The organism is Phycicoccus sp. Root563 (assembly GCF_001427915.1).
Classification (GTDB): Bacteria; Actinomycetota; Actinomycetes; order Actinomycetales; family Dermatophilaceae; genus Pedococcus.
This window is the reverse complement of sequence record NZ_LMGM01000001.1, coordinates 3,608,549-3,657,085: the sequence shown is the minus strand read 5'-3', so window position 1 is coordinate 3,657,085 and position 48,537 is coordinate 3,608,549. Positions and strand designations below refer to the sequence as shown.

At 71.4% G+C, this 48,537-nt stretch carries 42 protein-coding genes (1 of these 42 running past the window's edge); 12 read left to right on the top strand and 30 right to left on the bottom strand.

Annotated features, from left to right (window positions below; translation table 11 throughout):
- Positions 1-90: 90 nt before the first annotated feature.
- From ASD62_RS17215 to ASD62_RS17180, 8 genes are all read right to left on the bottom strand, one after another.
- A complete protein-coding gene (locus ASD62_RS17215) occupies positions 91-2,061 on the bottom strand; it encodes a DUF2207 domain-containing protein (RefSeq protein WP_157581528.1) in 1,971 nt (656 codons plus the stop codon).
- Entirely contained in the window at positions 2,058-2,540 is a 483-nt protein-coding gene (gene smpB / locus ASD62_RS17210) for an SsrA-binding protein SmpB (protein ID WP_056917014.1), read from the bottom strand. The genes ASD62_RS17215 and smpB overlap by 4 nt, the downstream gene beginning before the upstream one ends.
- A gap of 114 nt (positions 2,541-2,654) precedes the next feature.
- Entirely contained in the window at positions 2,655-4,064 is a 1,410-nt protein-coding gene (locus ASD62_RS17205; RefSeq protein WP_056917013.1) for a M23 family metallopeptidase, read from the bottom strand.
- 94 nt (positions 4,065-4,158) lie between these two features.
- Positions 4,159-5,064, bottom strand: a complete 906-nt coding sequence (gene ftsX / locus ASD62_RS17200; RefSeq protein ID WP_056917012.1) for a permease-like cell division protein FtsX — start codon at positions 5,062-5,064, stop codon at positions 4,159-4,161.
- Positions 5,065-5,097: 33 nt separating this feature from the next.
- Positions 5,098-5,787, bottom strand: coding sequence for a cell division ATP-binding protein FtsE (ftsE, locus tag ASD62_RS17195; protein WP_056917011.1), 690 nt, complete (start codon positions 5,785-5,787; stop codon positions 5,098-5,100).
- A 206-nt stretch (positions 5,788-5,993) separates the two neighbouring features.
- Positions 5,994-7,109, bottom strand: coding sequence for a peptide chain release factor 2 (prfB, locus tag ASD62_RS17190; RefSeq protein ID WP_056917490.1), 1,116 nt, complete (start codon positions 7,107-7,109; stop codon positions 5,994-5,996).
- 128 nt (positions 7,110-7,237) lie between these two features.
- Positions 7,238-8,638, bottom strand: a complete 1,401-nt coding sequence (locus ASD62_RS17185) for a GntP family permease (protein ID WP_056917010.1) — start codon at positions 8,636-8,638, stop codon at positions 7,238-7,240.
- Positions 8,635-9,162 (bottom strand): gluconokinase, encoded by a 528-nt coding sequence (locus ASD62_RS17180; RefSeq protein ID WP_056917009.1) that lies wholly within the window; start codon positions 9,160-9,162, stop codon positions 8,635-8,637. The genes ASD62_RS17185 and ASD62_RS17180 overlap by 4 nt, the downstream gene beginning before the upstream one ends.
- 176 nt (positions 9,163-9,338) lie before the next feature.
- Here ASD62_RS17180 and ASD62_RS17175 point away from each other — a divergent pair, with 176 nt between their 5' ends.
- Positions 9,339-10,082 (top strand): FadR/GntR family transcriptional regulator, encoded by a 744-nt coding sequence (locus ASD62_RS17175; RefSeq protein ID WP_056917008.1) that lies wholly within the window; start codon positions 9,339-9,341, stop codon positions 10,080-10,082.
- Between the two features lie 15 nt (positions 10,083-10,097).
- Here ASD62_RS17175 and ASD62_RS17170 read toward each other — a convergent pair whose 3' ends face one another.
- The 3 genes from ASD62_RS17170 to ligA form a co-directional block, all read right to left on the bottom strand.
- A complete protein-coding gene (locus tag ASD62_RS17170) occupies positions 10,098-11,492 on the bottom strand; it encodes a tannase/feruloyl esterase family alpha/beta hydrolase (protein WP_056917489.1) in 1,395 nt (464 codons plus the stop codon).
- A gap of 190 nt (positions 11,493-11,682) precedes the next feature.
- The gene (locus ASD62_RS17165; RefSeq protein WP_056917007.1) at positions 11,683-12,150 is read right to left on the bottom strand and encodes a DUF664 domain-containing protein; all 468 of its coding nucleotides are present in this window, start codon (positions 12,148-12,150) and stop codon (positions 11,683-11,685) included.
- A gap of 1 nt (position 12,151) precedes the next feature.
- Positions 12,152-14,320: an NAD-dependent DNA ligase LigA gene (ligA, locus tag ASD62_RS17160; protein WP_369818807.1), complete on the bottom strand. Its 2,169-nt coding sequence runs from the start codon at positions 14,318-14,320 to the stop codon at positions 12,152-12,154.
- A gap of 166 nt (positions 14,321-14,486) precedes the next feature.
- Between ligA and ASD62_RS17155 the strand changes: the two genes are divergently transcribed.
- Complete coding sequence (locus ASD62_RS17155) at positions 14,487-15,986, top strand: long-chain fatty acid--CoA ligase (RefSeq protein ID WP_056917005.1); 1,500 nt, start codon at positions 14,487-14,489, stop codon at positions 15,984-15,986.
- A 28-nt stretch (positions 15,987-16,014) separates the two neighbouring features.
- On the opposite strand, the gene ASD62_RS17150 is transcribed toward ASD62_RS17155, so the two are convergent.
- The 5 genes from ASD62_RS17150 to ASD62_RS17130 all read right to left on the bottom strand — a co-directional run bounded on the left by ASD62_RS17150 (position 16,015) and on the right by ASD62_RS17130 (position 20,901).
- Positions 16,015-17,049, bottom strand: coding sequence for a DMT family transporter (locus tag ASD62_RS17150; protein ID WP_082580910.1), 1,035 nt, complete (start codon positions 17,047-17,049; stop codon positions 16,015-16,017).
- 5 nt (positions 17,050-17,054) lie between these two features.
- Positions 17,055-18,041, bottom strand: coding sequence for a methionine synthase (locus tag ASD62_RS17145; RefSeq protein WP_056917004.1), 987 nt, complete (start codon positions 18,039-18,041; stop codon positions 17,055-17,057).
- Positions 18,042-18,176: 135 nt separating this feature from the next.
- Positions 18,177-18,626 (bottom strand): MmcQ/YjbR family DNA-binding protein, encoded by a 450-nt coding sequence (locus ASD62_RS17140; RefSeq protein WP_082580909.1) that lies wholly within the window; start codon positions 18,624-18,626, stop codon positions 18,177-18,179.
- 5 nt (positions 18,627-18,631) lie between these two features.
- Positions 18,632-19,717: a tRNA 2-thiouridine(34) synthase MnmA gene (gene mnmA / locus ASD62_RS17135; protein WP_056917003.1), complete on the bottom strand. Its 1,086-nt coding sequence runs from the start codon at positions 19,715-19,717 to the stop codon at positions 18,632-18,634.
- The gene (locus ASD62_RS17130; RefSeq protein ID WP_082580908.1) at positions 19,717-20,901 is read right to left on the bottom strand and encodes a cysteine desulfurase family protein; all 1,185 of its coding nucleotides are present in this window, start codon (positions 20,899-20,901) and stop codon (positions 19,717-19,719) included. Before ASD62_RS17130 ends, mnmA begins: the two co-directional genes overlap by 1 nt.
- 142 nt (positions 20,902-21,043) lie before the next feature.
- On the opposite strand from ASD62_RS17130, the gene ASD62_RS17125 reads away from it, so the two are divergent.
- The 3 genes from ASD62_RS17125 (at position 21,044) to ASD62_RS17115 (ending at position 24,301) form a co-directional block, all read left to right on the top strand.
- The gene (locus ASD62_RS17125) at positions 21,044-21,541 is read left to right on the top strand and encodes a SigE family RNA polymerase sigma factor (RefSeq protein ID WP_056917002.1); all 498 of its coding nucleotides are present in this window, start codon (positions 21,044-21,046) and stop codon (positions 21,539-21,541) included.
- Positions 21,531-22,688, top strand: a complete 1,158-nt coding sequence (locus tag ASD62_RS17120; RefSeq protein WP_056917001.1) for a hypothetical protein — start codon at positions 21,531-21,533, stop codon at positions 22,686-22,688. Before ASD62_RS17125 ends, ASD62_RS17120 begins: the two co-directional genes overlap by 11 nt.
- Before the next feature lie 170 nt (positions 22,689-22,858).
- Entirely contained in the window at positions 22,859-24,301 is a 1,443-nt protein-coding gene (locus ASD62_RS17115) for a S8 family serine peptidase (RefSeq protein WP_235530740.1), read from the top strand.
- A 92-nt stretch (positions 24,302-24,393) separates the two neighbouring features.
- On the opposite strand, the gene ASD62_RS17110 is transcribed toward ASD62_RS17115, so the two are convergent.
- From ASD62_RS17110 to ASD62_RS17090, 4 genes are all read right to left on the bottom strand, one after another.
- Entirely contained in the window at positions 24,394-24,870 is a 477-nt protein-coding gene (locus ASD62_RS17110; RefSeq protein WP_056916999.1) for a (2Fe-2S)-binding protein, read from the bottom strand.
- Positions 24,871-24,879: 9 nt separating this feature from the next.
- Entirely contained in the window at positions 24,880-27,282 is a 2,403-nt protein-coding gene (locus ASD62_RS17105; protein WP_235530739.1) for a molybdopterin cofactor-binding domain-containing protein, read from the bottom strand.
- Positions 27,283-27,510: 228 nt separating this feature from the next.
- Positions 27,511-28,470 (bottom strand): electron transfer flavoprotein subunit alpha/FixB family protein, encoded by a 960-nt coding sequence (locus ASD62_RS17095; protein ID WP_056916997.1) that lies wholly within the window; start codon positions 28,468-28,470, stop codon positions 27,511-27,513.
- Between the two features lie 30 nt (positions 28,471-28,500).
- Entirely contained in the window at positions 28,501-29,283 is a 783-nt protein-coding gene (locus tag ASD62_RS17090; RefSeq protein WP_056916996.1) for an electron transfer flavoprotein subunit beta/FixA family protein, read from the bottom strand.
- A gap of 133 nt (positions 29,284-29,416) precedes the next feature.
- Here ASD62_RS17090 and ASD62_RS17085 point away from each other — a divergent pair, with 133 nt between their 5' ends.
- Complete coding sequence (locus ASD62_RS17085; RefSeq protein ID WP_157581527.1) at positions 29,417-30,178, top strand: bifunctional 2-polyprenyl-6-hydroxyphenol methylase/3-demethylubiquinol 3-O-methyltransferase UbiG; 762 nt, start codon at positions 29,417-29,419, stop codon at positions 30,176-30,178.
- Positions 30,179-30,186: 8 nt separating this feature from the next.
- On the opposite strand, the gene arfB is transcribed toward ASD62_RS17085, so the two are convergent.
- Entirely contained in the window at positions 30,187-30,672 is a 486-nt protein-coding gene (gene arfB / locus ASD62_RS17080) for an alternative ribosome rescue aminoacyl-tRNA hydrolase ArfB (RefSeq protein WP_056916994.1), read from the bottom strand.
- A gap of 51 nt (positions 30,673-30,723) precedes the next feature.
- Between arfB and ASD62_RS17075 the strand changes: the two genes are divergently transcribed.
- Positions 30,724-32,244 carry a 1,4-alpha-glucan branching protein domain-containing protein gene (locus tag ASD62_RS17075; protein WP_162246826.1) on the top strand — a complete coding sequence of 507 codons (1,521 nt, stop codon included), beginning with the start codon at positions 30,724-30,726 and terminating at the stop codon, positions 32,242-32,244.
- Here ASD62_RS17075 and ASD62_RS17070 read toward each other — a convergent pair.
- From ASD62_RS17070 to ASD62_RS17040, 7 genes are all read right to left on the bottom strand, one after another.
- A complete protein-coding gene (locus ASD62_RS17070) occupies positions 32,228-33,439 on the bottom strand; it encodes a HAMP domain-containing sensor histidine kinase (protein ID WP_056916992.1) in 1,212 nt (403 codons plus the stop codon). The two genes, ASD62_RS17075 and ASD62_RS17070, sit on opposite strands and share 17 nt — an antisense overlap.
- On the bottom strand, positions 33,436-34,119 hold the full coding sequence (locus tag ASD62_RS17065; protein WP_056917484.1) for a response regulator transcription factor: 684 nt from the start codon (positions 34,117-34,119) through the stop codon (positions 33,436-33,438). The genes ASD62_RS17070 and ASD62_RS17065 overlap by 4 nt, the downstream gene beginning before the upstream one ends.
- Positions 34,120-34,140: 21 nt before the next feature.
- Positions 34,141-34,662 carry a DUF2231 domain-containing protein gene (locus tag ASD62_RS17060; protein ID WP_056916991.1) on the bottom strand — a complete coding sequence of 174 codons (522 nt, stop codon included), beginning with the start codon at positions 34,660-34,662 and terminating at the stop codon, positions 34,141-34,143.
- Positions 34,663-34,773: 111 nt separating this feature from the next.
- Positions 34,774-35,367, bottom strand: a complete 594-nt coding sequence (locus ASD62_RS17055) for an acyltransferase (protein WP_235530738.1) — start codon at positions 35,365-35,367, stop codon at positions 34,774-34,776.
- 79 nt (positions 35,368-35,446) lie between these two features.
- Complete coding sequence (locus tag ASD62_RS17050) at positions 35,447-36,382, bottom strand: class I SAM-dependent methyltransferase (protein WP_056916989.1); 936 nt, start codon at positions 36,380-36,382, stop codon at positions 35,447-35,449.
- A gap of 3 nt (positions 36,383-36,385) precedes the next feature.
- Entirely contained in the window at positions 36,386-37,165 is a 780-nt protein-coding gene (locus tag ASD62_RS17045; protein ID WP_056916988.1) for an enoyl-CoA hydratase/isomerase family protein, read from the bottom strand.
- Positions 37,162-37,647 (bottom strand): hypothetical protein, encoded by a 486-nt coding sequence (locus ASD62_RS17040; protein ID WP_056916987.1) that lies wholly within the window; start codon positions 37,645-37,647, stop codon positions 37,162-37,164. The genes ASD62_RS17045 and ASD62_RS17040 overlap by 4 nt, the downstream gene beginning before the upstream one ends.
- 34 nt (positions 37,648-37,681) lie before the next feature.
- Here ASD62_RS17040 and glgX point away from each other — a divergent pair, with 34 nt between their 5' ends.
- Positions 37,682-39,841 (top strand): glycogen debranching protein GlgX, encoded by a 2,160-nt coding sequence (gene glgX / locus ASD62_RS17035; RefSeq protein ID WP_056916986.1) that lies wholly within the window; start codon positions 37,682-37,684, stop codon positions 39,839-39,841.
- On the opposite strand, the gene ASD62_RS17030 is transcribed toward glgX, so the two are convergent.
- Together ASD62_RS17030 and glgP are read right to left on the bottom strand one after the other, a co-directional pair.
- Positions 39,817-40,245: a hypothetical protein gene (locus ASD62_RS17030; RefSeq protein ID WP_056916985.1), complete on the bottom strand. Its 429-nt coding sequence runs from the start codon at positions 40,243-40,245 to the stop codon at positions 39,817-39,819. The two genes, glgX and ASD62_RS17030, sit on opposite strands and share 25 nt — an antisense overlap.
- Positions 40,246-40,352: 107 nt before the next feature.
- Positions 40,353-42,941 carry an alpha-glucan family phosphorylase gene (gene glgP / locus ASD62_RS17025; protein WP_056916984.1) on the bottom strand — a complete coding sequence of 863 codons (2,589 nt, stop codon included), beginning with the start codon at positions 42,939-42,941 and terminating at the stop codon, positions 40,353-40,355.
- A gap of 144 nt (positions 42,942-43,085) precedes the next feature.
- Between glgP and ASD62_RS17020 the strand changes: the two genes are divergently transcribed.
- The 4 genes in view from ASD62_RS17020 to glgB are tightly spaced (each overlapping or abutting the next) and all read left to right on the top strand, a layout consistent with a single transcriptional unit that may run on beyond the window.
- Positions 43,086-45,188, top strand: a complete 2,103-nt coding sequence (locus ASD62_RS17020; protein ID WP_369818806.1) for an alpha-1,4-glucan--maltose-1-phosphate maltosyltransferase — start codon at positions 43,086-43,088, stop codon at positions 45,186-45,188.
- On the top strand, positions 45,188-46,897 hold the full coding sequence (treS, locus tag ASD62_RS17015; RefSeq protein ID WP_056916983.1) for a maltose alpha-D-glucosyltransferase: 1,710 nt from the start codon (positions 45,188-45,190) through the stop codon (positions 46,895-46,897). The genes ASD62_RS17020 and treS overlap by 1 nt, the downstream gene beginning before the upstream one ends.
- Positions 46,890-48,326 carry a hypothetical protein gene (locus ASD62_RS17010; RefSeq protein ID WP_056917482.1) on the top strand — a complete coding sequence of 479 codons (1,437 nt, stop codon included), beginning with the start codon at positions 46,890-46,892 and terminating at the stop codon, positions 48,324-48,326. The genes treS and ASD62_RS17010 overlap by 8 nt, the downstream gene beginning before the upstream one ends.
- On the top strand, positions 48,323-48,537 hold the 5' end (the start) of the coding sequence (gene glgB / locus ASD62_RS17005) for a 1,4-alpha-glucan branching protein GlgB (RefSeq protein WP_235530737.1). It continues 2,299 nt past the right edge of the window; 215 of the gene's 2,514 nt are visible here — the first part of the coding sequence; its start codon is at positions 48,323-48,325; the stop codon falls past the right edge of the window. The genes ASD62_RS17010 and glgB overlap by 4 nt, the downstream gene beginning before the upstream one ends.

Here is a 48,537-nt window from a genome sequence, read left to right as displayed (position 1 = left end):
AACACCCCCCGCTTCGTCGTGTCGGGACCAGGGCCGGGTATGGCGGGGCGCCTCGTTGGGGGCAGCGAAGGATCGGTGGTGGCCGGCCGCCTACCAGGAGCCGCCCGAGGAACCGCCGCCCCCACCGCCGGAGAACCCGCCCCCACCGGAGAAGCCGGACCCGCCGGAGCTGCCCGGGGTGCTGGTGAACGTCCCACCGGCGGTCGTCGCGAAGGAGTCCATGCCGTCGGCGATCCCGCCGAACGAGCTCATGTCGCCACCGAGGTACCACAGCGGTGGCGTCACGACGTGGCCCGCGGCTGCAGCGGCCTCGGCGACCTTCTCGAAGGTCGAGGCCCACTGCGACGAGACGCCGAACACGATGGCGTAGGGCAGGTAGCGGCTGAACACGTCCTGCGCCTCCTCCCACTTGATCTGGGAGGCCTCGGCCGTGACGAGGTACTGCTTGAACCCCTCGGACTGCGCCAGCACCGCGCTGCCCTCGGCCGTGCGAGCCGCCATCCGTCGGCCGAGGAACAGCACGATGGCACCGGCCACCACCGCGCCCCCCACGAGGGCGATCCCTGGCGGCACCCCCAACCCGCTGCTGGCGCCGAGGCTCATCAACGGACCACCCAGCCAGATGCCCACGAACACGGGCACGAAGATCAGCAGCCCCCCGAGCGTGGTCCACGCGCCGCGCTGGGCCTGGGGCGAGCGGCGGAACCAGCCGCGGCGGACCACCTCGTCGTACATCAGCGACTGCACCCGCGTCAGGGTCGGCTTGAAGGTGTTCTTGAGGTCCGACAGGTCGCGCACGGGCGACGTCGCGAAGACACCGCCGAGCAGGGCCTCCTCGTACGGCAGCAGCGGCACGGTCGCCTGCTCGGCGGTCGGCGTCGTCCGGGTGAGCCGCCAGTCCTTGCTCTTGAACATCCCCGAGGTCATCGGCTCGATGGTCAGGTGGCCGCGCACGGCGAGGTCGACGAGGGTCGCGGACACGTCGACGGTGTTGGCCGTCTCGTCGATGACGGTGCCCACGAGGCCGGGGGTCACCCCCTGCGGCGGGGTGAACTGCACGGCCACGACCCGTTTCCCGGCCCGGACGACGGGGGCCTGCGCCGCACTGCCGGGGACGGAGCCCGCGCCCTGGGCACCCGTGGCGCCCGGGGCGAGGCCCGGCGTCAGGCCGGGGGTGAGCCCGGCGTACTGCTCGTCGCGGCCGCGCGTGTAGACGAGGGTGCCCATCAGGCCGGCTGCCAGCAGGGGCAGGGTGACCCCGGCGCCGAGGGCCAGCGCCCCGAGGGCCTTGGACGTCTGGGTCGTGATCACCCCACCATCGCTGGACACCTCACCCTGGTGCAGGACCGGCTCCAGCGACCCGAACCCGTCCAGCGGCAGCGACGCCAGGATCGAGACGCCCTGGCCGGGTTCGGCTCGAGCGGCGCTGAACTGCGCCGTCGCGCCCGGGGTGGCCTGGCAGCGGTCGGTGGAACCGAGCTCCCCGAGGAAGCACTCGGCGCGGTCGGCGGCTCCGGGTCCGGTCACCGAGGCGCTGACGTCCTCGTAGGTGCTGTCGTTCGCCGGCCCGACGAGGTTGTAGTAGAACTCGGCATGGTCGTCGAACCCGTTGACGATCGAGGCGAGGTGGTAGCGCACGACATACCTCTGCGTCCCGGACACGGTCTGGTCCGGGTCGCCGACGCGGATCCGCACGGAGGTGCCGTCGGCGGCGTCGCTGACGGAGACGTCGGAGGGAGCGCCGGAGGGCGAGGACGCGCTGATGTCGCTGATGGGGTACTCGCGGTAGGTGTCCGTGCGGTCCTGGTACCCGGCGCGGACGGTGATGAAGCGCTCGATGCCGTGCCGGTCCTCGCCGGAGGGGAAGTGCCAGGTGATGTTCTCCGCGACGTCGACCGAACCGTCCTGGTTGACGGTGAAGTCGACGTGGAACTTCGTGGCGAGGTCGTCCGACGAGGCCGCGGACGCGGTGCCGCCGGAGAGGACCAGCGCAGCGAACCCGAGCGCCACCGCCCAGGCGGCCAGCACCCGGTGCCGACCAGCCCCCCCGACCCGGCTCATACCTGTGGGCGCCCCTTCGCGCCCAGCGCACGCTGGGCCTCGCGGTTGTCCTGCCGCTCGCGCAGGGCGTGCCGCTTGTCGTACTGCCGCTTGCCCTTGGCCACGGCGATCTCGACCTTGGCGATGCCGTCCTTGAAGTACATCTGCAGCGGCACGATGGTGTGGCCGCTCTCGGAGGACTTGCGGGCGATCTTGGTGAGCTCGCTGCGGTGCAGCAGGAGCTTGCGGCGCCGGCGCGGGGTGTGGTTGGTCCACGTGCCCTGGACGTACTCGGGGATGTGCACGCCCTCGAGCCAGAGCTCGTCCCCGCGCCACGCGGCATACCCGTCGATGAGCGAGGCCCGCCCCATCCGCAGGCTCTTCACCTCGGTGCCCATCAGGACCAGGCCTGCCTCGAAGGTGTCCTCGATGAGGTAGTCGTGGCGCGCCTTGCGGTTGCTCGCCACCACCTTGCGACCCTCGTCGTTGGCCTTGGGCATTGCCCCATCCCGTCTGTCGACACGTGCACGCTTCGTCGCCGGCCGGTCGTCGGTCAGCAGGTCAACGCTACCTGTTGGAGGGGGTGGGACGACGACGGGTTTGTCGGACCCGGGTCAGAGCCAGCGGCGCGGGTCCTTGGGGGTCCCGTCCTCGTAGGTCTCGAAGTGCAGGTGGCAGCCGGTCGACGAACCGGTCGTCCCGACGTAGCCGATGACCTGGCCGCGCGAGACGTGACCGGACCGCACGGCGTAGCGCTCCATGTGGTTGTACGTGGTGACGAGGTCGACGCCGCGCAGGACGCCGTGGTCGACCATGATGCGGTTGCCGTAGCCGCCGCCCCAGCCGGCCGAGATGATCTGGCCGTCGGCCGCCGCGCGGATCGGCGACCCGCAGTTGGCCGCGTAGTCACGACCGGCGTGCAGGCGCCAGTAGTGCAGGATCGGGTGGAACCGCATCCCGAACTCCGAGGAGATGGGCGCGGGCGACGGGGCGCTGAGGAAGCCGCCGGAGCTCGGCATGGACGGCAGCGTCGACCTCGGTATGGGGCGGTGCGCCTTGCGTGCGGCGGCCCGGGCACGCGCCTCCGCCGCGGCGCGGCGCGCAGCCGCGGCCTTGGCGGCCTTGGCGCGGGCGACCAGGACGGCCTTGAGCCGGGCCTGCTCCTTCTCGGCCGCGGCGAGCTTGGCCTTCTCCGCGCCCTTCTTGGCCTCGAGGGCCCTGGACTGCGCCGCCTGCTGGACGGCGAGGGCGTCGAGCTTCGCCTTCGCGGCGGCCGCGGTGGCGCGGGCCTGCGTCGCGCGGGCGAGGGCGACCTCGGCGGCCTTCTTCGCCGCGGCGACCTGCGCCCGCAGCGCCGCGATGTGGGCTTCCTGCGCCCGCGCGGCGGCCTGGGCCGTGGCCAGCCTGGTGATGGACTGGTTCTGCACGTCCATCACCGTGTCGGTGAGGGCGATGCGGTTGGCGAAGTCCTCCGGCGTCGTCGCGCTCAGCGCGACGGACAGCTGGCCCATCCCCTGGTCCTGGTAGAGCTGGGAGGCGAAGCGGGCGACCCGGGTGCGGGTGGCGGACAGGTCCTTGCGCGTGCCGGCCAGCTGGTCGACCGCGCGCGCCTGGTTGGCCTCGGCGACCCCGAGGGCCACGGCCATCTCGTCGTTGTGGGCGTCCGCCGCGGACTGCTGGGCGGTGGCCTTGTCGAGCACGGCCTGGGCGGCCGGCAGAGCGGCCCGGGTGCGCTCCAGTGCGAGGTAGGCGTCGCGCAGGTCCGCGGAGGTGTCCTCGAGCTGGCCCTGCAGCGCGTCGACCTGCTTGTCGACCTTCTTCTTCGCCTTGTCGGGGTCGGTGGCTCCCGGGGCGCTCGCGCCCAGCCCCGTGGTCGCCGCGGTGACGGCTCCTGCTGTCGTCGTCGCGGTCGTTGCCGCGGCGAGGGACGGGGTCGCCAGGGCGACCGAGCAGACCGCGGCGAGGCCCAGGGCGGTGAGCCGGACGGGGTGCGTGGCGCGACGGCGCGGGGGGATGGCGCTCATAGGCCTCATTGGTAACACAGGGCACACCAGTTTCTGGGGATTGGCGGTCGATTCGTGCCTGTGAATCGACCGATCGGCCGAGCCGGTCCCCGCGTCAGACGCGCAGGTACCGGCGCAACGTCGCCCACGAGGTGACGATCGCGATGATGAGCATGATCGCGGCCAGCGTCGGCGCGACGACCCAGACGTCTCCCGCTCCGACGATCGCCACGTCCGGGAGCTCGCGGGCCACGTAACCGGTGAGGTAGTGGATCGTCGCGTAGAGCAGGCCGACCGAGGCGCCCACCCCGACGAGCGTCGCGAGGACGATCTCCATGACGAACGGCAGCCGGATCGTGAGGTTGCTCGCCCCGACCAGCTTCATGATGCCGGTCTCTCTTCGGCGGGTGAACGCGGCCTGCCTGATCGTCGTCGCCATGAGCAGCACGGCGCAGATGATCATGATGAACGCCAGCCCCAACGACGCCACGGTCACGCCGTTCATCACCGTGAACAGCTTGTCCAGCGTCTTCTGCTGGTCCTGGACGCGCCCCACCCCCGGGGCGCCTTGGAAGGCGCTGACGACCACGTCGTACTTCGTCGGGTCGGACAGCTGGACGCGGTAGCTCTGCGGGATGTCCCCGACCCGGATGCTGCTGGCCAGCGGGCTGTTGCGGAACTGCTCCTGGAACCGGTCGTAGGCCTGCTGCTCGGACTCGAAGTAGACGTTCTTGACCAGGGGCTTCATCTGGTCGAGCTGGTCCTTGAGCGCTGTCCGCTGCTCGTCGGTCACTCCCCGGCCGGCGCAGTTGGGCTCGGCGGAGTCGTCACCGCACATGAAGATCGAGACCTGGATGCGGTCGTACCAGAAGCCCTTGAGGGTGTCGACCTCGCGCTGGAGCAGCAGCCCCAGCCCGAGGAGGTACAGCGAGACCGTGGTCACGAGCATGACCGAGACGGCGATCGAGAGGTTCCGGCGCAGGCCGGTCCAGATCTCGCTGAGCATGAACTGCAGTCGCATGGGGTGAGGTCTCCCGAAGTCCGTGGCGTGCGGTCAGCGACCGCTGCCGTAGACGCCCTTGTTCTCGTCGCGGATGATGTGGCCGTTCTTCAGCTCGACGACGCGCTTGCGCAGCTGGTCGACGATGTCGTCGTCATGCGTGGCCATGACGATCGTCGTGCCGGTCCGGTTGATCCGGTCGAGCAGGCGGACGATGTCGAGACTGGTCGTCGGGTCGAGGTTTCCGGTGGGCTCGTCGCAGAGCAGGATCGGCGGCTTGTTGACGAACGCGCGCGCGATGGCGACGCGCTGCTGCTCACCACCGGAGAGCTCGTGCGGCAGCCGCTTCTCCTTGCCGTCGAGCCCGACCATCTCCAGCGTCTCGGGGACCACCTGGCGGATCGCGTGCCGGGACCGTCCCAAAACCTGCAGCGCGAAGGCCACGTTCTGGTAGACCGTCTTGTTGGGCAGCAGGCGGAAGTCCTGGAAGACCGTCCCGATCTCGCGGCGCAGGCGCGGCACCTTGCGCTGCGGCAGGCGCCCGACCTCCTGGCCCGCGACGAGGACGGCACCCTGGGTGACGCCCTCCTCCTTGAGGACCAAGCGCAGGAGCGTGGACTTGCCCGAGCCGGAGGACCCGACGACGAAGACGAACTCGCCTCGCTCGATCTCGAGGCTGATGTCGCTCAGCGCCGGTCGGCTGGACCGGGGATAGACCTTGCTGACGTTCTCGAAACGGATCATGCGCGGGACGTGAGCCTTACCGGGGGGCTGGATGGGACGGCATACCTGTCATGCGCGGGCGTCCACGCACGACGCACCCGAGGATAGGTCGCGCGCCGGCGTATGCCGCGCAGCAGCGCCCGCTCGGCGTGGCAGCCCAGGGTCAGGCAAGGGTCAGACCGGGGCAGCCCGAAGCGTCCTCGTCGCCGTCACGGCGGTGGGGAGGCCTACTCGGCGAGCTTCTGCTGCTCCTTGCGCCAGCGCACGCCCGCCTCGATGAAGCCGTCGATGTCGCCGTCGAACACCGAGGACGGGTTGCCGACCTCGAACTCGGTCCTCAGGTCCTTGACCATCTGGTACGGCTGCAGCACGTAGGACCGCATCTGGTCGCCCCAGCTGGCCTTGACGTCGCCGGCCATCTCCTTGCGCTCGGCGGCCTCCTCGGCCTGGCGCTGCAGCAGCAGGCGGGACTGGAGCACGCGCAGGGCGGCGGCGCGGTTCTGGATCTGCGACTTCTCGTTCTGCATCGACACGACGATCCCGGTGGGGATGTGGGTCATGCGGACCGCCGAGTCGGTCGTGTTGACGCTCTGGCCGCCGGGGCCGCTGGAGCGGAAGACGTCGACCTTGATCTCGTTCTCGGGGATCTCGATGGAGTCGGTCTGCTCGATGAGCGGGATGACCTCGACCGCGGCGAAGCTCGTCTGGCGACGGCCCTGGTTGTCGAACGGGCTGATCCGGACCAGGCGGTGCGTCCCGGCCTCGACCGAGAGGTTGCCGAACGCGTAGGGCACGTTGATCTCGAAGGTGGCGGACTTGAGCCCGGCCTCTTCGGCGTAGGACGTGTCCATCACCTGTGCGGGGTAGTTGTGGCGCTCGGCCCAGCGCAGGTACATGCGCATGAGCATCTCGGCGAAGTCGGCGGCGTCGACGCCACCGGCTCCGGCGCGGATGGTGATGACAGCCGCGCGCTCGTCGTACTCCCCCGACAGCAGCGTGCGGACCTCGAGCTCGCCGACCGCCTTCTGCAGCGAGACGAGCTCACGCTCGGCCTCGGCCATCGTGTCGGCGTCGCCGCCGTCCTCGGTGCCCATCTCGACGAGGACCTCGAGGTCGTCGATGCGCGAGTCCATGCTCTTGACGCGCTCGAGCTCGGAGTTGGCCCGGCTGAGGGCGGAGGTCACGACCTGCGCGGCGTCGGGGTCGTCCCAGAGGTCCGGCGCGGAGGCCTTGGCCTCGAGGTCCGTGATCTGCTCCTGCAGCGATGCCAGGTCGGTCACCTCACGCACGGAGTCCATGGTGGTGCGGAGGTTCTTGATCTCTTGCTGGAAGTCGACGGCCACGAAGACCAACTCTATGGCACCGGCCGCACCGCGCCGACCGCCCCGCTCCGACACGACATTGGGTGCCCAGACGGTCGGAGTTCCGACCGTCTGGGCACCCAAAGCGAGAAAGGGGCAGGCCGCCGCGGTCAGACGACCAGGCCCAGGAGCAGGACGAACACCAGGCCGGACACCGAGAGCACGGTCTCCATCAGCGACCAGGACTTGATCGTCTGGCCGACGCTGAGGCCGAAGTACTCCTTGACCAGCCAGAAGCCGGCGTCGTTGACGTGGGAGAAGAACACCGAGCCGGCGCCGATGGCCAGCACGAGCAGCGACACCTCGGAGGTGCTCATGCCGGCGGCCAGGGGCGCGAGGATCCCTGAGGCGGTGACCGTGGCGACGGTCGCCGAGCCCGTCGCGAGGCGGATGAGCACCGCGACGATCCAGGCGAGCAGGAGCACGGACAGGCCGCTGTTCTGCACCCAGTCGGCGACGAGGTTGCCGATGCCGGTGTCGACGAGGGTCTGCTTGAAGCCACCGCCGGCGGCGACGATCAGCAGGATGCCGGCGATGGGCGGCAGCGACTTCTCGAGCGAGGTCGAGAGCTCCTTGGTGCCCATGCCGGCGCCGCGGCCGAGGGTGAACATGCCGACGATGACGGCGATGAGCAGCGCGACGAGCGGGGTGCCGACGAAGTCGAGCACGGTGCGGACCGGGTTGTCGTCGGCGGCGATGAAGATGTCGGCGAGCGCCTTGCCCATCATCAGGACCACCGGGGTGAGGACGGCGAACAGGGTGACGGCGAAGGTCGGTCGCTGCAGGCGCTGCTCCCGGTCGTCGGCGGTGTCGAACATCTCCGGAGCGGGGACGTCCACCCAGCGGCCGGCGAACCGGGCGAAGAGCGGGCCAGCGATCGCGACCGTCGGCAGGGCGACCAGCACACCGAAGGCCAGGGTGATCCCGAGGTTGGCCTTGAGGGCGTCGATCGCCACCAGCGGACCGGGGTGCGGCGGCACGAGGCCGTGCATGGCAGACAGGCCCGCGAGGGCCGGGATGCCGACCTTGATGACCGACAGGCCGGAGCGGCGGGCCACCAGGAAGATCACGGGCATCAGCAGGACGAGGCCGATCTCGAAGAACATCGGCAGGCCGATCAGCGCACCGACCCCGGCCATCGCCCACGGGAGCGAACGAGCCGAGGAGCGCCCCACGATGGTGTCGACGATCTCGTCCGCTCCCCCGGAGTCGGCGAGCAGCTTGCCGAACATCGCGCCCAGCGCGATCAGGGTGCCGACACTGGCCGCGGTCGAGCCGAAGCCCTTGGTGAAGCTGGCGACGACATCGGCCATCGCGACACCGGCGATGGCGCCGACCGTCAGCGAGCCGAGGGTCAGGCCGAGGAAGGGGTGGAGCTTGAACTTCGTGATCAGGACGACGATCACGGCGATCCCGATCAGGGCCGCCGGGACCAGGCGCGCAGCCGGGATGTCCGGGACGTCGGCCGCAGCCAGGGCCGGCTGCAGGAACGTGAACAGGTCAGTGGTCATGCGAGCGACGCACCTTTCGTGGCGAGGACGTCGAGCGACTGCTCGACGAGGATGTCGACGGGTTGGGCGACGTCGAGGGCCTGGCCGATCTCGTCGGCCTGGAGGGGTTCGAGGGTGTCGAACTGCGAGTCGATGAGGGCCGCCGGCATGAAGTGCCCCGGACGGCCGGCCACCCGCGCGGCGAGGACGTCGCGATCACCGTGGAGGTGGACGAAGACGGTCTGCGGGGCGACCGACGTGAGGATGTCGCGGTAGGCCCGCTTGAGCGCCGAGCAGCTCGCGACCCCGCCGGTGGCGGCGTGCTCGCCCAGCCAGGCGGCGATGGTCTGGAGCCACGGCTCGCGGTCGGAGTCGTCGAGCGGGATCCCGGCGGCCATCTTGGCGATGTTCTCCGGCGGGTGGAAGTCGTCGGCGTCCGCGAACGGGACCCGCAGCCGCTGCGCGAGGGCTGCTCCCACGGTCGTCTTCCCGGAGCCGGACACCCCCATCATCACGACGAGGGGTGGTCTGGTGGGGCTGGTCATGTCCGCGACTCCTTTGTCCGGTGAGCAGGTTCGTGCGTGGGGTGCAGGACCTCGGCATCGAGGCTTCCGTCCACCAGAGTCCCCGATCAGATCAGTTTTGACAAGACTTCAGGCTAAACAAATCCTATTTATTGGCGTTGAGTGTTCGTGTCGTCCTCTTCTGGCACGCTGGCCCCATGCCTCCCACCGACGGCCCGCCCACCCCGGGAGCCGGCCTGCACGCCAACGTCCTCGACGCCCTCGGGCAGGAGATCGTCTCCGGCACCACGCCGGTGGGCGCCGTGGTGCGGATCGACCAGCTCGACGAGCGCTTCGGGGTGTCCCGCTCGGTGGTGCGGGAGGCGGTCCGCGTGCTCTCCTCGATGGGCCTGGTCGAGACCCGGCGCCGCCTCGGGGTCCGCGTCCGGCCGCGCACCCAGTGGAACGTCTTCGACCCCCGGGTCATCCGCTGGCGCCTCGACGGCCCGGACCGTGAGGACCAGCTGCTCTCACTCGGCGAGCTGAGGCGTGGCTTCGAGCCCGTGGCGGCCGAGCTCGCCGCCGACCGGGCCACCCCCGAGCAGTGCGGCGCCATGGTGGGCGCCGTCATGCGGATGACCGTGCACGCCAAGTCCGGCGACCTCGAGGCCTACCTGCAGGCCGACCAGGTCTTCCACACGACGATGCTCGAGGCGTCCGGCAACGAGATGCTCGCGGCCCTGTCGAACGTCGTCTCCGAGGTGCTCTCGGGGCGGACCCACCACCAGCTCATGCCGGCCCGGCCCAACCCGGTGGCCATCCGACTGCACGGCGACGTCGCCCAGGCCATCGGCTCCGGCGACGGACGGGCCGCCGCCGAGGCGATGACGGCGATCATCACCGAGGCGAGCGAGGCGGTGCGCAGGACCGCGGCGGCTCCCGAGGGAACCGCCGCGGACTGAGGCCCCGCCGGTGGGTCAGAGGGCGCAGGTGTTGACGACGTCCCCGCCGGCCGGGCGACGGACGAGCCCGTCGGCGGGCGGCGCCATACCGCGCTCCACCCAGGCGGTCAGCACGTCGAACGCGCTGCGCGCACAGGGAAGCAGGGGGCGCAGCCGGTCGGGGTAGGCCGAGTAGAGCCCGTCGGTGTGCGTCCCGTCCTCGACCCGGTAGTAGCGGTGCAGGGCTCCTGAGCCGGCCCGGTCGACCAGGGTGTCGTAGACGTCGGAGTCGGTGGCCGCGGGGAGCAGCGTGTCGAGGGTTCCGTGGATCGTGATCATCGGCTTGCCGATCTTCCCCGTGAGCGACACCGACCTCACCGCGTCCTTCACCGCCTCGGGCCGCGAGGCGTAGTCGTAGTCGGCGTCGCAGCTCGGGGTCCCGCCGGCGCAGAACGGCACACCGGCGTCGAGGGCCCCGTCCCACGTGGGGTCGAACTCCTCGCGGTAGATGCGCTGGGTGAGGTCCCAGTAGTAGGCGTGGTGGAACGGCCACAGGAACTCCGACCCCGGGGCGAACCCGGCAGCGATCATCGCGTCGTGGGCAGCGGGGTCGCCGGTGGTGGCGTACCTGGGGTAGTTCTTCAGCGCAGTCGGCAGGTACGTCAGGAGGTTCGGCCCCTCGGCGCGGAAGAGGGTGCCCTCCCAGTCCACCCCGCCGTCGTAGAGGTCGGGTCGGTTCTCGAGCTGCCAGCGCGTGAGGTAGCCACCGTTGGAGATGCCGACCATCCAGGTGCGCTTCGGGGACTTCGCGTAGACCTTCCTCAGGGTCGACTTCGCCGCCACCGTGAGCTGGGTGACGCGGGAGTTCCACTCGCGGATCGAGCCACCGGGGGCGCTGTCGTCCCGGTAGAACGCCGCACCGGTGTTGCCCTTGTCTGTGGACGCGAACGCGTAGCCCTTGCTCAGCACCCAGTCGCTGATGATGAAGTCGTTCGCGTACTGCGCCCGCGTGCCCGGCGCCCCGCTGACGACCAGGCCCCCGTTCCAGTGGTCGGGGAGCCGGAGCACGAACTGCGAGTCGTGGTTCCAGCCGTTGTTGGTGTTCGTCGTCGAGGTGTCCGGGAAGTAGCCGTCGGCCTGGATGCCGGGGACACCCGTCGGGTTCACGGTGCCGGCGGCGTTCAGGCCGGCCCAGTCGTTCGGGTTCGTGTGCCCGGACGCGACCGTCCCGGCCGTGGTGAGGTCGTCGAGGCAGGCCACCTTCTGGGCCTGGGCCCCCGGGACCGCGACCTTGGACTGGCGGGCACAGTGCCCGCCCTGCGGCTTGTCCGCCGAGGCGGGGGCGGCGGTGGCCAGTCCGCCCAGCAGGGCGAGGGTGGCAGTGGTGGCAAGGGCGGCGATCCGCCGGCGTGACGTCGTTGTCGGGCGCATGCCCGTCATGCTTCGCCCGGCGTCATGCCGGCTCAATGTGGGTCAGTCACACAAACCACCCGTATGCCGTGTGCGCCCGGTGCCCCGTCCGCCGGCCCCGCCCGGCGCCGCGCCCGCCGGCCCCGCCCGGCGCCGCGCTCGGCACCGCCGGGACGGGCATCGCCGGAGGAATGGTGGGAGGCGGCGGGGGCTAGGACTCGCCGCGGGCCTGCGCCAGCAGGAGGTCGCGCGTGACCTCCATGTGACCGCGGTGCTGCGACAGCTCCTCGTACACGTGGAAGAGCACCCCGCCCTGGGTGGTGGCGTACCAGTCCTGGCGGCCCGTCGTCGGGTTCACCGGGGGCGCCTGCGGGTTCGTCCGGGCCACCCACCCCCGCAGGGACGTGCGCATCCGGTCGACGTCTGCCGCGAGGTCGGTCACGGCGCCGACCGCCAGGAACTCTGCCTCACGGTCGCGGGGCACGATCTGGCCGAGGTTGACCGTGGACGCCCAGCGCGCGACCACACCGAGGCAGTGCGTGAGGATCGCGAAGGGGCTGTTGGCGCCGGGGATGTCCGGTCGGGTGTTGGCCAGGTCGTCCCCGAGGTCGAGGACGAGGTCGCGCATACCGAGCAGGGCTTCGTCGCAGAACCGCAGGTAGGTCTCGGTGTCGATCACGTCAGGACTCCGTCGGGCCCGGGCCGTCCTCGAGCAACCGCCGGAACCCGGCTTCGTCGAGGATGGGCCGCCCGAGCTCGCGCGCCTTGTCCTCCTTCGACCCGGCGTTCTCACCGACGACGACGTAGTCGGTCTTCTTGGAGACCGACCCCGAGGCCTTGCCGCCGCGGGTCAGGATCGCCTCCTTCGCCTCGTCGCGCGAGAACCCCTCCAGCGACCCCGTGACGACGATGGTCAGCCCGGCGAGGGTCTGCTCCACCGACTCGTCGCGCTCGTCCTGCATGCGGACGCCGTCGGCGGCCCACTGCTCGACGATGCGCACGTGCCAGTCGTTGCCGGGCGCGTCGAACCACTCGCGCACGGCCTCGGCGATCACTCCGCCGACGCCCTCCACGCCGGCGAGCTCCTCGAGGCTGGCCGCCCGGATCTTGTCCATGGAGGCGAAGTGCTGGGCGAGGGCGCGCGCCGCCGTCGGCCCCACGTGGCGGATCGACAGGGCGACGATGACCCGCCACAACGGTTGGTCCTTCACCTGCTGGAGGTTCTCGACCAGTCGACGACCGTTGGCCGACAGGATCCGCCCGTCGACGACCTCGTCCTCGGGATCGGTCTTCCTCGCCGCACGGGTGAACAGGGGAACCTGCGCGATCTCCTTCTCCCCCAACGAGAACAACCCCGACTCGTCCTCCAGCACGCCTGACTCGAGCAGGGCGATCGAGCCCTCCCAGCCCAGCGACTCGATGTCGAAGGCACCGCGTCCGGCCAGCCCGTTGAGCCGCTCGCGCAGCTGGTGCGGACAGGTCCGGGCGTTGGGGCACCGGATGTCCTTGTCGCCCTCCTTCTCCGGCTTGAGGGCGGTGCCGCACGAGGGGCAGTGCGTCGGCATGACGAACTCGCGCTCGGTGCCGTCGCGCAGCTCCACCACCGGGCCGAGGATCTCGGGGATCACGTCACCGGCCTTGCGCAGCACGACGGTGTCGCCGATGAGCACCCCCTTGCGCCGCACCTCGTCGGCGTTGTGCAGGGTCGCCCGCTCCACGGTCGAGCCGGCGACGAGCACCGGCTCCATCACGCCGAACGGGGTGACCCGGCCCGTGCGGCCGACGCCGACCTGGATGTCGAGCAGCTTGGTGTTGACCTCCTCCGGCGGGTACTTGTAGGCGATCGCCCAGCGCGGCGCCCGCGAGGTGGACCCGAGCTGGCGCTGGACGCTCACCTCGTCGACCTTGACGACGATGCCGTCGAGCTCGTGCTCGACGCTGTGCCGCTGCTCCCCGAAGTGCACGACGAACGCCTGCACGTCCTCGATGGTGTCGACCACCTTGTAGTGGCTCGAGATCGGCAGCCCCCACTCGCGCAGCAGCTCGTAGGCCTGCGACTGCCGGGTCAGCTCGAAGCCCTCACGGAACCCGATGCCGTGGACGAGCATGTGCAGCGGGCGGCTCGCGGTGACGCGCGGGTCCTTCTGCCGCAACGACCCCGCCGCGGAGTTGCGGGGGTTGGCGAAGGGCGGCTTGCCGGCCTCGACCAGCGAGGCGTTGAGGTCCGCGAACCCCTCGATCGGGAAGAAGACCTCCCCCCTGATCTCGACCCTCGCCGGGTGGTCGGTGCCCGCCAGCTGGTGGGGTATGCCGTCGATCGTCCGGACGTTGTTGGTCACGTCCTCCCCCGTGCGGCCGTCTCCACGGGTGAGCGCACGGACGAGGCGGCCCTTCTCGTAGAGCAGGTTGACGGCGAGGCCGTCGATCTTCAGCTCGCACAGGTAGTGGAAGTCCGTGGTCCCCGAGTCCCGCGTGACCCGGGCCGCCCACGCGGCGAGCTCCTCCGGGGAGAAGCAGTTGTCGAGCGACAGCATGCGCTCGAGGTGGTCGACGGCCTGGAAGTCGGTGCTGAACACCGCTCCCCCGACCTGCTGGGTCGGGCTCTCGGGCGTGCGCAGCTCCGGGTGCTCGTCCTCGAGCTCGTTGAGCCGGCGGATCAACGCGTCGTAGTCCCCGTCGCTGATCGTCGGTGCGTCCTTGACGTGGTAGGCGAACTGGGCCGCGCTGGCCTGCTCCGCGAGGTCGGCCCACTCGTGACGGGCCTGGTCCGGGACGCTGGTCGAGACGATCTCACTCACGGGGGTCATCCTGCCGCACCCCACCGACGGTGGGGAGGACGGACGCGGCACTCCCGGGACGGCTCCGACGTTCCCCGGGTGGCCGCGCCCGCGGCCGACGCCTGCGCTCGACCCCCGGGCACGCGCCATACGACGGCGTGGTCCCCCGGCCCCGTGGCCAAACCCGGTCGGAGCCGCAAGGATGAGTGGACCAGTTCCCCGACGATGCGGAGCCCAGATGACGAACCTCGCGACCAACCTGGTCACCACGGCGCGCAAGACGCCCGACCAGGCAGCCATCAAGTTCAGGGGCAACGACCTGAGCTACGCCCACCTGCACGCCATGGCGGCCAAGGTGGCTGGATCGCTGCGCGCCGCAGGGGTCGAGCCGGGCGACCGGGTGGCGATCATCCTGCCGAACGTCCCGGCGTTCCCCGTCGTCTTCTTCGGGTCGCTGCTCGCGGGGGCGATCGTCGTGCCGATGAACCCGCTGCTCAAGGCTGGCGAGATCGACTTCTTCTTCAGCAACTCCGGCGCCAAGGTCGCCTTCGTCTGGCCGGACTTCGTGGCCGAGGCCACGGAGGGCGCGAAGAACTCGGGCACCCGCATCGTCCAGTGCGGGCCGCTCGGCCCGGACGAGGGCGCCCTCGAGGACGGCGAACCCATCGCCGAGCCGACCGAGCGCGACGACGACGACACGGCGATCGTGCTCTACACCTCGGGCACCACCGGCCGCCCGAAGGGGGCCGAGCTCACGCACAGGAACATCCACCTCAACGCCTACCGCAGTGCGGTCGACATCCAGGAGACGACGAACGACGACGTGGTGATGGGTTGCCTGCCCCTGTTCCACGTGTTCGGGCTGGTCGTCGGGCTCAACGCCGCGGTCATCGCCGGCGCTGCGCTCGCCCTGATCCCGCGGTTCGACCCCGCTGAGGCCATCAAGGTCATCAACGACGAGAAGGTCACGATCATGATGGGCGTGCCCACCATGTATGCCGCGATCCTCAACCACCCGGACTCCGACGCCATGGACGCCACGTCGCTGCGGACCTGCTGCTCCGGTGGTTCGGCGATGCCGCACGAGGTGATGAAGGCGTTCGAGGACAAGTTCGGCTGCGTCATCCTCGAGGGGTACGGACTGTCCGAGACCTCTCCCGTCGCGTCGTTCAACATGCCCACGCGGGAGCGCAAGCCCGGCACCATCGGGGTCGCTATCCCCGGCTGCGAGATGAAGCTCGTCGACCTCGAGGGCAACGACGTCCCGGCCGGTGACGGCGTCGGCGAGATCGCCATCCGTGGCGACAACGTCATGAAGGGCTACTGGCGCAACCCCGAGGCGACGGCCGAGGCCATCCCTGACGGTTGGTTCCGGACCGGGGACCTGGCGACCATGGACGACGAGGGCTACTTCACGATCGTCGACCGCAAGAAGGACATGATCCTGCGCGGTGGCATGAACGTGTACCCGCGTGAGGTCGAGGAGGTCCTGTACGAGCACCCCGACGTCCTCGAGGCCGCTGTCGTGGCCGTGCCCGACGACCTGCTCGGCGAGGACGTGGGGGCGGCGGTGGCGCTCAAGCCGGGTGCGACGGCGACGCTCGAGGACGTGCAGGCGTTCGTGAAGTCGAAGATCGCGGCCTACAAGTACCCGCGCCACATCTGGGCCGTCGACGAGCTGCCGAAGGGACCGACCGGCAAGATCCTGCGCCGCGAGGTCAGCAAGCCCTCGGCCTGAGGCGGCCGAAAGCCCTGGCCCTGGGGCCTCAGGCCGGTGTCCCGCCCGGTGCCCGACGGCGCCGGGCGGGCAGGCCGATGACCACGGCCGACACCAGGACGATGACGGCACCGAGCAGCTGCGGCCACGCGAGGTGCTCGTCCAGGACGAGGACGCCGAGCACGACCGAGACGACCGGGATCAGGTAGGTCACCGTCGTGCTCACGGTCGCCCCCGCACCACGCACCACGTCGAACTGGAGCATGTACGCGAGCCCGGTGCCCACGACGCCGAGCACCAGCACGCACAGGAGCGGGGTGAGCCAGCCACCCCCGGAGGGGTCGGCGTGGCCGCTCCACGGCGCGGCATACGTGTCGCGGTGCAGCGCCCACCAGACGAGGAGCACGGGCGCCATGAGGACCGAGCCCACCACGAGCAGGGCGGTCGGCATGGACAGCCCGCCCAGGTCGGCGTTGCCGAGGAACCGGCGGTTGTAGGTCCAGCCCAGGCCGTAGCAGGCACCGGCCACGAGGGTCATGCCGAAGCCGAGCAGGTCGGGGCGGCCGGACGACTCCCACGGCTGGGTGATCACCACCACCCCGGCGAACCCGATGAGCACGGCCGCGAGCTTGCGCGGGGACAGCCGGTCGCTCGGGAGCAGGAGCAACGCGAAGAACAGAGCGGCGATCGGCGTCGTCGCGTTGCCGATGCCGGCGAGCGCGCTCGACACCCGCTCCTCCCCCAGCGCGAACAGGCTGAACGGCATCGCCGTGAGGAAGATGCCCGAGACCGTCAGGTGCGCCCACGTGCGCGGCTCGCGCGGGAGCCGCCCGCCGGTGACCCCCAGCAGCACCACGAGGGTGAGCGTGCCGGCGTAGATCCGCAGCCCCGAGATCTGCACGGGAGCCATGGTGCGCAGCCCCACCTTCATGAGGAGGAAGCTCGATCCCCAGATCAGCGCGAGCATGAGGTACTTCGCCTGCCACGGGACCCGCGTCGTCGACCGCCCGGCAGTCGGGGTCGACGGGGTGCCGGCGTCCGCGACGGTCGTCGGGACGGCGGGGGTGTTCGTCGTGCTGCTCATCGGTGTCAGCCCTCAGCTCGTTCGGTCCACTCGGCAGCCACCTCGACCGCCTTCCGTTGAACGCCCCAGGCCCCCTGGGGTGTGAGCCCGGCCAGCCCGCAGGTGGGCGTGGCGACCAGATCGGCCAGTCCCTTCGGGGACAACCCGGCGTCCGACCAGCCGCGCTCGACGAGGCCCGCAGCGGTCTTGCTCGTGCTCGAACCGTCCGTGGCCAGGCACCCCGCCCACAGCGCGACCCCCTGTTCGGTGGTCGCCGCGATCGACTCCCACCGTTGCGGCGTCAGGTCGGTCACGTCGAGCGCGACGGCACCGACACCGGTGGCCCGCAGGAGCGGCAGCGGTATGGCGCGGTCGCAGCAGTGCACGACCGTGGCCCGGCCGCCGGCGGCCTCGAGGACCTCGGAGAGACCGTTCCTCGCCCGCTGAGGGTCCACGGGTCGCAGGTGGCCGTAGCCCGAGGCGGTGGGCAGGTGGCCGGCGAGGACGGCCGGCAGGGAGGGTTCGTCCACCTGCAGCACCAGGCGGGCGCCGGGGACGAGTCGTTGCACGGTGTCGAGGTGGAGGCGGATCCCCTCCGCGAGCGAACCCGTGAGGTCACGGACCGCGCCGGGGTCGACCAGGACCTTCTCGCCACGCGTCAGCTCGAGGTTGGCGGCCAGGGTCCACGGACCGGTGCACTGGAGCTTGAGCTCCCCCTCCCAGCCGTCGAAGGCCTCGGCCAGCTCGTCGAGGTCCTCGCGAAGGAATGCGCCCGTGCGGGACGCGTCGTGACCGGGTCGCTCGACGAGGCGCCAGCCGGCTGGCTGCAGGTCGACGTGCAGGTCGACGAGCAGGCCTGCGGCTCGGCCGACCATGTCGGCGCCGGGTCCGCGGGCCGGCAGCTCCGGGAGGTACGGGATGTGGTCGTCGACGGCGAGGATCTCGCGGACCCCGCGGAGGGCCTCACGGATGTCGGTGCCGGGAAGGGAGCCGATACCGGTTGCGCGAGCCACGGCCCCGACTCTAGACCGCACCGGTGACACCTCCTGACCACGTCGGTCGGGACTGCCCCTCGCTCGCCGCTTTGGGTGCCCGGACGGTCGGAATTCCGACCGTCCAGGCACCCAAAGCGGGGCGACGGAGGGCGGTCAGCGGGTGTCGTGCTCGGCCTGCAGCCGCTTCGGTGCCACCTGTCGCCAGGCGTCCTCGACGACCGCTTCGACCCGGTCCCAGTCGATGTCGTCGACGTCCAGGCGGACCCCGACCCATCCGCGGCTGCCGACGTACGGCGGCCGGAAGTAGCGCTCCGGCTCTGCGGCTACCAGGGACCCCTGGACCCCCTCCGGCGCCGCCGCCCAGAACCCCACCCGGTCGTCGTGGTGGCGCTGGGAGGTCATGACGAACATCTTCTTCCCGCCCGCGAACCAGCAGGGTTCACCGTGGGACGCCCGCTCCTGCGTGGCAGGGAACGCCAGGCACAGCGCCCGGACCCGGGCCAGCGGCGTGCCCTCGAGGATCTCCCGCCCGGGGAGCACCCCGCCGACGCCCGCACCGACGCCCCCGGCAGCGCTCGCGTCCGCACCCCCGTCCGGCGCCATACGCGTCAGCGCTCGAGCCAGCTCTGCGCGATGGTGGCCGAACCCACCACGCGCGTGCCCTCGTACAGCACCACGGACTGGCCGGGGGCCACACCGCGCAGCCGCGAGCCGAGGCGGACCTCGACGTCCTCACCCGAGGCCCACGCCTCGGCAGGGACCTCCTCGCCGTGCGCACGCACCTGGGCGCCGACCGACACCACACCCTCGGGGGGTGCACCGCACCAGCGGGCGTGGTCGCCGCGGATCGCGTTGACCCCCAAGAGGTCTGCCGTGCCGATCGTGACGGTGTTGGTCGAGGCGTCCACCCCGACGACGTACCGCGGCTCGCCGTCCTGGCTGGACCGCGGCAGGCCCAGGCCTCGGCGTTGCCCGACGGTGTAGCCGTAGGAGCCCGCGTGCGCCCCCACGACCTCGCCGGAGGCCGCGTCGACGATGTCGCCGGCCTGCTCCCCGAGGCGGGAGGTGAGCCAGCCGCGCGTGTCGCCGTCGGCGATGAAGCAGATGTCGTGGGAGTCGGGCTTGGAGGCGATGTAGAACCCGCGCTCCCTTGCCTCCGAACGGATCTCGGGCTTCGCGGTGTCCCCGAGGGGGAAGAACGCGCGGGACAGCTGTTCGGCGTCGAGCACCCCCAGGACGTAGGACTGGTCCTTGGCCATGTCCACCGCGCGGTGCAGCTCGCGCTCGCCGCCGGGACTCTCCACGACCTGCGCGTAGTGACCCGTGGCCACGGCGTCGAAGCCCAGCGCCACGGCCTTGTCGAGCAGTGCCGAGAACTTGATCTTCTCGTTGCAGCGCAGGCACGGGTTCGGGGTGCGCCCTGCGGAGTACTCCGCGACGAAGTCCTCCATGACGTCCCGCTTGAACCGAGCAGCCATGTCCCAGACGTAGAACGGGATGCCGAGCATGTCGGCCACCCGACGGGCGTCGCCGGCGTCCTCGATGGTGCAGCACCCGCGGGCCGACTCACGCAACGTGGCCGCGCTCTGCGAGAGCGCGAGGTGGACCCCCACGACCTCGTGACCAGCATCGAGCATCCGGGCGGCGGCGACGGCGGAGTCCACTCCCCCGGACATCGCGGCGACGACGCGCATCAGGCCGCCCCGCTGGCCCTGCGGGCCCGCTCGACGGCCGCCGGCAGCGCAGCCAGGACGGCGTCGACATCCGCATCGGTGGACGTGTGGCCGAGGGTGAGCCGCAACGCGCCCCGGGCCGAGCCCTCGGGGATGCCCATGGCGAGCAGGACGTGCGAGGGCTGGGGCACCCCGGCCTGGCACGCCGAACCCGTCGAGCACTCGACCCCCGCGGCGTCGAGCAGGTAGAGCAACGAGTCGCCCTCGCAGCCCGGCACGAGCAGGTGGGCGTTCCCGGGAAGCCGGCGCATGGTGTCACCCGCCTCCCACGCGCCCGTCACGGTGATGTCGTAGGGCAGCGCCTGCGCGGACGTGACCAGCCGGTCACGCAGGGCCGCGAGGCGGCCGGCCTCGGAGCCGAGGGCGGCCACGGACTCCTCGAGGGCGACGGCGAACGCACGGATGGCCGGCACGTCGAGCGTGCCGCTGCGGATCTGGCGCTCCTGGCCACCACCGAAGGACTGCGGGACGACCTTGGCGTCGCGCCGCACGACGAGGGCACCGATGCCCAGGGGGCCGCCGACCTTGTGTCCGGTCACGGTCATGAGGTCGACGCCCGAGGCGGTGAAGTCGACGGGGACGTGGCCGGCCGCCTGCACCGCGTCGGTGTGGAACGGGATCCCGAACTCGTGGGCCAGGGCCGCCAGCTCGGCCACCGGCTGGATCGTCCCGACCTCGTTGTTGGCCCACATCACCGTGACGAGCGCGACCGAGCCCGGGTCCTGCTCGATGGCCGCGCGCACCGCGGCGACCGTCACGACCCCGGAGGCGTCGGGGTCGACCCAGGTCGCCTTCGCGCCGTCGTGGGTCACGAGGTGGTCGACGCAGTCCAGCACCGCGTGGTGCTCGATGGCACTGGCCACGATCCGGATGCGGGCGGGGTCGGCGTCGCGCCGCGCCTCCCACGTGCCGGCGACCGCGAGGTTGTCGGACTCGGTGCCACCCGAGGTGAAGACGACCTCGGACGGCCGCGCCCCCAGGGCCTTCGCGATCCGCTCCCGGGACTCCTCCACGACGCGGCGGGCCAGCCGCCCGCTGGTGTGCAGGGAGGAGGCGTTGCCGGGGACGGCGAGCTGTTCGGCCATCGCCGCCGCGGCCGATGGGAGCATCGGCGTGGTCGCGGCGTGGTCGAGGTAGGCGGGCACCTGCGAAGTTTACGCGTCGGGCGCTCAACCTTCAGTGCCAGTCTGGCGTTGGGTACGACATCCGGGTCCACCACGGAGCCGGGGCGCACCAGGCCGTGGTCGACCCGGACGGGTCCGCGGGGGGAGCTCGGGAGGGGAACGCATGAGGGCACGGGACGACGGGGCGTTCGAGTCCTTCGCCGCGCGCGTGACACCGCGCCTGCTCCGCACCGCCTGGCTGCTCACCGGCGACCCCACGCGCGCGGAGGACGCGGCCCAGGAGGCCCTGGTCCGGCTGTACGTCGTGTGGCCGCGCGTGCGTCACGACGAGCCGGAGGCCTACTGCCACCGGATCCTGCGCAACCTCGTCGTCAGCACCTGGCGCAAGGAGCGCCGCCTCGTCCTGGTCGACGAGGTCCGTGACACCCCGTGGAACCGCACGGACGACGCCCCGGAGAGGCTCGACCTGGTGCGCGCCCTCGCGTTGCTCCCTCCTCGCGAGCGCGAGGTCGTGGTGCTGCGCCACTACGCAGACTTCTCCGAACGCACGGTGGCGGAGATGCTCGGGATCAGCGTCGGCACCGTGAAGTCGTCTGCATCCCGCGGTCTGGAACGACTGCGAATCCTCATCGGAGACAAGGGAGACGCTCATGTCCAGTGACCGCGACGTCATCGAGCTGCTGCACACCGAGACCGCTCCGGCCATGCACGTGAACCTGACCGAGGTCATCGCGCAAGGGCGGGCCCGCACCCGGCGTCGGTCGGCCACCGTGGCCGTGGCTGCCTGCGCTGCCGCCGTGGCCGCGATCGCCCTCGGGTCCTCCGTCCTGTCCTCCCCCGGCAACGACACCACGACGCCCGCCGGACCGAGCGGGTCGTCGGTGTCGACCGCACCCACCTCTGGGACCGACGGCCCTCACGACGTGCCCGCCCCGGGGCTCACCGGACGTCGCTCCCTGACGGTCGGCGACGCCCGGTACGCGCTGGCGGTCGCGGACGGAGAGCTCACCATCGACGTGGTCCGCGACGGCCACCGCGAGCGCAGTGTCACGGGGATCCTCGGGAGCGGCGGCGCGTGGCGCGTCGTCGAGGGCACGGGCGGCCATATGGTCGTCGTCGGAATCGTCCCCGGCGTGACCGACGCGATCGAGCTGAAGCCCCTGGCGGGCCAGTCGGTCCAGAAGCCCATCGTGGCCCTGGCCCCGGGGCGGGACTTCACGGCGTTCGTCGTGACGTTCGCCAAGCCCCTGATCGCGGCGACGCCGGCAGCCGACATCGGCTGGCGCGGCGCGGGGCAGGAAGTTTCGTGGATCCTCGGCACCGAGCCCCAGATGGCGGCCTTCGGCGTGACCATGGACGGCGAGGGCGCCACACCCCTGACGCCCTACGACTTCACCCAGACGGGGCCCACAGGTGCAGGCACGCCGACCAGCGTCGTCATCTCGATCGACCTGCCGGTTGCGCGGGTCGGGGGCACCGTCGTCGCGAGCCTGCAGGGCGACCTCGTCGTGAAGGACCCCAGCGGGATGACCGCCACGCTCGCCGGCGCGGACCCGGAGTCCACGCTCGCGCGGGGGACGTTCCAGCTCGCCGACGGCCGCACCTTCGTCTGGGGGGTCGCACCGGCCGGCACGACCGCCGTGGTGCTCCACGCCTCCGCCGGGGCCACGGTCGGCAAGCCCGTCCTGGCGGACCTGATGGGCTCCTGGACCGCGTTCGCCGTCGAGGTCGAGGGCACGAACCCGCGGATCACCGGCATCGAGGTCACGCTGAGTGGCGACCGGGGCGGCTTCTCCATCATGGAGTAGCACCGCCCGGTGCCTGGCCTCGGGCGGTCCCGGGACCGTGCGACCTGCCGTTCTTGACCCTCCCTTGACCTACCCGCGCGTAACCACGGCGGGCGGGCCCTCGTTGTCCGGTCACACGCACGACCACCGAAGAAGCTGGTCGGCTCCTCGAAAGGGATCCCATGCGCACCGTGACACGAACCCGGGCAGCACTCGCTGCCGCGGCCCTGGCCACCGTGGCCCTCGCTGCCCCGGCCTCGGCCGGCCTGCTCCCGGCAGTCACGTCGCTCGCCCCCGTCCAGCCGTGGCTCTCCTCACAGCTCGGCACCCTCCAGGCGGCCACCCCGACCACCGTCCTCGTGCACGGCACCGACACCGCCGCCGCGAAGCGCGCTGTCGCCGCCGCCGGGCTCCGGCCCGTGACCACGTTCGACAAGATCGGCGTCGTCGTGGCGACCGGCCTCCCCGCCCAGATCCAGGCCGTCCGTGGCGAGTCGGGGGTGACCTACGTCGAGGGCAACCAGCCCATCGCGTTCACCCTCGCGACCTCCAACAAGGCCACCCGCGGTGACGAGGCCCGGAACACCCTCACCGGTGCGAACGGCACCAGCCTGGACGGCAAGGGGGTGTCCGTCGCCGTGATCGACTCCGGGGTCGACCCGAGCCACCCGTTCCTGCAGAACGCCGACGGGACGTCCGCCGTCGTCAAGAACCTCAAGATGGTCTGCGAGCCGCTCACCGAGAGCACCTGCGCCCCTGTCGACGCTGGCCCGCTCGACACCGACCTCGTCTCCGGTGGTGGGCACGGCATGCACGTCAACGGCATCGTCGCCGGGCGTGACGTCACCCTCTCCGACGGCACCAAGATGCACGGCGCCGCCCCCGGGGCCAGCCTGGTCAGCATCAGCACGGGTGCGGTCCTGTTCATCATCGGCGCCGACTCCGCCCTCAACTGGGTGCTGGAGAACCACGCCGCACCCTGTGGCGCAGGGGTCTCCGCGGCGAAGTGCCCGCCGATCAAGGTGACGAACAACTCCTACGGCCCGACCGGTGGTGGCGCCTTCGACCCCAACTCCGCGACGGTCAAGCTCCAGCGTGAGCTGGTCAAGGAGGGTGTGGTGAGCGTCTGGGCCAACGGCAACGACGGTGGCGACGGTTCGACCTCGCTGTCCAACCCGCCCGGCATGGACCCGACCCCCGGCATCCTCTCGGTCGCGTCGTTCTTCGACCAGAACACCGGTACCCGCGACGGCACCGTGTCCGACTTCTCCAGCCGCGGGAAGAACGGGGACCAGTCCACGTACCCCGACATCTCGGCGCCCGGTGAGTCCATCACGAGCTCCTGCCGCATCTACCTCCCGATCTGCAGCACGGGCCTGGACCCCAAGGAAGCCGGCGACTACAACACCATCAGCGGCACCTCGATGGCCACGCCGCACATCTCCGGCATCGTCGCCCAGCTCTTCCAGGCGAACCCGTCGGCGACCCCGGCCCAGGTCGAGGCGGCGATCGAGTCGACCGCCTACAAGTACACCGACGGCGCCCCCTACGAGGCCGGGACCAACGGCAGCACGAGCTTCGACAAGGGCCACGGCCTGGTCGACGTCGTTGCGGCCGCCAACGCCATCCGCTGACAACCCCCAGCCCGGCGGATGACGCCGAACGCCCCGGACCGCGCGTGGTCCGGGGCGTTCGTGCGTATGGCGCGTGGGCGCCATACACGGGCTCACATCCGGGCTGCGCCGTCCCGGATGGCTTCACGGATCCGGTTGTAGGTGCCGCAGCGACAGACGTTGCGGATGGCGTCGAGGTCGGCGTCGGTGATCTCCCGGCCCTCAGCGCGCACCTTGTGGACCAGGGCCACCGCGGCCATGATCTGCCCGGGCTGGCAGTAGCCGCACTGGGCCACGTCGCCTTCGAGCCACGCCTCCTGCATCGGGTGCAGGTCGCCGGGCGCCGTGGCGGCCAGTCCCTCGATCGTCGTCACCTCGTCCGTCGCCTCGAGGTCGCCCACGCGGACCGAGCAGGGATTGAACGCCTTCCCGTTGATGTGGGAGGTGCAGGCCTTGCAGACGTTGATGCCGCAGCCGTACTTGGGTCCGGTGTAGCCCAGGACGTCGCGCAGGACCCAGAGGAGCCGGACATCGTCGGCCACGTCGACGGTGACGATCTCGCCGTTCACGGTGAAGGTGTGCTGTGCCATCAGGGCTCCTCAGTAGGTGTGGGACAAGCCGTCGGTGGGCGACGCCGGCACCGGGGGGACGAAGGTCTTAGGGGTGAACGAGACGGTCCCGTGGTTGACCGGGAAACGCGTGGGGACCGTCCCGGTGGCACGGGCGTAGGCGCAGGCGGTCGCGGCGACAGAGGCCGCGACACCGGCCTCTCCCGCCCCTCCGGGCAGGTCGCGGTCGGAGGGCATGACGATGCACTCGAAGGTCGGCGGGACGTTCCACTGGCGGGTGTAGAAGTAGTTGTCCCAGCTGGCCTCGAGGAAGTGACCGTCCTGCAGGTGGTTGCTGCTCGTGAGCGCAAGGGCGATGCCGTCGGAGACGCCGCCCATCATCTGGGCTTCGAGGCCCCTCGGGTTGACCACGAGCCCTGCGTCGATGGCGATGACTGCCTTGGTCACCCGCGGGCCGGTGACGGCGTCCCGGACGGTGCGGTTCACCGTCTCGGGACGGCAGTCGATCTCGACGAGCACCGCGGTCGCGCCCTTGTACTCCGAGTGCACGGCGATGCCCTGCGCGGTGCCGGCCGGCATGGCACGACCCCACCTCCCGACCTCGACGACCTTGCGCAGGCAGGCCTTGACCCGCTCGTTCTTGAGGAACTCGAGCCGGAAGGCCAGCGGGTCCTTGCCCAGCTTCTTCGCCAGCTGGTCGACGAACAGCTCGTTCGCGCAGGCGACGTCGGGTGAGTAGATGTTGCGCATGCTGCCGGTGTTGAAGCCCATGTCGACCTCGTTGAGCAGCTGGGTGACCACGCCGAAGTCGTACGGCAGCTCCTGGGTCAGTGTGAAGATCGACTGGGCGAACCCGAGGTTGCCCAGTCCCGCGGGGAGCTCGGCAGCCATCGCGGTGAGCCGCTCCCCCAGCCCGTGCGAGAAGTCCGTCTGGATGCTGGTGTGGCGTTGTTCGAAGGTCAGCACGTTCGACCCGAGCAGGGTGGCCCGGATGCGTGAGGTGGCCATGGGATGGGTGCGCCCCTGACGGGGTTCGTCGGCGCGGTGCCACATGAGCTTGACCGGCTTGCCCATCGCCTTGGAGATCTTCGCCGCTTCGATGGCTGCATCGCCGAAGAGCTTGTGCCCGAACGACCCTCCGCCGGTGACGACGTTGACCTTGACGCTGGTCTGGGGCAGCCCGAGGGCGTCCGCGATGTTGCGCTGCGCGACGATCGGGGACTTCAGGCCCGCCCACACCGTGGCCCGGCCGGCGCGCACGTCGGCGATGGCGCAGTTGGGTTCGAGGGCCGCGCTGCTGCGGAACATGAACTCGAACCGCAGATCGACGGTCCTGGCCAGCAGGGGCACCTTCGGGACCGCCATCGGCAGCTCGGCGGCCTTGAGCCGGCGCAGCACCGACTCGTCGGACTCACCGGCGACCGTTCCGGGGTTCCACGTCACCTCCAGGGCGCGGACGGCGTCGATGCACTGGCCGAACGTCGCAGCCCGCACGGCCACCCCGGTGTCCACGACGACGACGTCGGTGACCCCCGGCATGGCCTGGACTGCGGGAAGGTTCTGCACGCTGCGTACCGAACCGTTGAGCGTCGGTGGGCGGCATACCATCGTGGGCAACGCGTCCGGCACGGCCAGGTCCATCGTGAACTTCTTGCGCCCCGTCACGGCGTCGCGGGCGTCCACGCGGTTCTGCGGGGTGCCGACCACCCGGAACGACGACGTCGACTTCAGGTTCACCCTGACCGGCACCGTCTGGGCGCTGGCCGCGAGGGCGGCGAGCTGTCCGTAGGTGGCGCTGCCGCCGGCGGTGTCGGTGATGACCCCGCTCCGGGCGGTCAGCGAGGACACCTGGGCACCGAGCAGGGTCGCCGCAGCCGCGAGGAGCCGTCCCCTGGCGACGGCTGCGGCCACCCGGATCGGGGTGTACATCGACTCCATCGTGTTGGAGCCACCGGTGAGCTGGTTGAAGACCAGCTCCGGACGGGCCGGGGCGAGGGTCACCTCGACCTTGTCGAGCGGCAGGTCGAGCTCCTCGGCGATGAGCATGGCGGCAGCGGTGGTGATCCCTTGGCCGACCTCCATCCGGGGGATCGCGAAGTGGGCGACCCCGTTCCCGTCCAGGGTGATGGTGATGAGCTGCGACGTCGGGAGCGCCGACCTCGTCTGCAGGTCGCCCAGGTCGAAGACCTCGGCCACCTGCGGTCCGCTCGGGACCGCAGCGGCAGCGGGCCTGGCTCCCGTGGTGAGCTCTGCCGCGACGGCCAGGGTCGTGCCGGCCACGACGTACCCGAGGAACCCGCGGCGGGACAGGCCCCGTCGTCCGTCGCCCGGTGGTGAGTCCGCCGGACTCTGCGCGAGCAGCTGCTCGGCCCCCTGTGTGTCGGGGCGGGCGGGCTGGGCGGGCTGGGCGGGCTGGGCGGGCACGGTCGTCACTGACGGGTCCTCTCACCAGGCTGAGCACATGACGTCGCGACGGTGCGACATCCACGGGACCCGCGTGCGGGCCCCCGCGTGCTGGTTCCGGACATTCGGCACCGAGGGGTCGGACGGATGGGGTCATGTCCACGATCCGGACATTTCACCGCATGACGCCCACGCGCCATCCGAGAGAAGGGCCCCCGACCACATGGCCGGGGGCCCTTCTACGGGGTCTGCCGAGGACTAGCCCTTGGCGGCCTTCACCGCGTCGGTGGCCTGCGGCAGGACCGCGAAGAGGTCGCCCACGACGCCGAAGTCGACGAGCTCGAAGATCGGCGCCTCCTCGTCCTTGTTGATGGCGATGATCGTCTTCGAGGTCTGCATGCCGGCGCGGTGCTGGATGGCACCGGAGATGCCGCACGCGACGTACAGCTGCGGCGAGACCTGCTTGCCGGTCTGGCCGACCTGCGAGGTGTGCGGGTACCAGCCGGCGTCGACGGCGGCGCGCGAGGCGCCGACGGCGGCACCGAGGGAGTCGGCGAAGTCCTCCACCTTGGAGAAGTCGCCACCCGTGCCACGACCACCGGAGACCACGATCGCGGCCTCGGTCAGCTCGGGACGCCCGGTGGCCTTCTTCGGCTTGGACTCGGTGATCTTCGCGCCCTTGGCGGCGTCGGAGACCTCGATCGAGACGACCTCGTCGGCCGCTGCTCCGGCGTACTCCTCGGGAGCGGCGGAGTTGGGCTTCACGGTGACGATGGGCGTGCCCTTGGTGACCGTCGAGGTGACGGAGTAGGAGCCGGCGAAGACGGACTGCGTGGTCTTCACGCCACCGCCGTCACCCGCCTGCACGTCGACGGCGTCGGTGATCAGACCGGACTCGGTCTTGATCGCCAGGCGCGCGGCGATCTCCTTGCCGGCGGAGTTGCTCGGGATGAGCACGGCGGCCGGCGAGGCCGACGCGACGAGCTGCGCGAGCACCTCGGCCTGCGGGGCCACGAGGTGGTCGGTCACGTCGGCGGACTCCACGCGGTAGACCTTCTCCGCGCCGTACTTCGCGAGGGCCTCCTTGGCGGCGTCGAAGCCGTCGCCGACGAAGACGGCGGACGGCTCGCCGAGGCGGCGGGCGATGGTCAGGAGCTCAGCGGTGGTCTTGCGGACGGTGCCGTTCGCGTGGTCGACCAGGACGAGTACTTCAGCCATGGGGTGTTCCTTTCCTTGTCTCTGGCCGGCTCAGACGAACTTCTGCGCGGACAGGAACTCGGCGAGCTTCGTGCCGCCGTCACCTTCGTCGGTGACGATCTGGCCCTGCTCGCGCGGGGGGCGCTTGGTGAACGACTCGACCTTGGTCCAGGCGGCCTCGAGGCCGACGAGCGAGGCGTCGACGCCGAGGTCGGCCAGCGACCACTCCTCGACCGGCTTCTTCTTCGCAGCCATGATCCCCTTGAAGGAGGGGTAGCGCGGCTCGTTGATCTGGTCGGTCACGGAGACCAGCGCGGGCAGCGAGGCGACGATGGTCTCGGACGCGGCGTCACCGTCGCGCCGGATCGTCACGGTGGACCCGTCGACGGTCAGCTCGGAGGCGAACGTCACCTGCGGCAGGCCGAGTCGCTCGGCGAGCATCGCCGGGACGACGCTCATGGTGCCGTCGGTCGAGGCCATGCCCGTGATGACGAGGTCGGGCGACCCGATCTTCTTCACGGCCTCCGCGAGGACGAGCGACGTGGCCACGGAGTCGGACCCGTGGATCGCGTCGTCCTTGACGTGGACGGCCTTGTGCGCGCCCATCTGGAGGGCCTTCTTGAGGGCGTCGGCGGCCTGGTCGGGGCCGACCGTCAGGACGGTGACCTCTCCCTCGCCGGCCTCGACGATCTTGAGGGCCTCCTCGACGGCGTACTCGTCGAGCTCGGACAGCAGTCCGTCGACACCCACGCGGTCGGTGGTGTTGTCGGAGTCGTTGAAGGTGCGGTCGGACTGTGCGTCCGGAACGTATTTCACGCAGACGACGATGTTCATGCGCTGATCGTCCTCTTCCAGGTAGGGAATGAGATGAGGTCAGGTGCCATCCTTACAGTCCGTGCTCGCCGAGGGCACACCAGCGCCGCGTGACGCTCACCACGGGGCGCTCCCACCGAGTCGGGAGGTGACCGTGGACACACGTGTCCCCCTGGTCATCACCGGCGAGCGCACGGTCCCCGGCGTGTGGCACGAGAACTACTGGTTCAGGCGCCACGAGGCCGCGTATGCCGCCCTCCCGGTCTGGGTGCCCTCGCCTCCGGGCATCGTCCTCGACGCCGGCTGCGGTGAGGGGTACGGCGCCTCCGTGCTCCGCGCCTCGTGGCCCGGCGCCCGGGTCGTCGGGGTCGACTACGACGCCATCGCCGCGGTCCACGCCGCGCGCACCCACGGTGGTGAGCAGGCGGCATACGTGCGGGCGGGACTGACCGCGCTCCCCCTCGTGGACGACGTGGCGGACCTCGTGGTGTCGCTCCAGGTGCTGGAGCACCTGTGGACGCCGTGGGAGTACGTCGGGGAGCTGGCGAGGGTCGCTGCACCCGGTGGTGTGGTGGTGCTGTCGACCCCGAACCGGCTCACCTTCTCGCCCGGGCTGGGTCGGCTCGAGGCGCCGTCGAACGCCTACCACTCGCGGGAGTACGACGCCCTCGAGCTGGAGCAGGAGCTGCGGGCGTGGCTGCCGGGCAGCGGGGTGCGGGTCGCCGGCCTGCACCACGGCGAGCGCCTGCGCGCCCGGGAGGCCGCGCACGGGTCCCTGGCCGAAGCCCTGGCTGCACCGGTCGAGGACTGGGGTGAGGAGCTGCGCGACCTCGTGGCGACGACCACGACAGCCGACTTCGTCCTCGGGGCCGCCGACGACGCGTGCCTCGACCTGGTGGCGGTGCTCAACCCCTGACGGACGGCTCAGCCGTCGCCGGTCGAGCGACGCCCGGCCTTGAGCTGGCCCCGGCGCTTCTTGGAGTCGAGCCGCCGACGGCGCGAACCCATCGTGGGGCGGGTGGCCCGACGCGGGGGCGGGTCAGGAGCGGCGGCCTCGCGGATCAGGGCGACGAGGCGCTTGCGGGCCGCGACCCGGTTCTGGCGCTGGGCGCGGTGCTCGGAGGCGACGACGATGATCCGACCACCCACGAGGTGCGGGGCGAGCCGCTCCACCAGACGCTCTCGCACGCGCTCTGGCAGCGCGGCCACGGCCCCCGACGTCGAGGGGTCGAACTCGAGCTCGACCCTGCTGTCGGTGGTGTTCACGCCCTGCCCTCCGGGCCCGGACGCCCTCGAGAACCGCTCCACGAGCTCCCCGGCGTCGATGCGCAGCCCCTGCGGCAGCCCCGGTCCCGGCGGGACCGCGAGCGCGGCACCCGGCTGCGGCCGGCTGGCGGGGGGCGTCGTCACGGCACCACTCCACCACAGGCGCGCCCGAGGGGTACGGCAGACTGCTCCCTCGTGACCTCACCGGTGCCGGGCACGTTCTGCCTCGTCCTGCACTCCCACCTGCCGTGGCTGCCGGGTCACGGTGTGTGGCCGCTGGGCGAGGAGTGGTTGTCCCAGGCGTGGGTCGAGTCCTACGTCCCCCTCGTCGCAGAGCTGGACTCCCTTGCGGCGGAGGGACATCGGGACGTCCTGACGCTCGGCGTCACCCCGGTCCTCGCCGCCCAGCTGGACCACCCGCGGATGCGACGCGACGTCGGCACGTGGGTAGGTCTGGCGCAGCAACGGGCCCGTGAGCTGGGGTTCGACCCGGACCCTTCTCGGCGCGCGGCGGCGAGCCGGGAGTATGCCGTGGCGGCCCGGGCCGAGGAGCTGCTCGCCACGCGCTGGAGCGGCGGTGGGTCACCCGTCCTGCGCTCCCTGCGTGACACCGGCGTGGTCGAGCTGCTCGGCGGGCCGCCGGCCCACCCCTTCCTGCCGCTCCTTCTGCCCGAGGTCGCCGCCCTGGCGCTGGAGGCAGGGTTGTCCGACAGCACCTGGCGTCTCGGGCAGCGACCACGCGGGATCTGGTCTCCCGAGTGCGGCTGGACGCCCGGTCTGGCGTCGGTCTTCGACGCCGCAGGGATCGGTCACTTCGTCGTCGACGAGCAGCTCGTCCGGGACGCGGGCGGCCACCCGCACGCCGCGTGGCGGGTCGAGGGGTCCGGTGTCGTCGCGGTCCCCCGGGACCTGGAGGTGACCAACCTCGTCTGGTCCTCGCGAACCGGCTACCCGGCCGCCGCGGCCTACCGGGACTTCCACTCGCGCGACCCCGGAACGGGGATCCGGCTCTGGGCGGTGGGACACGGTGGGGACGGCGCGAAGGCGACGTACGACCCGCAGGCCGCGAGCGCACAGCTCGACCGAGACGTCAGCCACTTCGTCACGGCGGTCCGGGGCCGGCTGGAGCAGGCGCTCACGGCCACGGGCGCCCCGGGGCTCGTGGTGGCGGCGTACGACACCGAGCTGTTCGGTCACTGGTGGCACGAGGGGCCCCAGTTCGTGGGACGGGCGATCCGGGCGTTGCGGGACAACGGGATCCACGTGGATACGCTGCAGAACGCCCTGGCCGCGGGGCACGTCGCGGGAGAGCTCGCCCTCGGTGCGGGGTCGTGGGGCGCGGGAAAGGACTTCTCCGTGTGGGACGGTCCAGCAGTGTCTCACCTCGCCCACGAGAACACCTGGCTGCAACGGCGTTGGCTCGACCTCGTGGCCCGCGAGCGGTCGGCGGGGCGGCTCGGGAACCGCCGCCCGGACCTCGACCAGCTGCTGCTCACCCTGTGGAACGCGCTGTCGAGCGACTGGGCGTTCCTCGTGTCCCGCGGCCAGTCGGTCGACTACGCCCTGCGTCGCGCCGACGAGCACCGGGTCGACTTCCACCGGCTCGCCCAGCTCGTCGAGGACCACGACGACCGGGCGCCGGTCGAAGCCGCCCGGCAGGCCCGCCACGACCGCACCTTCCCGGCAGTGGACGCGAGGGTCACGCCGGGCCGGTGACCTCGAGGGGTGCCGTCTCGAGCGGCACCGCTCGGAGCCGGACCTCGAAGGTCGTCCCGACGCCCCCCGGGACCAGGCGGACGGTGCCCGCGTGCCGGTCGACGACCTCGCGCACGAGGGCCAGCCCGATGCCGAAACCCGGCGACGACGGCCCCTTGGTGAACCGTTCGAACACGCGGCTCGCCGCGCCGGGGTCGATGCCCGGGCCGTCGTCGGCAACGGTGAGGACCACGTCGTCGCCGTCGTCCCGCAGCCGCACCGTCACCGTGGTGGCAGCGTGGTGGAGGGCGTTGTCCACCAACGCATCCACCACCCGGCGCAGTGCGGGGAACGCGCCCCGCACAGGGGCCACCGGCTCCACCTCGGCCAGCAGCCCCACGCCGCGTCGGGCCGCGAGCTGGTGGTCGAGGGTCACGACCTCGTCGACGAGGGCGGTGAGGTCGACCAGCTCCCCCGCGTCGGGCGACGCGTGCACCTCGGCGGAGTGCAGCAGGTCCTCGACGATGTCGGCCAGCGCCGCGGCCTCACGGCGAAGGAGGTCGACGTCGGGTGCGAGCTCGGACGACGGCGGGTCGTGGCGCAACGTGTCGTGGAGCAGGTCGGCGCGCAGCGCGAGCCGGGCCAGCGGCGTACGCAGCTCGTGGCTGGCGTCGGCGATGAACTGTCGCTGCTTCAGCAGCGCGTCGTCCCAGACCCCGACGGCCCGTCGACCGAGCCGCCCACCGGCGACCAGGGCCACGAGGGCCGCAGCAGCACCGGCGACGGCGAGGGCGAGGAGCAGCCGGTGCCGCTCGGACTCGTAGGGAGCGAGGTCGACCCCTGCCTGCACGACCGTGCCGCCCACGGTCCTGGTCCGCGTCTGGTACTCGCCGTCCTCGACGTACGCCTCGCGCTCCACCCTGGTGCCGCCGCGGGCCTGCGCGAGGTCGTCCTCCGTGGGGAGCGACCCGGGGGCACCCACGGAGGCGGTGCGCCGACCGGAGGCGTCGACGCTGACCACCCAGGTGCCGCCGGGGACGGCCTGCGCGTCGGGGACGGCCAGCAGGGACGACAGCTGCGACTGCACCTCGCGGTGCTGACCGACCAGCACGAGGCCGACGGTCGCGAGGCCGGCCACGAGGACCCCCGCCACGACGCCGGCGAGCGCCTGGACCGCGATGACCCGTCGGGCTCGGTCGAACGGGTCGGTGCTCACCCGCGGCCCAGCTCGCCGGCCCGGTAGCCGACCCCGCGCACGGTCCGGATGACGTCCCTGCCCAGCTTGCGGCGGATGGCGTACACGTAGGTGTCCACGAGGGACAGGCTCGTGGTGCCCGGGGCGAGGGAGTCCCGCAGCTCGTCACGGGAGAACACCCGGGTGGGGCGCCGGGCCAGCTGCGCCAGGAACGCCCCCTCGGCCGGTGAGAGCTCGACCGAGGTCTGGTCCTCGAGCACGACGGCGTTCGTCGCGGTGTCCAGCCGGGCGGTCCCCAGGGGGAGGGAGACGGCCACGTCGTCGAGGTGGCGGCGCAGCAGGGACCGCACGCGGGCCAGCAGCTCGGCGGAGTCGAACGGCTTCACGAGGTAGTCGTCGGCTCCCCCGTCGAGACCCTCCACGCGGTCGCGGACCGTGCCGTGCGCGGTGAGGACGAGCACCGGGGTGGCCAGTCCCTGTCTGCGCAGCCGCGTGATGAGGTCGACGCCGTCCCCGTCGGGGAGCCGGCGGTCCACCACCATGACCGCGTGCGAACCGGTCAGGGCCGCGTGCAGGCCGGACTGCACGTCCGGGACGGCCTGCACGGCATACCCCTCGCCCTCGAAGAGCCGCACGAGCAGGGTCCGCAGGCCGCGGTCGTCCTCGACCAGGAGCAGCTCGGTGCTCGACACGTCACCCATGTCGTCCAGCATGGCAGTGGGTCAGCGCGCCGGTGCGCCCTCGTCCGAGCCACCGCCGGAGGTGGACGTCTGGCTCCACACCGACTTGGCCCCGCTGTGTCCGATCCGCCCGACCTGGACGAGGGTCCCGAGTGCGGCCACCACGGCGAGCACGGCGACGACCCGCACCAGGGCGGGAGAGGTCGACCTGGCCCTCGAGGCGGAAGCCTCACCACGGGTGCCCCGCAGCTCCAGCCAGGCGAGGGCGAACGCGAGCACGGTCACCCCGATCATGAACGGCAGCAGCGTGTCGCCGAGCTCGGTGTGCTCGCGCAGCAGCGCGGACCCCTGGACGTTGCGCTCCAGGTTCTCACCGCTGCTCGTCGCCAGCGGCACCATGAGGAGCCCGAGGAGGGCGGTCACCGGCGACGCGTACCGGGCCCAGTGCCGGAACCTCGGCGAGACGGCGGACGCACCGAGGAGCAGCGCGGCCAGCGGCACGAGGACCACGACGGCGTGCACGATCAGGGGGTGGGCGGGCAGGCCGAAGATGCTGCTGGGCATGAGGACTCCTGGTCGTCAGGTCGTTGGCCTCCCAGCCTGCCCGGGAATTCTCAACCGTTTCTCAAGGGCCGCGGCCAGTCAGGTCAGACTTCCCCCGGACGCGTCCACGGCTCAGGCGCGGGTCCGGACCACACGGCCCGGGACCCCGGCGACGACGGAGTGCTCGGGGTAGCTGCCCCGTGCGACGGCCGAGGCGGCGACGACGCTGTGGTCCCCGATCCGGGTCCCGCGCGTGACGACGACCTTGGTGCCGATCCACACGTCGTCACCGATGCGGACGGGCGACTTGACGATGCCCTGGTCCTTGATCGGCACGTCGAGGCGTTCGGTGACGTGGTCGAAGTCGCAGACGTAGACGTCGTCACCGAGGAGGCAGGCATCGCCGATGGAGATGTCCAGCCAGCAGTTCACGGTGTTGCGTATGCCGATCACGGACTTCGCGCCGATGCGCAGCGTCCCCTCGTGGGCCCGGACCCTCGCGTGCGCACCGAAGTGCGTGTAGGCGCCGACGACGAGGCGGGCGTACCCCTCGCGCACCTCGAACCGCACGTCCGGGCCGATGAAGCACGGTCCCTCGAACCGCAGCGACGGGTAGCGGGCGCTGGCCCGGGCCATCCGCAGGTAGCTCAGGAGGTGGTGCCGCGTGAACGCCCGGTGGGACAGGGCCCAGCCGACCCACCGCAGCCACAGGAGCGGTCGGGGCACACCCCACGGTCCACGGTCCGCGCGCTCGCCCCTTCGGCCGTGGTCGACGGGCGACATGTCGGCGTCGGCCGCGTCCACCTCAGCCGGGCTTCACGCCGGTGATGCCGACGTTGTAGAAGAACCTGGCCGGCACGGCCCGGGCGAGCACCCGGTCGACCGCCGACAGGCGACGCCACGAGCCGTAGGCGAACATCGCCCAGCCCCACCCGAGCGCGCCCGGTCGGACGGCGGCCTCGAAGGTCCGCACCGGCCACCCCAGGAACGCCGCTGTCAGCTCCTCGGTGCGGGTGCGCACCTCGACGGCGCCCGCGCGCAGCGCCGTCCGGGCGAGCTCGTCCGGGTCGAAGGTGTGCAGGTCCACGACCGCCTCGAGGGCCGCCGCCCGCGAGGACTCGTCGAGCTCCTCGGCGTCCCTGGCCCAGGTGTCGCGCAGCGGCGGCAGCGCGGTGACGGCCTTGGTCGCGTGCCAGGTGACCCGCCCGAGTCGCCGGGCGTACCAGTCACCGATGCGGGTCGGCTCACCGGCGACGACGAACCGTCCTCCCGGCTTCAGCACCCGCAGCATCTCGGCGAACGCCGCCTCGACGTCGGGGATGTGGTGGATCACCGCGTGACCCACGACGACGTCGAAGGTGTTGTCGTCGTAAGGAATTCGTTCGGCATCGGCCACGCGTCCCTCGACGGCGAACCCGAGCTTCTGGGCGTTGGCCTTGGCCGCCTCGACCATGCCCGGCGACAGGTCGGTGACGTGGACCTCGTCGACGATGCCGGCCTGCTTGAGGTTGAGGGAGAAGAACCCCGTGCCCGCGCCGAGCTCGAGCGCCTTGGCGTAGGGCAGTGGGTCCGGCAGGCCCGTGACCGCCTCGAAGCGGTCACGGGCGTAGGCGGTGCAGCGCTCGTCGAACGAGATCGACCACTTGTCGTCGTAGGTCTGCGCCTCCCAGTCGTGGTAGAGCACCTGGGCGAGCTTGTTGTCCTCGTAGGCGCGCTCGACGTCCGCGCGGCTGGCACCCATCGGTCAGGCGCCCTCGAACTTCGCCTTGCCGGGGCCGTTCTCGACGAACGACCTCATGCCGGTGGCGCGGTCCTTGGTGGCGAACAGCGACGCGAAGAGCATGCGCTCGATCTCGAGCCCCGTGTCCAGGTCGACCTCGACCCCACGGTCGATGGCCTCCTTGGCGGCGCGGATGGCGTACGCCGGTCCACCGACGTACGGCGCGAGCCGGGCCCGTGCGGCGGCATACACGTCCTGGGCCTCGACGACCTCGTCCACCAGGCCGATCGCGAGCGCCTCGTCGGCGGACACGAACCGTCCCGAGAAGATGATCTCCTTGGCCTTCGCCGGTCCGACGAGGCGGGCCAGGCGCTGCGTGCCGCCGGCGCCGGGGATGATGCCGAGCAGGATCTCGGGCTGGCCCAGCTTGGCGTTCGAGGCGGCGACGCGGAAGTCGCAGGCCAGCGCGACCTCGCACCCGCCACCGAGGGCGTACCCGGTGATGGCGGCGACGGTCGGCTTGGGGATGCGGGCCAGCGTCCGTGTGAAGTCCTGGAGGGCGCCGGAGTGGTCGGCCATGTCGGTGTACGACATGGTCTCCATCTCCTTGATGTCCGCGCCTGCGGCGAACACCTTCTCGCCGCCGTAGATGATGACGCCGGACACGTCCTTGCGCTCCCCCACCTCGACCGCGGCAGCCGCGAGGGCGGCCTGGATCTCCCGGTTGAGGGCGTTCATCGGGGGGCGGTCGAGCAGGATCGTGGCGATCCCGCCCTCGACCTCGACCGAGACGAGGTCGCTCATGCCGGGTCCACGTCGGTGGCGGGCTCGCCCGCGCCGGGACCGGGGTCGCCGCCGCCCATGATGCGCTCGTGCCACATCTGCACGCCCGCGAGGACGAGCTGGATGGTGACGTTGACCAGGCCGGGCACGTCGGTGTTGGGCACGACGATGTGCTCACCGGTGACGACCAGGGTGTCGTTGGCGAGGCCGGCCTTGACGATGTTCAGCTGGAGGGTGATCTCGTTGCAGGTGGCCAGGCGCGTGAGCGTGTCGCTGGGCACGGCGTCGCTGATGGCCCACTGGCCGAACAGGCGCATGATCTGGAAGTCGCCCTCCGTGCAGCGCACGAACAGCTGCTGCTCCTGCACCGTGAACGCGACGTCGCCGTCACCGTCGATGTCGGGCGACAGGCCCATGTCGATCAGTGCGTCCAGGACGCGTCCGCGGAGGGGGTGCTCGTCCGCGGGCGGCGGGAAGTTGGGCAGCGACGTGGGATCAGTCATGCGCCAACCGTAACCACTACCTAGGCTGAGGACCATGTCGCCTGCCACGCGCCCGCGTGACCTTCCTCCCACCCTGGGCATGACCCTCGTCGAGGGCGGCGCCGAGTTCGCGGTGTATGCCGGGCACGCCGAGTCGGTCGAGGTGTGCCTGTTCGAGACCGGTGACACCGACGGGTCCACGGAGCGCCGCATCCCCCTCGTCGAGCGGACCCACGGAACCTGGTTCGGCTTCCTGCCGGGCGTGGTCGCGGGCCAGCGGTACGGCGTGCGGGCCGACGGTCCCTGGCGGCCCCAGGAGGGCCTGCGCTACAACCCCCACAAGCTGCTCCTCGACCCCTACGCCCGGGCCATCGAGGGCGACGTCCACTGGTCGCCCGAGGTCTACGCCCACCCCGTCGACGCCCGGCTCAGGGGCGACGACGTGCTCCGCGGGAGCCTGGACAGCGCCGGGGCGGTGCCGCGCTGCGTCGTCGTCGAGGACCGCTTCGACTGGGGCGAGGACCGCCACCCCCACACCCCCCTGGCCGACTCGGTCGTCTACGAGGCGCACGTCCGCAACCTCACGATGCTCCACCCCGAGGTGCCCGAGCACCTGCGCGGCACGTATGCCGGGCTGTGCCACCCCGCCGTCATCGCCCACCTCAAGGCGGTGGGGGCGACCGCGGTCGAGCTGCTGCCCGTGCACGCCTTCGCGTCGGAGCCCGAGGTGACCCAGCGCGGGCTCACGAACCACTGGGGCTACAACACGCTCGGCTTCTTCGCCCCGCACTCCCCCTACGCCTCGACGACCGATCCGCAGGGAGTGCTCGACGAGTTCAAGGGCATGGTGCGGCTGCTGCACGCGGAGGGCATCGAGGTGCTCCTCGACGTCGTCTACAACCACACGGCCGAGCAGTCCCGGCAGGGCGCGTCGCTGTCGTGGCGGGGGCTGGACAACCGCGCCTACTACCGGCTCGACGACCGCGGCCAGGACATCGACGTGACGGGTTGTGGCAACACCCTCGACCTGCGGCACGCGATGGTCTGCAAGATGGTGCTCGACTCGCTGCGCTACTGGGTCGACGAGTGCCACGTCGACGGGTTCCGGTTCGACCTCGCGGTGGCGCTCGGCCGTGGCCAGAACGACGACTACGACCCCAACCACCCGTTCCTCGTGGCGCTGCGCACCGACCCCGTGCTCTCCCGGGTCAAGCTCATCGCCGAGCCCTGGGACGTCGGCATCCACGGGTGGCGCACGGGGCAGTTCCCGCCCCCGTTCGCCGAGTGGAACGACCGGTTCCGTGACGCCGTGCGGACCTTCTGGCTGCAGGACGTCGCCTCCCAGGTGCACGGCCACGAAGGCCACGGCATCCGCGAGCTCGGCACCCGGCTGGCCGGGTCGCAGGACCTCTTCGGCGCCCGCGACCGTGGGCCGGTCGCGTCGGTGAACTTCGTCGCCGCGCACGACGGCTTCACGGTCGCCGACCTCACCGCATACAACTCCAAGCACAACGGGCCCAACGGCGAGGGCAACCGCGACGGCACGGACGGCAACCGGTCGTGGAACCACGGCGTCGAGGGGCCGGTGGACCCCGCCGACGAGCGCAGGGACGACATCGAGGCCGCGCGCCGACGGTCGATGCGCAACCTGCTCGCCACGACCCTGCTCGCGACCGGCGTGCCGATGCTCAACGCGGGTGACGAGTTCGGGCGCTCGCAGGGGGGCAACAACAACCCCTACTGCCAGGACAACGAGGTGTCGTGGTTCGACTGGGACCTCGAGGACTGGCAGCAGGACCTGCTCGAGACGACGAGCTTCCTCACCCGGCTGCGCGCCGAGCACCCGGTCCTGCGGCAACGGACGTTCTTCACCGGCCGGGCGGTCCACGCCGACGGCTCGACCGACCTGTCGTGGTTCGGGGCCGACGGCGAGGCGATGGCCAACGGCCACTGGGAGGACCCCCACACCCGGACCCTGCAGATGTACCTCAACGGCGCCTGGCTCGAGCAGCACTCGCTGCTCCTCGTCCTGCGCGGGGACGTTGAGGACGGCAAGGTGACCCTCCCGACGGTGCCGGGCCTCACGGGGTACGAGCTGCTCTGGGACTCCTCCGTCGAACGTCCCGCCCCGACCCGGTCGGCGGTCGTGGACCCCGTGATCGTCGAGGTCCGCGGGGCCAGCCTGCAGGTCTACCGAGCGGTCGACACGACCTGACGGACGCTGCGCCGCCACGGGCGTGGGTGCGTGACGAGCGATGCGACGACGGGGGCCAGCGCGAGGCCCGCACCCCACCAGACGGCTGCGGACCACGGCGCCTCCACCGTCGCCCACCCCGCGAGCAGTGCGCCGCACAGCAGACCCACCGGCGCGACGCGCCAGCGGACGGACAGCACGACCAGGGTTCCCGCCGCGACCAAGGGGATCGCGAGCAATCCTGCGAGGTACCCCCACCCGTCGAACCAGTCGCTGCCGGACCAGGCCGGGGCCACCACGGCATACGTGAGCAGCGCACCGGCGCCGAGCAGGCCGACCGCCTCGACGGCGTACGCCCGACCGATCCGGCTCCAGCCGCGGGCACTGTTGACCCCCGCGTCCGCCGCTGCCCCGCCACGCGCCATACCGGCAGCGTGGCAGACGCGGTACGCCCCTCGGGGAGGTTCCCCGCAGACAGGTGTGCCGCGCGCCTCAGGGCGCGCGGCACAGCTGGGTATGGCGGGTGGTGGCGTCAGGCGTTGGCCACCAGGCCGAGCTCGCTCGTGCTGGCCAGCCCGGTGTGCCGGGGCAGCACGCGGACGGTGTAGCCGAACGCGCCGGTGCGGGCGAGGGCGAGGTCACCGGCGAACTGGTGGCGACCACCCTCGTAGGACTCCACGAACGCCAGCGGCTCGCTCTGGACGTCACGCAGCTCGTCGGAGTCGCGCGCCGTGCCGTACACGACCTGCACCTCGACCTGGTCGGGGGTGAGGTCCCCGAGGGAGACGTACGCCCGGACGTGCAGCGTCTCGCCGATCTGAGGGGCGTCCGAGACGCCCGAGGACTCGACGTGGTCGACGTGCACGGACGGCCAGGTGGACCGGACCTTCGTCTTGTAGGCGGCGAGGTCGCGGGCACCCGCGTAGGTGTCACCGTCGAGCGCCCAGCCGGCGCGGGCCGCGGGCCCGTAGAGCTGGGTGGTGTAGTCGCGGACCATGCGGCTCGCGAGCACCTTCGGGCCGAGCGTGCGCAGGGTGTGGCTGATCATCGACAGCCAGTTCTGCGGCAGCCCGGTCTCGTCGACGTCGTAGAAGCGCGGCGCGACGGAGTTCTCGATGAGGTCGTAGAGCGCAGCCGCCTCGAGGTCGTCACGACGCTCCTCGTCCTCGACACCGTCGGCCGTGGGGATGGCCCAGCCGTTCTCGCCGTCGAACCACTCGTCCCACCACCCGTCGAGGATCGACAGGTTGAGGCCACCGTTGAGGGCGGCCTTCATGCCGGACGTGCCACAGGCCTCGAGCGGGCGCAGCGGGTTGTTGAGCCAGACGTCGCAGCCCGGGTAGAGGTACTGCGCCATGGCGATGTCGTAGTTCGGGAGGAACACGATGCGGTGGCGGATCTCGGGGTCGTCGGCGAAGCGGACCATCTGCTGGATGAGCTGCTTGCCGGTCTCGTCGGCCGGGTGGGACTTGCCCGCGATGACGAGCTGGATCGGCCGCTTGGGGTCGAGGAGCAGGCGCTTGAGCCGCGCAGGGTCGCGCAGCATCAGGGTGAGCCGCTTGTAGGTCGGCACGCGGCGGGCGAACCCGATGGTCAGCACGTCGGGGTCGAGGATGTCGTCGACCCAGCCGAGCTCGGCCGGGCTGGCACCGCGCTTCTTCCACGAGGAGCGGGTGCGACGGCGGGCCTCGAGGACCAGCTGCTGGCGCATCTCGCGCTTCGTGGCCCAGATCGCGTCGCGCGGGACCTCCTCGATGCGGTCCCAGGCGTCGTCGCGCTCGAGGTCGTGGGTGCCGAGGTGCTTGTCGGCGAGCTCGTAGACGCGGCGGTCGACCCAGGTGCCGGCGTGGACACCGTTGGTGACGCTGGTGATCGGGACCTCGTCGTCGTCGAACCCCGGCCACAGTCCGTCGAACATGCCGCGGCTGACGACACCGTGCAGCTGGGAGACGCCGTTGGCGCGACCGCCGAGGCGCAGGCCCATGACGGCCATGTTGAACATCCCGGACTGGCCGCCCGGGTAGTCCTCCGCGCCCAGGGCCAGCAGCTTCTCGACCGGCACGCCGGCGACCGCCTGCTCACCGCCGAAGTGCAGCTCGATGAGGTCGGCGCCGAACCGGTCGATGCCGGCCGGGACGGGCGTGTGGGTGGTGAAGACCGTGGCGGCGCGGACGGCCTCGAGGGCCTCGTCGAACGACAGCCCGGCCGACTGGGTCAGCTCGTGGATGCGCTCGACGCCGAGGAACCCGGCATGGCCCTCGTTGGTGTGGTAGACGTCCGGGGTCGGGGCGCCGGTGAGGCGCGACCACAGGCGCAGGGCGCGGACGCCACCGATGCCGAGGAGCATCTCCTGCTGGAGACGCTGCTCGCCGCCACCGCCGTAGAGGCGGTTGGTGATGTTGCGGGCGGCCTCGTCGTTGTCCGGGACGTCGGAGTCCAGGAGCAGCAGCGGGACCCGGCCGACCTGGGCGCGCCAGACGTGGGCGTGCAGCTCCCGTCCGCCGGGCAGCTCGAGGGTGATGACGCAGGGGGTGCCGTCGTCCTCGCGCAGCATGCTCAGGGGCAGGCCGTCGGGGTCGAGGACGGGGTAGGTCTCCTGCTGCCAACCGTCGCGGTTGAGGCTCTGCTTGAAGTAGCCGGTCTTGTAGAAGAGGCCGACACCGACGATCGGGACACCGAGGTCGGAGGCCGTCTTCAGGTGGTCGCCGGCGAGGATGCCGAGGCCACCGGAGTACTGCGGCAGCACCTCGGTGATCCCGAACTCCGGGCTGAAGTAGCCGATCGCCTTCGGGGCGCCCGAACCGTCCTCGTCCTGGGCCTGCGCCCACGCCTGGTACCAGCGCGGCTCGGTCAGGTAGGTGTCCAGGTCGGCCTTGGCCGAGGCGACGGCCGCGACGAACTCGCTGCTCGACGCGAGGTCGGCGAGCTCGGCCGGCGAGAGCGCCGACAGCAGGCGGACGGGGTCCTTGCGGACCTTCGCCCAACGCTGCGGGTCGATGCGCTCGAACAGGTCGCGCGTCGGGGGGTGCCAGGACCACCGGAGGTTGCTCGCCAGGTCGCCGAGAGCGGCAATCGGCTCCGGCAGGACAGTACGGACGCTGAAGCGTCGAATCGCCTTCACGAGGGGTGATCATAGGCCCACCGGCCGCCGGCAATGACGCCTTCTTGCAGATCTTTCAGAAAGTTTCAGGACGGCGGCACCCCAGCCGCCCACGCGCTGGCGCGAGGAGGTGCACGGGGCCCCAGACCGAGTAGCGTCGGGCGCGTGACTGCAACGCCCCCGGCAACCACACCCACCTCCCCCGACGCGCCCTCCACGGGCAGCACCGGCACCCGCCCCCAGGCGGCGCCCCCACCGACCACCCGACCACCCCAGACACCGATCGGCCGCATCCCGGTCCAGGACGTGAGCCCTGTCGTCGACCGCGGGGCCCGGCCTGCGAAGTCCGTGGTCGGTGAGCAGTTCACCGTGACCGCGACGGTCTTCCGCGAGGGCCACGACGCGGTCAACGCGTCCGTGGTGCTCACCGCGCCCGACGGCACCGAGCGGGTCCTGCCGATGACGAGCACGAACCCCGGCCTCGACGCCTGGGAGGCCGTCGTCGAGGCCGACACGGTCGGCTGGTGGTCCTACCGCGTGGAGGGATGGTCCGACCCCTACGGCACGTGGGAGCACGACGCCTCCATCAAGGTCGCCGCCGACATCGACGCCGAGATGATGCTCGAGGAGGGTGCCCGCATCCTGGAGCGGGCCGCCGCCGAGGTCCCCCGCGACGCGACGCAGAAGGCGGTGCTCGAGGACGCGGTCACCGCGCTCCGCGACACCCGACGCCCACCCCTGGCCCGCCTGCACGCCGGCACCGACCCCTCCGTGGAGCGCGAGCTCGCCGCCCGCCCGCTGCGCGACCACGTCAGCCCCTCGACCGACCTCCCGCTGCTCGTCGAGCGCGAGCGGGCCCTGTACGGCGCGTGGTACGAGATCTTCCCCCGCTCCGAGGGCGCGGTGCAGGACCCGACCACCGGCAAGTGGACCAGCGGCACCCTGCAGACCGCCGCCAAGCGCCTCCCGGCCATCGCGGCCATGGGCTTCGACGTCGTCTACCTCACGCCGATCCACCCGATCGGCACGACGGCCCGCAAGGGGCCGAACAACACGCTCGAGGCCGGGCCCGACGACCCGGGCAGCCCGTACGCCATCGGTTCGCCCGACGGCGGGCACGACGCCATCCACCCGGACCTCGGCACGTTCGACGACTTCGACGCGTTCGTCGCCCGGACCGAGGAGCTCGGCATGGAGGTGGCGATGGACATCGCCCTCCAGTGCTCCCCCGACCACCCCTACGTGGAGACCAACCCCGAGTGGTTCACCACGCGGGCCGACGGCACCATCGCCTACGCGGAGAACCCGCCGAAGAAGTACCAGGACATCTACCCGCTGAACTTCGACAACGACCCGCAGGGGTCCTACGCCGAGATGCGCCGGATGATCCAGGTGTGGATCGACCACGGGGTCAAGATCTTCCGCGTCGACAACCCGCACACGAAGCCGGTCGAGTTCTGGCAGTGGCTCATCGACGACGTCGCCCGCGAGCACCCCGAGGTGATCTGGCTGGCGGAGGCCTTCACCAAGCCGGCGATGATGCACTCGCTGGGCAAGGTCGGGTTCCAGCAGTCGTACACGTACTACGCCTGGCGCAACCAGAAGTGGGAGCTCACCGAGTACCTCGAGGAGCTCTCCGGTGAGGCTGCGGCATACATGCGTCCGTCGTTCTGGCCGACCACGCACGACATCCTCACGCCCTACATGCAGTTCGGCGGCCCGGCCGCCTGGAAGCTGCGCGCGGCCCTGGCGGCCACGCTGGTGCCGACCTACGGCATCTACGCCGGGTACGAGCTCATCGAGCACGTCGCCCGCCCCGGTGCCGAGGAGCAGATCGACAACGAGAAGTACCAGTACAAGAACCGCCACTGGGAGGACTACGAGCCCGGCGGCCCGAAGGAGGGCCAGTCGCTGGCCGGGTACCTCACGAGGATCAACGAGATCCGCCGCGAGCACCCCGCCCTGCACTGGCTGCGCAACATCACGTTCCACCACGTCGACGACGAGAACATCATGGCCTTCTCGAAGCGTCGCACCCTCCCGGACGGCAGCGAGGACATCATCGTCGTCGTCGCCAACCTCGACCCGCACAGCACGCGCGAGTCGACCGTCCACCTCGACATGCCCGCCCTGGGCCTCGGCTACGACGACGGCATCGCCGCCCAGGACCTCCTGACCGGAGCGTCCTGGCACTGGGGCGAGCACGTCTACGTCCGACTCGGTCCCGAGACCGAGCCCGTCCACATCGTCGCCATCCGGAGGTTCTGATGCAGGGTCTCAACCTCAACCAGCCCGGCCTCAAGCACGACCCCGAGTGGTTCAAGACCGCGGTCTTCTACGAGGTGCTCGTCCGCGGCTTCGGCGACTCCAACGGCTCGGGGGCCGGTGACTTCACCGGGCTGATCGGCCGCCTCGACTATCTCCAGTGGCTCGGGGTCGACTGCCTCTGGCTGCCGCCGTTCTACGCCTCGCCGCTGCGCGACGGTGGGTACGACATCGCCGACTACACCGCGGTGCTCCCCGAGTTCGGCACGCTGCCGGACTTCCAGGAGCTCGTGTCGCAGGCTCACGCCCGGGGCATCCGGATCATCACCGACTTCGTCATGAACCACACGAGCGACCAGCACCCGTGGTTCCAGGCGTCGCGCTCGGACCCCGAGGGCCCGTTCGGGGACTTCTACGTGTGGTCCGACACCGACGCGCCGTACTCCGACGCCCGCATCATCTTCATCGACACCGAGGTCTCCAACTGGACCTTCGACCCGATCCGCCGCCAGTTCTTCTGGCACCGGTTCTTCTCCCACCAGCCGGACCTCAACTTCGAGAACCCCGCCGTGCACGAGGCGATGTTCGACGTGGTGCGGTTCTGGATGGACATGGGCATCGACGGCTTCCGCCTCGACGCGGTCCCCTACCTCTACGAGGAGGAGGGCCACAACGGCGAGAACCACCCCAAGACGCACCAGTTCCTCGCCAAGCTCCGGAAGATGGTCGACACGGAGTACCCGGGCCGCATCCTGCTCGCCGAGGCCAACCAGCCCCCGGCCGACGTCGTGGACTACTTCGGCACCGAGGAGGAGCCGGAGTGCCAGATGTGCTTCCACTTCCCCGTGATGCCGATGCTCTACTACTCGCTGCGCGAGGAGAAGGCGGCGCCGATCATCGACGTCCTCGCCGACACCCCGCCGATCCCGGCAGGCACCCAGTGGGGCACCTTCCTGCGCAACCACGACGAGCTGACCCTCGAGATGGTGACGCCGGAGCAGCGCGCCGCGATGTACGGCTGGTACTCCCCCGACCCGCGCATGCGCGCGAACGTCGGCATCCGGCGCCGCCTGTCGCCGCTGCTCGACAACAGCCGCGCCGAGATCGAGCTGATCAACGCCCTGCTGCTGTCGCTGCCCGGCTCACCGTGCCTCTACTACGGCGACGAGATCGGCATGGGCGACAACATCTGGCTCAACGACCGTGACGCGGTCCGCACGCCGATGCAGTGGACGCCCGACCGCAACGCCGGGTTCTCCGCCGCAGACCCGGGCAAGCTCTACCTGCCCGTGGTCTCCTCGCTCGTCTACCACTACAACAACGTCAACGTCGAGGCCCAGATGGCGACGAGCTCGTCGCTGCTGCACTGGGTGCGCGCGATGCTCGAGATCCGCAAGCGCCACCCCGTCTTCGGTCGTGGTGCGTTCGAGGTCTGCCCGTCCGACAACGACGCCATCCTGTCGTTCCTGCGCGTCGAGTGGGACCACGAGGACGGCGCCGACTCCGAGGCCGTGCTCTGCGTCAACAACCTGTCGAGCCGGCCCCAGGCCACGACGATCCGGGTGCCCGACGAGTTCAAGGGCGCCCAGCTCGCCGACCTGTTCGGCGGCAACGGGTTCCCGAAGATCTCGGACGACGGCACCATCACCGTGACCCTCGGGTCGCGCGACTTCTTCTGGCTTCGGCTCGTGCCGGGTGCTGCCCGTGGCTGAGATCCACACCACCGCGAGCATCACGCCGACCAAGCTCGAGCTCGTCGGCCCGTGGATGGCGCGCCAGCGCTGGTATGCCGCCAAGGGCCGGCAGCCGGTGCTGCGCAAGCTCTGGTCGTGGCGCCTCGACGACCCCGCCGGCACCGTGGGCATCGAGACCCTCCTCGTCGCCGACGAGGGCGGCCCCGAGACGGTCGTGTACCAGGTGCCCCTCACCTACCGTGGCGCGCCGCTCGAGGGCGGCCAGCACGCGCTGGTCGGGACCATGGAGCACAGCGTCCTCGGGCCGCGCTGGGTCTACGACGGCGTGCACGACCCGGTCTACGCAGCCCAGCTCCTGGCCCTTGTGCTGGAGCAGACCACCCCGCAGGCCGGGAGCGCCTCCGACACCCCCGAGCCCGCGGTGGCGCCCCGTCGGCACCCGTCGTGGACGACGGAGACGACGCTCACGGGATCGCGCGTCCTCTCGGGCGAGCAGAGCAACACCTCCGTCATCTTCGACTGTGTCGACGACTCAGGTGCACCGAAGCCGTTGATCTGCAAGGTGTTCCGCACGCTCCAGGCCGGCGAGAACCCCGACGTGGTCGTGCAGGGCGCGCTCGCAGAGGCAGGTTCGCTCCGTGTCCCCGGCATGGTCGGGGCCGTCTCGGCCACCTGGCCGTCGGTCGACGGTGAGGGCTCTGACGTGGGCCACCTCGCCTTCGCCCAGGAGTTCTTCCCGGGCACCGAGGACGCGTGGCGGGTGGCACTTCGGGCCATCGCCGCCACGGAGGACTTCTCGGACCGGGCCCGCGACCTCGGGGCCGCGACCGCGGAGGTCCACTCCCGGCTGGCCGGGGTCATGCCGACCGAACCGGTCACCGCCGAGGCCGTGGCCACCACCGTCGCCGGGATGCGCGGGCGATACGTCGCCGCCGCTTCCGAGGTCCCCGCGCTGGCCGCCCACGAGCAACGCATCGCGACGCTGTTCGACCGGGCCGTCAACGCGAGCTGGCCCGCGCTGCAACGGATCCACGGCGACTACCACCTCGGCCAGGTCCTCCAGGTGGCTGGCCGCGGTTGGGTGCTCCTCGACTTCGAGGGCGAGCCGCTGCGACCGCTGTCCGAGCGCACCCGGCCCGACCTCGCCCTGCGCGACGTCGCCGGGATGCTGAGGTCCTTCGACTACGCGGGCGGCTCGTGGGAACAGGCCCACCCGGGGCACAGTGCCCGCGAGTGGGTGGCCACCGCCCAGCGCGCCTTCCTCGAGGGGTATGCCGCGCAGTCCGGGCGGGACCCCCGCGAGGACGCGGTGCTGCTCACCGCGTTCCAGCTCGACAAGGCGCTGTACGAGGTCGTGTACGAGGCCCGCAACCGGCCGACCTGGTTGACCATCCCCACCACCGCGGTGGTCCGATTGCTTGACGATGCGAGGAAGGACCTTCCGTGAGCCCTTTCGGCAAGAAGGACAAGAAAGCCCCCAAGGCGAAGAAGACCGCTGCCGCTACTGAGCCGGTCGCTGCCGCCCCTGAGCCGGTCGCGGCGGCCGCCGAGTCGGCCGCCGTCGAACCGACGGTGCAGGAGGCCGTGGCGCCGCACACCTCGCCCGAGGAGACGCTGGTCGAGAAGCCGGCTGGTTCGCCGTCGGCGCCCACGGCACC

Bases quoted from the DNA above. Each gene is read 5' to 3' on its own strand.
- ASD62_RS17175 (WP_056917008.1), top strand. From the start codon at position 9,339: ATGCCTCCCACCGACGGCCCGCCCACCCCGGGAGCCGGCCTGCACGCC.
- ASD62_RS17215 (WP_157581528.1), bottom strand. From the start codon at position 2,061: ATGAGCCGGGTCGGGGGGGCTGGTCGGCACCGGGTGCTGGCCGCCTGG.
- ASD62_RS17110 (WP_056916999.1), bottom strand. From the start codon at position 24,870: ATGGCACAGCACACCTTCACCGTGAACGGCGAGATCGTCACCGTCGAC.
- ASD62_RS17185 (WP_056917010.1), bottom strand. From the start codon at position 8,638: ATGACCACTGACCTGTTCACGTTCCTGCAGCCGGCCCTGGCTGCGGCC.
- ASD62_RS17045 (WP_056916988.1), bottom strand. From the start codon at position 37,165: ATGAGCGACCTCGTCTCGGTCGAGGTCGAGGGCGGGATCGCCACGATC.
- ASD62_RS17170 (WP_056917489.1), bottom strand. From the start codon at position 11,492: ATGCGCCCGACAACGACGTCACGCCGGCGGATCGCCGCCCTTGCCACC.
- ASD62_RS17065 (WP_056917484.1), bottom strand. From the start codon at position 34,119: ATGGGTGACGTGTCGAGCACCGAGCTGCTCCTGGTCGAGGACGACCGC.
- ftsX (WP_056917012.1), bottom strand. From the start codon at position 5,064: ATGCGACTGCAGTTCATGCTCAGCGAGATCTGGACCGGCCTGCGCCGG.
- ASD62_RS17050 (WP_056916989.1), bottom strand. From the start codon at position 36,382: ATGGGTGCCAGCCGCGCGGACGTCGAGCGCGCCTACGAGGACAACAAG.
- ftsE (WP_056917011.1), bottom strand. From the start codon at position 5,787: ATGATCCGTTTCGAGAACGTCAGCAAGGTCTATCCCCGGTCCAGCCGA.
- ASD62_RS17030 (WP_056916985.1), bottom strand. From the start codon at position 40,245: ATGGCGCGTGGCGGGGCAGCGGCGGACGCGGGGGTCAACAGTGCCCGC.
- smpB (WP_056917014.1), bottom strand. From the start codon at position 2,540: ATGCCCAAGGCCAACGACGAGGGTCGCAAGGTGGTGGCGAGCAACCGC.
- ASD62_RS17140 (WP_082580909.1), bottom strand. From the start codon at position 18,626: ATGGCGCCGGACGGGGGTGCGGACGCGAGCGCTGCCGGGGGCGTCGGT.
- ASD62_RS17090 (WP_056916996.1), bottom strand. From the start codon at position 29,283: ATGAACATCGTCGTCTGCGTGAAATACGTTCCGGACGCACAGTCCGAC.
- ASD62_RS17125 (WP_056917002.1), top strand. From the start codon at position 21,044: ATGAGGGCACGGGACGACGGGGCGTTCGAGTCCTTCGCCGCGCGCGTG.
- ASD62_RS17095 (WP_056916997.1), bottom strand. From the start codon at position 28,470: ATGGCTGAAGTACTCGTCCTGGTCGACCACGCGAACGGCACCGTCCGC.
- ASD62_RS17205 (WP_056917013.1), bottom strand. From the start codon at position 4,064: ATGAGCGCCATCCCCCCGCGCCGTCGCGCCACGCACCCCGTCCGGCTC.
- ASD62_RS17150 (WP_082580910.1), bottom strand. From the start codon at position 17,049: ATGAGCAGCACGACGAACACCCCCGCCGTCCCGACGACCGTCGCGGAC.
- ASD62_RS17040 (WP_056916987.1), bottom strand. From the start codon at position 37,647: ATGACTGATCCCACGTCGCTGCCCAACTTCCCGCCGCCCGCGGACGAG.
- ASD62_RS17155 (WP_056917005.1), top strand. From the start codon at position 14,487: ATGACGAACCTCGCGACCAACCTGGTCACCACGGCGCGCAAGACGCCC.
- ASD62_RS17060 (WP_056916991.1), bottom strand. From the start codon at position 34,662: ATGCCCAGCAGCATCTTCGGCCTGCCCGCCCACCCCCTGATCGTGCAC.
- ASD62_RS17120 (WP_056917001.1), top strand. From the start codon at position 21,531: ATGTCCAGTGACCGCGACGTCATCGAGCTGCTGCACACCGAGACCGCT.
- mnmA (WP_056917003.1), bottom strand. From the start codon at position 19,717: ATGCGCGTCGTCGCCGCGATGTCCGGGGGAGTGGACTCCGCCGTCGCC.
- treS (WP_056916983.1), top strand. From the start codon at position 45,188: ATGCAGGGTCTCAACCTCAACCAGCCCGGCCTCAAGCACGACCCCGAG.
- ASD62_RS17180 (WP_056917009.1), bottom strand. From the start codon at position 9,162: ATGACCAGCCCCACCAGACCACCCCTCGTCGTGATGATGGGGGTGTCC.
- glgX (WP_056916986.1), top strand. From the start codon at position 37,682: ATGTCGCCTGCCACGCGCCCGCGTGACCTTCCTCCCACCCTGGGCATG.